The organism is Mesorhizobium sp. M7A.F.Ca.US.010.02.1.1 (assembly GCF_004023085.1).
Lineage (GTDB): Bacteria > Pseudomonadota > Alphaproteobacteria > Rhizobiales > Rhizobiaceae > Mesorhizobium.
In genome coordinates this window covers 1-57671 of record NZ_RZRV01000010.1, presented here as the reverse complement: position 1 = coordinate 57671, position 57671 = coordinate 1, and the positions used below count along the sequence as shown (strand labels likewise).

The 57671-nt window shown below is 60.7% G+C and carries 50 protein-coding genes, 1 tRNA gene and 2 pseudogenes (1 of these 53 running past the window's edge); 34 read left to right on the top strand and 19 right to left on the bottom strand.

The genetic code is table 11. The features are described from left to right. Positions 1-801 carry the 5' portion of a pyridoxal phosphate-dependent aminotransferase gene (locus tag EOA19_RS13285; RefSeq protein ID WP_128303863.1) on the bottom strand. It extends 402 nt beyond the left edge of the window, so 801 of the gene's 1203 nt are visible here — the first part of the coding sequence; the start codon lies at positions 799-801; the stop codon falls past the left edge of the window. 203 nt (positions 802-1004) lie between these two features. Here EOA19_RS13285 and EOA19_RS13280 point away from each other — a divergent pair, with 203 nt between their 5' ends. Continuing rightward, complete coding sequence (locus EOA19_RS13280; protein WP_128303862.1) at positions 1005-2183, top strand: FAD-binding oxidoreductase; 1179 nt, start codon at positions 1005-1007, stop codon at positions 2181-2183. A 106-nt stretch (positions 2184-2289) separates the two neighbouring features. Continuing rightward, positions 2290-2943 carry a GntR family transcriptional regulator gene (locus tag EOA19_RS13275; RefSeq protein ID WP_027167548.1) on the top strand — a complete coding sequence of 218 codons (654 nt, stop codon included), beginning with the start codon at positions 2290-2292 and terminating at the stop codon, positions 2941-2943. Between the two features lie 46 nt (positions 2944-2989). Here the strand turns inward: EOA19_RS13275 and EOA19_RS13270 are convergent, their stop codons facing one another. From EOA19_RS13270 to EOA19_RS13250, 5 genes are all read right to left on the bottom strand, one after another. Next, positions 2990-3439: a VOC family protein gene (locus EOA19_RS13270; protein WP_023809527.1), complete on the bottom strand. Its 450-nt coding sequence runs from the start codon at positions 3437-3439 to the stop codon at positions 2990-2992. A gap of 20 nt (positions 3440-3459) precedes the next feature. Continuing rightward, on the bottom strand, positions 3460-4239 hold the full coding sequence (locus tag EOA19_RS13265) for an SDR family oxidoreductase (protein ID WP_023809528.1): 780 nt from the start codon (positions 4237-4239) through the stop codon (positions 3460-3462). Positions 4240-4328: 89 nt separating this feature from the next. Continuing rightward, positions 4329-5807, bottom strand: a complete 1479-nt coding sequence (locus tag EOA19_RS13260) for an aldehyde dehydrogenase (RefSeq protein ID WP_128303861.1) — start codon at positions 5805-5807, stop codon at positions 4329-4331. Positions 5808-5814: 7 nt separating this feature from the next. After that, positions 5815-6402 (bottom strand): thiamine pyrophosphate-dependent enzyme, encoded by a 588-nt coding sequence (locus EOA19_RS13255; protein ID WP_128303860.1) that lies wholly within the window; start codon positions 6400-6402, stop codon positions 5815-5817. A gap of 5 nt (positions 6403-6407) precedes the next feature. Continuing rightward, positions 6408-6920, bottom strand: a complete 513-nt coding sequence (locus tag EOA19_RS13250) for a thiamine pyrophosphate-binding protein (RefSeq protein WP_245486179.1) — start codon at positions 6918-6920, stop codon at positions 6408-6410. A 161-nt stretch (positions 6921-7081) separates the two neighbouring features. Here EOA19_RS13250 and EOA19_RS13245 point away from each other — a divergent pair, with 161 nt between their 5' ends. The 11 genes from EOA19_RS13245 to EOA19_RS13195 all read left to right on the top strand — a co-directional run bounded on the left by EOA19_RS13245 (position 7082) and on the right by EOA19_RS13195 (position 20062). Further along, complete coding sequence (locus EOA19_RS13245) at positions 7082-8017, top strand: LysR substrate-binding domain-containing protein (RefSeq protein ID WP_128303858.1); 936 nt, start codon at positions 7082-7084, stop codon at positions 8015-8017. A gap of 104 nt (positions 8018-8121) precedes the next feature. Then, entirely contained in the window at positions 8122-9270 is a 1149-nt protein-coding gene (locus EOA19_RS13240) for an acyl-CoA dehydrogenase family protein (RefSeq protein WP_128303857.1), read from the top strand. Between the two features lie 9 nt (positions 9271-9279). Next, positions 9280-10020 (top strand): NAD(P)H-dependent oxidoreductase, encoded by a 741-nt coding sequence (locus EOA19_RS13235; protein ID WP_128303856.1) that lies wholly within the window; start codon positions 9280-9282, stop codon positions 10018-10020. Further along, positions 10013-11143, top strand: coding sequence for a CaiB/BaiF CoA-transferase family protein (locus EOA19_RS13230; protein WP_128303855.1), 1131 nt, complete (start codon positions 10013-10015; stop codon positions 11141-11143). Before EOA19_RS13235 ends, EOA19_RS13230 begins: the two co-directional genes overlap by 8 nt. 10 nt (positions 11144-11153) lie before the next feature. Further along, positions 11154-11996: a MaoC family dehydratase N-terminal domain-containing protein gene (locus EOA19_RS13225; protein ID WP_128303854.1), complete on the top strand. Its 843-nt coding sequence runs from the start codon at positions 11154-11156 to the stop codon at positions 11994-11996. After that, entirely contained in the window at positions 11990-12802 is an 813-nt protein-coding gene (locus EOA19_RS13220) for a CoA ester lyase (protein WP_128303853.1), read from the top strand. Before EOA19_RS13225 ends, EOA19_RS13220 begins: the two co-directional genes overlap by 7 nt. A gap of 25 nt (positions 12803-12827) precedes the next feature. Then, the gene (locus EOA19_RS13215; RefSeq protein WP_128303852.1) at positions 12828-14204 is read left to right on the top strand and encodes an MmgE/PrpD family protein; all 1377 of its coding nucleotides are present in this window, start codon (positions 12828-12830) and stop codon (positions 14202-14204) included. 825 nt (positions 14205-15029) lie between these two features. Further along, positions 15030-15383, top strand: a complete 354-nt coding sequence (locus EOA19_RS35620; protein ID WP_206638035.1) for an alcohol dehydrogenase catalytic domain-containing protein — start codon at positions 15030-15032, stop codon at positions 15381-15383. A gap of 1070 nt (positions 15384-16453) precedes the next feature. After that, the gene (locus EOA19_RS13205) at positions 16454-17668 is read left to right on the top strand and encodes a glycosyltransferase family protein (protein ID WP_128303851.1); all 1215 of its coding nucleotides are present in this window, start codon (positions 16454-16456) and stop codon (positions 17666-17668) included. Between the two features lies 1 nt (position 17669). Next, a complete protein-coding gene (locus tag EOA19_RS13200; protein WP_128303850.1) occupies positions 17670-18914 on the top strand; it encodes a glycosyltransferase in 1245 nt (414 codons plus the stop codon). Continuing rightward, complete coding sequence (locus EOA19_RS13195) at positions 18911-20062, top strand: glycosyltransferase family protein (RefSeq protein WP_128303849.1); 1152 nt, start codon at positions 18911-18913, stop codon at positions 20060-20062. Before EOA19_RS13200 ends, EOA19_RS13195 begins: the two co-directional genes overlap by 4 nt. Before the next feature lie 36 nt (positions 20063-20098). Here EOA19_RS13195 and EOA19_RS13190 read toward each other — a convergent pair whose 3' ends face one another. Continuing rightward, on the bottom strand, positions 20099-20764 hold the full coding sequence (locus EOA19_RS13190; protein WP_081734794.1) for a class I SAM-dependent methyltransferase: 666 nt from the start codon (positions 20762-20764) through the stop codon (positions 20099-20101). Between the two features lie 233 nt (positions 20765-20997). Here EOA19_RS13190 and EOA19_RS13185 point away from each other — a divergent pair, with 233 nt between their 5' ends. Genes EOA19_RS13185 through EOA19_RS13175 form a run of 3 tightly spaced genes read left to right on the top strand, consistent with a single transcriptional unit; the run spans position 20998 to position 25071 of the window. Beyond that, on the top strand, positions 20998-23712 hold the full coding sequence (locus EOA19_RS13185; RefSeq protein WP_128303848.1) for an ABC transporter ATP-binding protein: 2715 nt from the start codon (positions 20998-21000) through the stop codon (positions 23710-23712). Between the two features lie 34 nt (positions 23713-23746). Next, the gene (locus EOA19_RS13180) at positions 23747-24193 is read left to right on the top strand and encodes a cyclic nucleotide-binding domain-containing protein (protein WP_031212612.1); all 447 of its coding nucleotides are present in this window, start codon (positions 23747-23749) and stop codon (positions 24191-24193) included. A 23-nt stretch (positions 24194-24216) separates the two neighbouring features. Further along, complete coding sequence (locus EOA19_RS13175) at positions 24217-25071, top strand: MBL fold metallo-hydrolase (RefSeq protein WP_023809545.1); 855 nt, start codon at positions 24217-24219, stop codon at positions 25069-25071. 1 nt (position 25072) lies between these two features. Here the strand turns inward: EOA19_RS13175 and EOA19_RS13170 are convergent, their stop codons facing one another. Both EOA19_RS13170 and EOA19_RS13165 read right to left on the bottom strand, forming a co-directional pair. Next, positions 25073-25834: a polysaccharide deacetylase family protein gene (locus EOA19_RS13170; protein WP_023809546.1), complete on the bottom strand. Its 762-nt coding sequence runs from the start codon at positions 25832-25834 to the stop codon at positions 25073-25075. Continuing rightward, positions 25831-26919 carry a glycosyltransferase family 4 protein gene (locus EOA19_RS13165; RefSeq protein WP_023809547.1) on the bottom strand — a complete coding sequence of 363 codons (1089 nt, stop codon included), beginning with the start codon at positions 26917-26919 and terminating at the stop codon, positions 25831-25833. Before EOA19_RS13165 ends, EOA19_RS13170 begins: the two co-directional genes overlap by 4 nt. Before the next feature lie 74 nt (positions 26920-26993). Between EOA19_RS13165 and EOA19_RS13160 the strand changes: the two genes are divergently transcribed. The 8 genes from EOA19_RS13160 to EOA19_RS13125 all read left to right on the top strand — a co-directional run bounded on the left by EOA19_RS13160 (position 26994) and on the right by EOA19_RS13125 (position 37143). After that, a complete protein-coding gene (locus tag EOA19_RS13160; protein WP_081734769.1) occupies positions 26994-28175 on the top strand; it encodes a DUF3095 domain-containing protein in 1182 nt (393 codons plus the stop codon). Positions 28176-28354: 179 nt separating this feature from the next. Further along, the gene (locus EOA19_RS35880) at positions 28355-28459 is read left to right on the top strand and encodes a hypothetical protein (RefSeq protein ID WP_023809549.1); all 105 of its coding nucleotides are present in this window, start codon (positions 28355-28357) and stop codon (positions 28457-28459) included. Between the two features lie 535 nt (positions 28460-28994). Continuing rightward, positions 28995-30329, top strand: a complete 1335-nt coding sequence (locus EOA19_RS13150; protein ID WP_128303847.1) for an adenylate/guanylate cyclase domain-containing protein — start codon at positions 28995-28997, stop codon at positions 30327-30329. A 157-nt stretch (positions 30330-30486) separates the two neighbouring features. Next, entirely contained in the window at positions 30487-32382 is a 1896-nt protein-coding gene (locus EOA19_RS13145) for an ABC transporter ATP-binding protein (protein ID WP_128303948.1), read from the top strand. Further along, positions 32379-34277: an ABC transporter substrate-binding protein gene (locus EOA19_RS13140; protein WP_023809554.1), complete on the top strand. Its 1899-nt coding sequence runs from the start codon at positions 32379-32381 to the stop codon at positions 34275-34277. Before EOA19_RS13145 ends, EOA19_RS13140 begins: the two co-directional genes overlap by 4 nt. 2 nt (positions 34278-34279) lie before the next feature. Next, complete coding sequence (locus tag EOA19_RS13135; protein WP_023809555.1) at positions 34280-35278, top strand: ABC transporter permease; 999 nt, start codon at positions 34280-34282, stop codon at positions 35276-35278. Next, positions 35275-36456: an ABC transporter permease gene (locus EOA19_RS13130; protein ID WP_031212616.1), complete on the top strand. Its 1182-nt coding sequence runs from the start codon at positions 35275-35277 to the stop codon at positions 36454-36456. Before EOA19_RS13135 ends, EOA19_RS13130 begins: the two co-directional genes overlap by 4 nt. A 207-nt stretch (positions 36457-36663) precedes the next feature. Next, positions 36664-37143: a class I SAM-dependent methyltransferase gene (locus tag EOA19_RS13125; RefSeq protein ID WP_023809557.1), complete on the top strand. Its 480-nt coding sequence runs from the start codon at positions 36664-36666 to the stop codon at positions 37141-37143. Between the two features lie 124 nt (positions 37144-37267). Here the strand turns inward: EOA19_RS13125 and EOA19_RS13120 are convergent, their stop codons facing one another. Next, entirely contained in the window at positions 37268-38683 is a 1416-nt protein-coding gene (locus tag EOA19_RS13120; protein ID WP_023809558.1) for an adenylate/guanylate cyclase domain-containing protein, read from the bottom strand. 190 nt (positions 38684-38873) lie between these two features. Between EOA19_RS13120 and EOA19_RS13115 the strand changes: the two genes are divergently transcribed. The 3 genes from EOA19_RS13115 to EOA19_RS13105 all read left to right on the top strand — a co-directional run bounded on the left by EOA19_RS13115 (position 38874) and on the right by EOA19_RS13105 (position 41691). After that, entirely contained in the window at positions 38874-39713 is an 840-nt protein-coding gene (locus EOA19_RS13115) for a hypothetical protein (protein ID WP_245486163.1), read from the top strand. 74 nt (positions 39714-39787) lie between these two features. Then, positions 39788-40312, top strand: a complete 525-nt coding sequence (locus tag EOA19_RS13110; protein WP_023809560.1) for a GNAT family N-acetyltransferase — start codon at positions 39788-39790, stop codon at positions 40310-40312. Then, on the top strand, positions 40312-41691 hold the full coding sequence (locus EOA19_RS13105) for a hypothetical protein (protein WP_128303845.1): 1380 nt from the start codon (positions 40312-40314) through the stop codon (positions 41689-41691). The genes EOA19_RS13110 and EOA19_RS13105 overlap by 1 nt, the downstream gene beginning before the upstream one ends. A 305-nt stretch (positions 41692-41996) precedes the next feature. On the opposite strand, the gene EOA19_RS13100 is transcribed toward EOA19_RS13105, so the two are convergent. From EOA19_RS13100 to EOA19_RS13085, 4 genes are read right to left on the bottom strand one after another with little or no spacing between them, the layout of a single operon-like run. Further along, on the bottom strand, positions 41997-43067 hold the full coding sequence (locus tag EOA19_RS13100) for an adenylate/guanylate cyclase domain-containing protein (RefSeq protein WP_128303844.1): 1071 nt from the start codon (positions 43065-43067) through the stop codon (positions 41997-41999). Between the two features lie 3 nt (positions 43068-43070). After that, positions 43071-43565: a Rab family GTPase gene (locus EOA19_RS13095; RefSeq protein ID WP_023809564.1), complete on the bottom strand. Its 495-nt coding sequence runs from the start codon at positions 43563-43565 to the stop codon at positions 43071-43073. Positions 43566-43578: 13 nt separating this feature from the next. Next, positions 43579-46257 carry an OmpA family protein gene (locus EOA19_RS13090; protein ID WP_128303843.1) on the bottom strand — a complete coding sequence of 893 codons (2679 nt, stop codon included), beginning with the start codon at positions 46255-46257 and terminating at the stop codon, positions 43579-43581. 7 nt (positions 46258-46264) lie between these two features. Then, positions 46265-46939: a hypothetical protein gene (locus EOA19_RS13085; protein WP_031212622.1), complete on the bottom strand. Its 675-nt coding sequence runs from the start codon at positions 46937-46939 to the stop codon at positions 46265-46267. 902 nt (positions 46940-47841) lie between these two features. On the opposite strand from EOA19_RS13085, the gene EOA19_RS13080 reads away from it, so the two are divergent. Continuing rightward, positions 47842-50748, top strand: coding sequence for a glycosyltransferase (locus EOA19_RS13080; protein ID WP_128303842.1), 2907 nt, complete (start codon positions 47842-47844; stop codon positions 50746-50748). 158 nt (positions 50749-50906) lie between these two features. Next, a pseudogene (locus tag EOA19_RS35875) lies at positions 50907-51074 on the top strand (IS1595 family transposase); the annotation flags it as partial. A 93-nt stretch (positions 51075-51167) separates the two neighbouring features. Here the strand turns inward: EOA19_RS35875 and EOA19_RS13070 are convergent. Together EOA19_RS13070 and EOA19_RS13065 are read right to left on the bottom strand one after the other, a co-directional pair. Continuing rightward, positions 51168-52322, bottom strand: a complete 1155-nt coding sequence (locus EOA19_RS13070; RefSeq protein WP_245486161.1) for a RelA/SpoT domain-containing protein — start codon at positions 52320-52322, stop codon at positions 51168-51170. Between the two features lie 336 nt (positions 52323-52658). Continuing rightward, positions 52659-53039, bottom strand: coding sequence for a hypothetical protein (locus EOA19_RS13065; RefSeq protein ID WP_206638033.1), 381 nt, complete (start codon positions 53037-53039; stop codon positions 52659-52661). Positions 53040-53050: 11 nt separating this feature from the next. On the opposite strand from EOA19_RS13065, the gene EOA19_RS36530 reads away from it, so the two are divergent. From EOA19_RS36530 to EOA19_RS35865, 3 genes are read left to right on the top strand one after another with little or no spacing between them, the layout of a single operon-like run. Continuing rightward, positions 53051-53527 (top strand): UvrD-helicase domain-containing protein, encoded by a 477-nt coding sequence (locus tag EOA19_RS36530; RefSeq protein ID WP_348629834.1) that lies wholly within the window; start codon positions 53051-53053, stop codon positions 53525-53527. Positions 53528-53570: 43 nt separating this feature from the next. Next, positions 53571-54215 carry a hypothetical protein gene (locus EOA19_RS35870; protein WP_245486159.1) on the top strand — a complete coding sequence of 215 codons (645 nt, stop codon included), beginning with the start codon at positions 53571-53573 and terminating at the stop codon, positions 54213-54215. Then, positions 54161-54670, top strand: a complete 510-nt coding sequence (locus EOA19_RS35865; protein ID WP_245486157.1) for a site-specific integrase — start codon at positions 54161-54163, stop codon at positions 54668-54670. Before EOA19_RS35870 ends, EOA19_RS35865 begins: the two co-directional genes overlap by 55 nt. 116 nt (positions 54671-54786) lie before the next feature. On the opposite strand, the gene EOA19_RS13050 is transcribed toward EOA19_RS35865, so the two are convergent. Next, positions 54787-54862, bottom strand: a tRNA-Ile gene (locus EOA19_RS13050). A gap of 134 nt (positions 54863-54996) precedes the next feature. On the opposite strand from EOA19_RS13050, the gene EOA19_RS13045 reads away from it, so the two are divergent. Continuing rightward, complete coding sequence (locus tag EOA19_RS13045; RefSeq protein WP_128303841.1) at positions 54997-55710, top strand: SIMPL domain-containing protein; 714 nt, start codon at positions 54997-54999, stop codon at positions 55708-55710. A gap of 246 nt (positions 55711-55956) precedes the next feature. Here EOA19_RS13045 and EOA19_RS13040 read toward each other — a convergent pair whose 3' ends face one another. Together EOA19_RS13040 and EOA19_RS13035 are read right to left on the bottom strand one after the other, a co-directional pair. Further along, positions 55957-56313, bottom strand: a complete 357-nt coding sequence (locus tag EOA19_RS13040; RefSeq protein WP_023809642.1) for a hypothetical protein — start codon at positions 56311-56313, stop codon at positions 55957-55959. 254 nt (positions 56314-56567) lie between these two features. Then, entirely contained in the window at positions 56568-57014 is a 447-nt protein-coding gene (locus EOA19_RS13035; protein WP_013530173.1) for a YcgN family cysteine cluster protein, read from the bottom strand. 196 nt (positions 57015-57210) lie between these two features. Between EOA19_RS13035 and EOA19_RS13030 the strand changes: the two are divergent. After that, positions 57211-57671: pseudogene (locus tag EOA19_RS13030) on the top strand (flagellar motor protein MotB); the annotation flags it as partial.

Genomic DNA, 57671 nt, shown 5'->3' with positions numbered 1-57671 from the left:
TTGGCTCTGCACGGTCGCCATGGCGCGGATCAGCGGTTCCGGCCCGCCGGCATAGCCGATCCGCCAGCCGGTCATGGCATAGGCCTTCGACACCCCGTTCACTGTCAGCGTACGGTCCTTCAGCCTCGGCTCGACGCCGGCGATGGTATGGAAGGTTCGTCCATCGAACAGGATATGCTCGTAGATGTCGTCGGTCAGAACGTGCACATGCGGGTGATCGAGCAACACCCCCGCCAGCCCCGCAAGTTCGTCGCGGCTATAGACGGCGCCTGTCGGGTTGGAAGGCGTGTTGAGCAGCAGCCATTTGGTGCGCCCGGTGATCGCGGCTCGCAGGGCTTGCGGTGTCAGTTTGAAGCCCTGCGGCTCCGTGCAGGGAACGACCACGGGCTTGCCTTCGCCGAGCAGGACGATGTCGGTGTAGGAAACCCAATAGGGCGCTGGGACAACCACCTCGTCGCCGGGGGCCAGCGTTGCCAGCAGGGCGTTGTAGATGATCTGCTTGGCGCCGCCCGCGACACTGATTTGCGAAGGCTTGTAATCGAGGCCGTTCTCGCGCCTGAATTTTCCGGCCACCGCCTTCTTCAGCGCGGCGGTGCCGTCGACCGCCGTATAGCGCGTCTCCCCCCTGCGCATCGCCTCGTAGGCTGCCTCGACGATGTGCGGAGGCGTCGGAAAATCCGGTTCGCCGGCGCTCAGGCTGATGACGTCGATGCCGGCCGAGCGCATTTCGATTGCCCGCGCGGTGACCGCCATGCTGGGGCTTGGCTTGATGACGTCGAGACGGGGAGCGATCAGGCCCACGGGAAATCCTCGGCATGGCTGCCGCGACGTTGCCGGGCAGGTGATATCTGTTACAAATTGGATAATGTATTCTGTTTTTCACGTCAAACCTCTTTTTCTGCATCGAAGACCGGGTTATGTCTCATTCTGGTGGTGGGCCGATAGGGGAAAGTATCCAATCCTTGTCGCCACGGATGATATTCGAGATAGGGAACGCGATTGGTATGGGCACAAACTATGATGTGGTGATCGTCGGCGGTGGCGTTGTCGGCAGCTCGATCGCCTACTTTCTGTCAGCCAATCCGGATTTCGATGGCAGGATCGCGGTGATCGAGCGGGACCCGTACTACACGGCGTCCTCGTCTTCCTTGTCGACCAGCGCCATCCGCCAGCAGTTCGGCACGGCGCCCAACATTGCCATGTCGAAGTTCAGCATCGACTTCCTGCGCCAGGTAAAGACGCGGCTTGCCATCGGCGACGAGTTGGCCGACATCGGCCTGCATGAGCCCGGCTACCTCGTGCTGGCGACACCCGAGCGGGCAGACGCGCAGCGTGCCAAGAATCGCGTTCAGCGCGGCATGGGCGTCGACGCCGAACTGATCGAGCAGGTCGATCTGGCACGACGCTTCCCGTGGCTCAACACGGACGATCTCGCCCTTGGCTCGCTCGGCCTTGGCAGCGAAGGCTGGTTCGACGGCCCCGGCCTGATGCAGGCCTTCCGTCGGAAGGCGCGCACGCAGGGCGTGAACTATCTTGCCGCGACGGTGACCGGACTGACCATGGCGTCTCCCCAAAAGGTCGGCGAAGTGGTGCTCGACAATGGCGACCGGCTTGCCGCCGGCACGGTGATCAACGCGGCCGGACCATGGAGCGCGGGCATTGCCAGGATGGCCGGCGCCGAGCTGCCGGTTGTCCCGAGCAAGCGCTGCGTCTTCGTCTTCGAAACGCCGGCAAGGATCGAAAACTGCCCCTTCGTCTTCGACACGAGCGGCTTCTGGCTGCGGCCGGAAGGTCAGCTCTTCCTGTGCGGTATTCCGCCGGTGCGCGAGAACGAGCCGGACGATTTTGGCCTAGATGTGGATTACGACTTGTTCGACGAGTTGATCTGGCCGGCGCTCGCCCATCGCGTGCCCGGCTTCGAACAATTGCGCATGCTGCGCGCCTGGGCGGGGCTCTACGAATACAACACCTTCGACCACAGCGGCATCATCGGCCGGCATCCCGAGGTGTCGAACTTTGTCCTGGCCACCGGCTTCAGCGGCCACGGCATGATGCATGCAGCGGCGACCGGGTCGGGCGTCAGTGATCTCATTGCCTATGGCGAGTACCGCTCTGTCGACCTGTCGGCCTTCCGCTACGAACGGATCGCTGGCAATCAGCCTATCGAGGAACATGTCTACTGAAGCGAAACGGGCGACATGGCATCGCAGTGACAACGGTGCTATGCGTCCACTTCTTCAATCAAAACGGCGCCAGTCAACAAACACGGCGGCCGCCTCAGGCTGATTCATGCTCGTACAGAAGAAAACCATCTCGACCCAGGTCGCCGATGCCATCAGGCAGAAGATCCTGATCGGCGAATACGAGGCCAACTTCCAGCTGCGGCAGGAGCATCTGGCCACCGAGTTCGGCGTCAGCCGAATTCCGGTGCGAGAGGCGCTGCATCAGCTTCATTCGGAAGGCTTCGTCACGCTGGTTTCCCACAAGGGCGCCGTCGTCACCTCCATTTCCCTGGACGAGATCCTCGAGCTCTACGAATTGCGAGCCCGGATCGAAACATGGCTGCTGGCCCTGGCCATTCCAAGGATGACGGAGGCAGACCTCGCGCTGGCTCGCGAGCGCGCAAAGCAGCACCAGGAGCAGGGCAAGACCGGCGAGTACTCGAACCAGCTCAACTGGAACTTCCACGCCGCGCTCTACGCGCCGTCCGGCCGCAAGGCGACGATCGAACTGGTCGGGCGCATCTACCAGCAGCTGGAACGCTACACGCGCATGATGGTGACGCTCACCGAGATCCAGGCCCAGTCCGACCGCGACCACTGGCAGCTCATCGACCTGTGCGAAGCCAAGGATACGCTGCGCGCCGTCGGCCTTTTGGAAATGCATATCATCACCAGCGGCAAATTCCTGGTCGACCGGCTTCAGGAATTGCGGGGCAGCTGATCAGTCGCCCCGTCTCCTTGTCCAGCCCCAATCCTTCGCGCGAAGATCATTTGCCGGGCAGATTGGTCGCCCGGGTCAGCAGGATCACGCCTGCCTTGTCGGCTGTGTCGTAGTAGGTGAAGCCGGTGCGGTTTTCCCGGCGCCCGCGCATCAGCACGGCAAGTCCGTCGGTTTTCGCCTTGGTTTCGGCTGCGTCCGCATCACGAACCTCGAAGCCGATATGGAAGACACCTTCACCCTTGCTGTCGAGATGAATTCGCTGCGGTGAAGGATCGCCGTTCGGCTGGCACAGCTGCAGCTGAACGTTCGGCAAGTTGCAAATCCGATATTGCATCGCCTTGAAACCCTCGGGGCTTGGGACCTGCAGTTCTTCGTATTCAGCCAGCGGCGGATAGGGCTCCCATGGCCCGATGCCGATGGAGTCGTAGTAGGCCTGCGCCTTGTCGATATCGTGCACGACGATGCAGATGTGATGCAGCTTTTCGAAATTACCCATGTCGTCACTCCCCATTCTTCTCACTCCTTGATCGGGACCGTATAGTTCAGCACGCGGCGCCCCCCGTCGGGGTAGATCGTCTCGCCGGTGATGTAGGAAGCGTCGTCGCTGGCCAGGAACGCCACGACCGAGGCGATCTCGGCTGCCGTGCCGAGGCGCCCGAGCGGTGTACGCGAAAGGACCGCCCGTCTCATTTCTTCCGAATCGATGAATGTCCCGTCCATGACCATGTCCGTGGCGATGGTGCCCGGGCCGACACCGACCACACGGATGCCATGGGGAGCGAAGGCGACGGCCGCGGTGCTGGTGACCTGGTTCATGCCGCCCTTGGAGATCGCGTAGGTGGCGACACGCGGGTTGGCGAGGCCCGAATTGATCGACGACATGTTGATGATGACGCCGCCTCCACCCTGCGCGATCATCTGGCGGGCGGCCGCCTGGGTGCCCATGAACGCGCCCTTCAGATTGACGGCGAGAACCCTGTCGTAGTCCGCCTCTGTGATGTCGAGAAAGTCCTGGACCGGAGCGATGCCGGCATTGTTGACCATGATGTCGACACGGCCGAACTTCGCCACCGCCGCTGCAATCAGCCCATCGATCTGTTCCTTCTTGCTGACATCCGTAACGACCGCCAGGACGCTGTCGGTGGTGCCGATTTCAGCGGCACATTTTTCTAGCTCCACGGCATTGATGTCGCCGAGCACGAGCTTCGCGCCTTCGGCCAAAAAGCGTTCCGCGCAAGCGCGTCCGATGCCGCGCGCTGCGCCTGTGACAACAGCCACCTTGCCTGCCTGTCTCATGTCCAATCCTTCGATCATTTGTAAGTCGGCCACCGTCTCAAGGAGTATGGGCCGAGCTTGGCTAGGGGATTCTCCCACCGAAGCCTAGCCTAGCGGATAACGAAGGGATTGGCGGTCTTGCCTGCGGTGTCTATCCACACCGTCTTGGTCTGCAGATAGGAATTGATGGCGTCCTGCCCGCTTTCGCGCCCGATACCGCTCCTCTTGTAGCCGCCGAAGGGCGCCATGTAGGAGACGGCACGGTATGAATTGATCCAGACCATCCCCGCTTCCATCGCGGCCGCGCCGCGCAGCGCCCTGCCCATGTCGCTGGTCCATATTCCCGCCGCCAGCCCATAGGGGCTGTCATTGGCAATGGCGAAGGCCTCGTCCTCGTCGTCAAAGGGGATGACGGACAGGATCGGCCCGAACACCTCCTCACGCGCGATCCGCATGGTGTTGTTCACGCCGGTGAAGATGGTGGGCTCGACGAACCAGCCCTCGGCCAATTCACCCGAGGCCGGCTTGCCGCCGCCCAGCACGCAAAGCGCACCCTCGCGGCGCGCGATGCCGAGATAGGACAGCACCTTCTCGCGCTGGGCTTGCGTGGTGATCGGCCCGACCTGCGTCTCTTGCAGCGCCGGATTGCCCAATCGAGCGCTCGCCGCCAGCGTTATGACGCCTTCCACGAACCGGTCGTGGATTTTGCGATGCACCAGCAGCCGCGAACCCGCGATGCAGGTCTGGCCACTGGCCGCGAAGATGCCTGAGATCGCGCCGTTGACCGCGCTCTCGATATCGGCGTCGTCGAAGACGATGTTGGCCGATTTGCCGCCGAGCTCCAGCGTGACGACCTTTAGCTGCTCGGCAGCCGCCCGATAGACCGCGATCCCGCCAGGCTCACCACCGGTGAAGGCGATCTTGGCGACGTCGGGATGAGAGACGAGTGGCGCGCCGACATCAAGCGGCATGCCGGTAACGGTGTTGACCACGCCGGGCGGGAAGCCTGCCCGCGCAAACAGTTTCACGAACTCCAGCGTCGAGGCCGAGGCGTGTTCCGACGGTTTGATGACGACAGTGTTGCCTGCCGCCAGCAGCGGCGCGAGCTTCCATGTCAGAAGCAAAAGCGGCGAGTTCCAGGGCACGATTGCCGCGATGACGCCCAGCGGCTCGTGGCGGGTGAAGGCGAACATGCCCGGCTTGTCGATCGGCAGCACCGACCCTTCGATCTTGTCGGCAAGACCGCCGAAATAGCGGAACCATTCCGGGATGTAATGCAGCTGCGCCGTCATTTCGGTGAGCAGCTTGCCATTGTCGCGCGTCTCGATGGCGGCAATGCGATCCGCGTTCTCCGCGATCAGCTCAGCCAGCCGCACGAGCAGCTTGCCGCGCGCGGTGGGCGTGATCCCGGCCCACTCCTTCGACCGGAAAGCAGCCTTGGCGGAGGCTACGGCGGCATCCACCTCGGCCTGTCCATCGCGCGGAATCAGCGCCCAGGGCCTGCCGGTGAACGGATCATGGCTCTCGAATGTATCGGCTGTCGATTGCAACCGACCGCCGACCGTGTTCTGGAAACTGACCAGCGCCATATCGACCTCAACAGGTGGCAAAGCCCAGATGGGCGCGAAAGCGGTTCTTGACCTCGACCGCGTCGCGCGGCGGCAGCGAGCGCGGCAGGTTCTCGGCGGTGATTTTGAGCACGAAAAGGCGCGGACCGTCGGCCGGGCGCCGAAGTTCTCCACAGAGCGTGTCGACCTCCTCCAGCGTACGCAGCTCGGCGGTCTTCGAAAAACCGCAAGCGGCCGCGACCTTGTCGAAACCAATGCCCTTGCCGGTATGGCTGGACTGCATGCCGGTCTCGCCGAAATGCTGATTGTCGAGCACGATCAGGTCGAGATTTTTCGCCCGCGCCACCGAGATCGTCGCCAGCGAACCGAACGCCATGAGCTGTTCGCCATCTCCGGTGATCACCATGACCCGCTTGTCGGGCTGGGCCTGGGCAAGCCCCAGGCCGATCAGCGCAGCACCGCCCATGGCGCCCCACAGATAATAGTTGTCGTTGCGGTCACCGGCAGCATGCACGTCGTAGCTCGGCGAGCCGAGACCGGTCACGACCAGGGCGCCATCGCGGGCGTCGAGCAGCTTCTTCACCGCAACCCGGCGGTCCATCGTCGGTAAATTCATCTCGCTCACCACTTCTTCTTGCCGAGCAGCCGCTGCCCGATCAGCACGGCAATCTGCTGGTCGGCGTCGAAAGCCATCAAGGCTGCCTGCGCCACCGTCTCCACCAGGTCGGGACCGGTTTCGGCGCGCAGCACCCTGAGCCCGATCGCCTTCAGCGACGCCTCCGTCGCCTGTCCCATCGGCACCTGCCACGGGTTGAACTCGGCCCATTCGCCCCGCATCGTCACCAGGACGAGCAAGGGGAAGCGCGCCTGCACGGGAAGCGACAGCATGTTGATGCAATTACCGACACCGGAGGATTGCATGAGCACGACGCTCCGCCTGCCACCGAGCCAGGAGCCTGCTGCGATGGCGATGCCCTCCTCCTCCGTCGTCAGCACATTGGTGACGACTTCGGGATCCTCACTGAAAAGGCGGATCAATGTGGTATGACCGGCATCCGGCACATAGGACATCTGGCTGATGCCGGCAGCCTTGAGCACCTCATAGACCTGATCCGGCCACTGCCTTTCAGACACGGTCGGAGCGGCGGCAAGCGCTGCTGCTTGCGGAGGTTTTGCTTGTATGCTCGCCGTCACCTTGCATCTCCGAGATATTGGACTGGCATCAGACTAGCGCGCTTGACCGATGCAATCTTCGGCTCTTTCTGGTGATCAGATATAATGATATTCGATAGCTAATGGAGTTATCGCAACTGCGCACCCTGATCCACGTCGCCGAACTCGGCAGCCTCAGCAAGGCCGCCGACCGGCTGCACATTGCGCAGCCGGCGCTCAGCCGGCAGGTGCGCATGCTTGAGGAGGAATTGGGCTTTGCCCTTTTCCTGCGCCATGGTCGCGGCATGGTGCTGTCCGAGCAGGGCAAGGAGGTGCTGGCGCACGCCATGCGCGTGATGGCCGAGATCGACGAGATCCGCGCCACGGCCACGCCCGCCGATGCGCCGCTGACCGGCGAAGTGGCCATCGGCCTGCCGCCCACCGTTGCCGACATTATTTCGCTGCCGCTGGCGGCCGCCTTCGGCAAGGCCCATCCCAAGGCCAAGCTCAGACTTGTCAGCGCCTACACCGGCAATCTGCTGGACTGGATGCACCGCGGCGAGGTGGACGTTGCGGTGCTCTACGACCCGCGCATGGCGCGTTCGCTGCGCTCGCGACCGCTGCTCCTGGAAAACCTGTTCCTGATCGGACCGCCGGACGCGGGTTTTTCAACCGTGCGCGCCGTATCGTTCGCCTCGCTCGCGGGCAAGCGCCTGCTGCTGCCCAGCATCAAGCACGGGTTGCGCATCATCGTCGAGCGCTGCGCCACGGATGCCGGCATCACGCTCGATGTCGGCATCGAAGCGGACTCATACTCCGCGCTGAAGGACCTGGTGCGCAACGGCCATGGCTGGACGATCCTGCCGCTCGCTCCTATCCATGCCGACGTGACCGCCGGGCTGCTCACTGCCGCGCCGTTGATCGATCCGGTGCCCGTGCGCCGCCTGATCCTTGCCTACCCGGCGGACCGGCCTGCCTCGCGGCTGGCGCGGTTTGCCGGACAAGCGATCGAGGACATCGCCAAGGATCTTGTCGGGAGGGCCGTCTGGGTCGGCCAGCTTCTCGGCCCTTCGACATAAGCATTCGAATTCCGTTATATCTGCTCACGTCCGCCCTGCATTGCTGACAGGACATGGAGGCGCGATAGTGAGGCCCGCAGCAAGACGAAAGCCGGATAAATCTCATGGAACACTACCAGGACATTCGGGATGCCGTCGCCAGGTTGTGCGCGCGCTTTCCCGGAGAATACTGGCGCGCACTCGATAGGGACATGACCTACCCCGGTGAATTCGTCGCGGCGTTGACGGAGGCCGGCTGGCTCTCGATCCTGATACCGGAGGCGTATGATGGCTCGGGGCTGCCGCTTTCGGCCGCCGCTGCCGTGCTGGAGGAAATCCAGCGCGCCGGCTGCAATGGCGGCGCCTGCCATGCCCAGATGTACACGATGGGCACGCTTGTTCGCCACGGCTCGGAAGCGCAGAAGCAGCGATACCTGCCGAAGATCGCCGCGGGAGAATTGCGCCTGCAGGCATTCGGCGTCACGGAACCGAGCAGCGGTACCGACACCGGCGCGCTCAAGACCACTGCTCGCCTCGACGGCGATCATTTCGTGGTCAAGGGCCAGAAGATCTGGACCAGCCGTGCCGAGCATTCCGATCTGATGCTGCTGCTGGCGCGGACCACGCCGCTGAAGGACGGCATGAAAAAGACCGACGGCCTCTCCGTCCTCATCGTCGACATGCGCGAAGCCGTCGGCAACGGCCTCACCATCCGGCCGATCCGCACCATGATGAACCATGCCACCACGGAAGTCTTCTTCGACGATCTGCGCGTGCCGGCCGAAAACCTAATCGGCGAAGAGGGAAAGGGATTCCGCTACATCCTCTCGGGCATGAACGCCGAGCGTATCCTGATTGCCGCCGAGTGCATCGGCGATGCGAAATGGTTCATCGAAAAGGCCAGCACCTACGCAAAGGAGCGGCATGTGTTTGGCCGGGCGATCGGCCAGAACCAGGGCATCCAGTTTCCGATCGCCCGGGCCTACGCCAACATGCGGGCTGCCGAACTGATGGTGCGGGAGGCGCTGAACCTCTACGAGGCCGGCAAGAACCCCGGCGCCGAAGCCAACATGGCCAAGATGCTGGCGGCCGACGCTTCGAACGAGGCCGCCAATGTCTGCATCCAGACGCATGGCGGGTTCGGTTTCGCGGAAGAGTACGATGTGGAGCGCAAGTTCCGCGAGACACGGCTCTATCAGGTCGCGCCGATCTCGACCAACCTCATCCTGTCATACCTTTCCGAGCACGTGCTTGGACTGCCGCGTTCCTACTAGGAGTCGTCCGTGAACGTCCTCATCGTCTATGCCCACCCGGAAGCAAAATCCTTCAACGGCGCCATGAAGGATCTCGCCGTGGAAACCCTGACCCGCGCAGGCCACGACGTCGTCGTCAGCGACCTCTATGCGATGGGCTTCAATCCTGTCGCCGGGCCTGGCGACATATCAGGCGAGCGCAACGATCCGGACTTCTTCAGCCTGTCGCGCGAGCAGACCGCCGCCTACGAGACCGGCGCACTCTCGGCCGACATCAATACCGAGATCGAAAAACTGAAGCGGGCGGACTTCGTGCTGTTCCAGTTCCCGGTCTGGTGGTTCGGAATGCCCGCAATCCTCAAGGGTTGGGCCGACCGTGTCTTCGCGCGCGGTTTCGCCTATCTGCCGGGCCGCAAATACGACACCGGCATGTTCAGGGGGAAGCTCGCCATGGTGGCCGCCACCACGGGCACGTCGGCCGACACCTACGCGCCCGATGGCATCGACGGCGACATCCTCACGGTGCTGTGGCCGATCCACAATGGTCTGCTGCGCTATTCCGGCTTCGACGTGCTGCCGCCCTTCGTCGCCTATATGCCGGGCCGTGTCGGTGATGACGGCCGCAAGGGCTACCTGGAAGCCTACCGCAAGAGGTTCGAAGACATCGACGGCACGCCGCGACTGTTCTTCCACGCCGCCGAGGATTACGGCAAGGACGAGCGGCTGAAGCCCGGCGTGCTCGCTCGTTCCGGGGTGCAGCGCAATGTCTGACAGCGCCCGCCCGCTGGAGGGCCTGTTTGTCGTTTCGATCGAGCAGGCTGTCGCCGCTCCGCTTTGCACGGTCCGCCTTGCCGACGCCGGCGCGCGCGTCGTGAAGATCGAGCGCCCGGAAGGCGAAACCGCGCGTCACTACGATTCCGCAGTGGAGGGCATGTCGGCTTACTTCGTCTGGCTCAACCGCGGCAAGGAGAGCGCGGTGCTCGACCTGAAGACCGAGCACGACCTGGCTCTCCTGCGCCGGATGGTCGCGCGCGCCGACGTCCTCGTGCAGAATCTCGTGCCGGGCGCCATCGACAGGCTCGGCCTCTCGGCCGATACAATTGCGAAAGAGTTTCCTCGGCTGATAGCCATCAACATCGTCGGCTACGGGCAGGACACGCCCTACGCGGCCATGCGCGCCTACGACATGCTGGTGCAGGCCGAAAGCGGCATCTGCGCCGTTACCGGCACACCGGACACGCCGAGCAAGGTCGGGGTTTCCGCCGCCGACATCGCCACCGGCATGAATGCCCATGCAGCGATACTCGAAGCCTTGTTGGCGCGCCAGAAGACTGGGCGCGGTCGCATTGTCGAGATTGCCATGTTCGACGCCATGGCCGATTGGATGACCGTGCCGCTGCTGCACTACGAATATGCGGGCCGTGAGACCCAGAGATATGGCCTGGCGCACGCTTCGATCTACCCCTATCGACCCTATGCCTGTCGGGATGGCAGCGTGGTCGTGTCCATCCAGCAGAACAATGAATGGAAGCGCTTCTGCACGCTCGTGCTGCAAAGGCAGGATCTGTTCGCCGACGAACGCTTCGCCACCAATACCTGGCGGGTTGCCAACCGCACGGCGCTCGACGCCGTGATCGAACCGATCTTCGCGGCAATCGACTGCGACGAGGCCATAGACCGTCTCGACGAGGCGCAGATCGCCTGGGGCCGGGTGAGTGCAATGCGCGACCTGCCGCACCACAAGGCCCTCCGCCGGACGGAGGTGGCACTGCCGGACGGCAAGCGCATCGCAGTACCGATGCCGGCAGGGCGGCCGGAGGGATTTGCAACGGTTCCCAGCGTCCCCGCGCTTGGAGCCGATACGGACCGGATCCGGTCCGAATTCGCCCCCTGACGAGGACCTCATGAGCCTGGACACAAGCACGCTGCAGGAATGGGTTGGACGCACGCACGAGGTCGAGGATGTTGTGACCCCGCGCCTGCTGGCCAGCTTTGGCGCCACGCTTGGGGACCACGCGGCGCAGACTGCCGAGGGCGCGGCCGCGCCCGGACTGCACTGGTGCCTGACACCCGACATTGCCGAAATGCGAGAACTCGGACCTGACGGGCACCCGGCCAAAGGCGGCTTCCTGCCGCCGGTGTCGCTTCCACGCCGCATGTGGGCTGCCAGCGATGTGCGTTTCATGGCGCCGATCCGCTCTGGCGACCGCATCCGCCGCAACTCGACATTGACCGCCATAGAGGAGAAACAGGGCCGCACCGGCCCGCTCACCTTCGTCGCGGTCCGGCACGACATCGCCAACGATTCCGGTCCGGTCATCGAGGAGGACCAGACCATCGTCTATCGCGGCGCCGAAGCCGCTGCTGCGCCCCCTGCCCCGCCGGCCAATTCGCCCCTGGCCGCATCGCACGAGCGCACGATCGACATCGATCCCGTGCTGCTCTTTCGATATTCCGCGCTGACGTTCAACGGGCACCGCATCCACTACGACGCGCCCTACGCCACGGGGGTCGAGCACTATCCCGGTCTCGTCATCCATGGCCCGCTGCAGGCGACGCTGCTGATGAATTTCGCCACCGCCATTGCCGGCACGTCGCCGCGCCGCTTCTCATTCCGCGGCGTCCATCCGGCGAGCGGCCCACAGCGCCTGCTTCTGAGCGCAACATCCCCAGGCCAGGACGGCATGGCTCTCGAGGCACGGTCGGCCGACGGCCATGTGACGGTGAAGGCCATGGCGCAATGGTGAACTTCGTCATGCCCGTCGTGCCGCTCTTCGTGCCGGGCTCGCGGCCGGAACGGTTTGCCAAGGCCGACAGCAGCGGCGCGGATGCGGTCATTCTCGACCTCGAGGATGCCGTAGCCCCTTGCGACAAGGACCGCGCTCGCGATGCGATTCTCGCCAATGCGGCCACGCTGAAATCCGCCGTTGTGGTCCGCATCAACGCCGCGGGAACCCCCTGGCACGAAGCGGACATCGACGCCGTGCGGCGCCTCGACGGCGTCTCCATCATGCTGCCCAAGGCCGAACGTCCGGAGGACGTTGCCGATATGGCCAAGCACATGGCACGCAGCGTTTCCGTCATCGCGCTGGTCGAGAGCGCCGTCGGTCTCGCCAACTTGCCGGACATATTGGCCACCTCTGGCGTCGTTGCCGTCGCCTTCGGCTCGGTCGACTTCTCGCTCGATCTTGGTTGCGCGCATGATCAGCTGATCCTGCTTACGGCTCGCAACGAAATCGTCTGGCGTTCGCGCGCGTCTGGCCGTGCCGCGCCGATCGACGGCGTAACGACCGACCTGAGCAATCCCGAAGTTACCGAAGATGACGCCCGCCACGCCATGATGATGGGCTTCGGCGGCAAGATGGCTGTTCACCCAAGGCAGATCGAGCCGATTCGCAACGGCTTTCGCCCGAGCGAGAACCAAATCACCTGGGCACGCGACATCGTCGGCGCAGCCTCGTCCGGCGAAGCTGTCCAGGTGAAAGGCGAGATGGTGGATCTGCCGGTCATCGAGCGAGCCAGGCGGATCTTGCACCGAGCCGCTTTGGTCTAAAGGGCATGCGGAGGAGGAACAGTAGATGAACCTGGACACCGCCGATTGGCCGACCGCCAGACTTTGCGCCTTCATCGCCGGACTCGACTTCGAGCAAATTCCGCCGCGCGTCGTTCATTTCGCGCAAGGACTGATGATCGACTGGCTCGGCTCGGCGCTGGCCGGCAAGGGTGCACACCAGGTCGAGATGATCGACGGCTTTGCGCGTGCCATGGGGCCGGCGGACGGCCCAAGTACCATCATCCCGACGCGGCGGCGCACAAGCCCCTATTTCGCAGCGATGGTCAATGCGGCGGCCTCCCATGTCGTGGAACAAGACGACGTTCACAACGGCTCGGTCTTTCACCCGGCGGCGGTGATCTTTCCGGCCGTTTTGGCGGTTGCGGAGGCTGAGGGGAAGACCGGCCGCGAAGTCCTGACTGCCTGCATCGCCGGCTATGAAGTGGGCATCCGCGTAGGAGAATTCCTCGGACGCTCGCACTACGAGATATTCCACACCACCGGCACCGCCGGCGCTGTCGCCGCGGCCGCGGCTGTCGGCAGGTTGATCGGGTTGGACGCAGCCGGGCTCAACCATGCTGTCGGCTCGGCCGGTACGCAGGCGGCAGGTCTCTGGGAATTTCTGCGTGACGCCGCCGATTCCAAGCAGCTTCATACGGCGCGAGCGGCCGCCAACGGCCTGTTTTCTGCCTATCTGGCGCGCGATGGCTTCAAGGGGGCCGAGCAGATCCTCGAAGGGAAAAGAGGCATGGCGGCCGGCATGTCCAGCGACGCCGATCCGGCCCGCCTGACGGACGGGCTCGGCAGCCGTTGGGCAACCGAGGAGACCTCCTTCAAATGGCACGCAGCCTGCCGGCACACTCACCCGGCCGCCGACGCGCTGCAGTCTCTCATGCGCTGCGAAGGGCTCGGTCCGGACGACATCACCGACGTGGTGACCCATGTCCATCAGGGAGCCATCGATGTCCTGGGCGCGGTGGTCACTCCGCAAACCGTCCACCAGGCGAAGTTCTCCATGGGCACGGTCTTGGGGCTGATCGCCGTTCACGGCGTCGCCGACCTCGATGCTTTCGAACACCATGCACTTGCCGACACCCGCGTCGCCCGTTTCCGCGCGAAGGTGCGGATGGAACTCGACGCCGAGGTCGACACCCTTTATCCCAAGCAGTGGGTCGGCAAGGTGAGCGTCACGACCGTTGATGGCCGCAAATTCAATGCCCGCGTCGACGAGCCCAAGGGAGATCCCGGCAACACCCTTTCGAAACAGGAACTGGAAGCCAAGGCTGTACGCCTCGCCGAATTCCGAGGCGGCGCCACCGCCGACGAGATGCGCGCGTGTATAGCCCGCATCTGGAGACTCGATCAGCCCGGAAGCACGGCGCATATATTTGCTGAGAGTTAGCCCGCTATCGCGCCGAAGGACTGCATCCGCCCGAACGGATGGAGAATTGCCCGCGGCCGGTCGTGCTATGGGGCGTGCGCAGGAGCGACCGCAGTTGACTTCAGAGGCGATGTCAGCTTTCGGGAGATCACCCAGTGTCGAACGGCCGACTTGAAGCGCATTGCTGCCATTTGCGAAGATTGAACAAACGCTACTGAATTTGGGTCGTCAATTGCGAACGAGCGCATAACGGGCAGTTCGATTCCTTTCGCGCCGCCCTATGTTGTAAAGCAGTTTGACGATAATGGTGGGCCCGGAGGGCATATTAAAATCCTTGGTTTTGTTGAGTTTTTCGTGGGCCAGAATCTGAAAGCTTCCCGTATCGTTTCGTATGCTCCCGCGACCCCAAACTGCCGACCATAGCTGACCTCGTTTTACGAACGTTGGGAGCAGGGTCCAGAACGGCGGAAATGGGGCCGGAACCTGACTGACAGCTTCGCGACTTCCGGATGGCCCTAGCGGACGTTTTACAAGTCTGGCATGTCCCATCGGAGACTCGACGACGTCGCTAGGCGAGAAGCGCCGAAACGCTTGTCCAATTATCCCCGGCCCGTTCCGCTTCGATCGCCTCATCAGGAGGCCTCTGGTCGCGCACCAACTTGACGATCTGTTAGCCATGGCAATTGTCGACTAGTATACTTAGCTGGAGTGTTCATGCTGAGGTTCTTGTCAGCGCGCCGCAGTCGCTAGAAATCCGGCCGGGCGCCATGCCACAGCCCGGCGCCAGCGAAGTGGTCGTTCACGTCAGCCGTGCCGGCATCTGTGGCTCCGACATTCACATCCTGCATGGCTCCAATCCGTTCGCCGTTCTATCCGCGCGTCATCGGCCATGAGTTCGCGGGCACCGTCACCGCGCTCGGACGCCATGTGACCGCCGTTGCCGTGGGAGGAGGCCGCGCGGTGGTCGACCCCGTGGTGTCGTGCGGCCACTGCTATCCCTGCCGGATCGGCCGTTCCAATGTCTGCGCCAACCTCGAAGTGATCGGCGTCCATCGCGACGGCGGTTTCCGTAACTTCGTCGCCGTCCCGGCGCATAATGCCATTCCAATTCCGGCCGACATGCCGTTCAGTCTGGCGGCGCTGGCCGAACCGATTTCGATTGCCGCCAACGTCTCGACCGCACCGGCTGTGGCTCTGTGATACTGCTGATCAGGGTGCCGGAACCGTCGGCGTCACGGTGCTGCAGGTTGGCAAAATGCATGGTGCCCGCTGCATCGTGGCCGACATCGATGAAGCTCGCCTCGAGCGGGCGCTACGCTTCGGTGCCGACAAGGTGATCCACTCCGTGCGCGATCCCGTGCCGGCTCGCGCCTGAATCGCCGGCTGTTGCCACGCGTCGTCGAATGGCTGGCCGACAAGCGGCTCGATCCGCAAGGCATGATCAAGTAGCCTATAACTAATTGAAATTGCATTAAAATATCCCTATAATCCCAAAAGAGACCGACACCAGAGCCGTCAAAAAATTACGCTTTTGGTTTTAAAGGGAATTCGCCGCAAAGAATTTTCGAGGGTTCACCAACTATCGGGACCAATCGGGCGATTTTTGTACCTCACGACGTTCGACGGCCTGCCCAAGCCGTTTAAAGAAGTACCGTCACCGCTCCAATAAGGCATTGGCATGGGCCATAACGATCGACAAGCAACCGGTGTCGCACACACCCTGCAGCGGGTGGTGTGTTGCGACCGCGCTGGCATCCACTCGATTTTTGCTGAAATTCCGGCTAGCTTGGCGACAGATGGCTCAATTTCTGGTCGGTGAATCACAATGAGACCGCCCGTCAAGAGAATAATGGGCGGCACCTTTGGTCCCGAGGCGAGTGCAATGGCGCACGAATGAATTCTACAACAATGCGCCGTGCGACGCCAGCGACCTTGCCCTTTCGTATGCGATCAAGCAATTGGCTATATGGGCAAGATAGGGGAATTTCACCTTTACCAGTCCGGATCGGAATCAAAAGGGATGATTTCTGCCGATTTTTTTGACATCGCTTTCCTCCTCGATCCATCCCACAATACAACAGGAAGTCTCTGCTCACACCCGCGCGGCGATATCCGCCACCCATCTAGTTCCGGACTCGCGATCAGAAAGCATATCTGAACGGCATTCCATAGAAGCAATATAAATTGAAAATTGCGGCCAAACCCAGGATGGTTTCGAAGCCGGCGGGCCACTCACGGTCTCAAGGCGAGAATTTAAGAGACGTTCAAGAATGACCCAGCACGCAGAAAACGCTCGAATTCTCATGTACAGCCACGACACGTTCGGGCTCGGCCACTTGCAGCGCTGCCGGACTATCGCGCATTCGCTGGTCGAGGATTTCCGTGGGCTTCAGGTGCTTATCATTTCGGGTGCGACTATCGCCGGCGCCTTCGACTACCGCGCCCGTGTCGACTTCGTGAAGATCCCCAGCGTCATCAAGTTGCGCAACGGCGAATACACCTCGTTGGAAAAGGACATCGATCTGCATGAGACGCTAAGGATGCGTCAGTCGATCATTCGCCACACAGCCGAGACCTTCCGGCCGGATATCTTCATCGTCGACAAGGAACCGCTCGGCCTGCGCGGTGAGATTGAGGACACGCTGTCCTACCTCAAGACGCGGGGCACCACGCTGGTGCTTGGCCTGCGCGAGGTGATGGATGCACCGCATCTGCTCGAAGCAGAGTGGGCGCGCAGGGATGTGATGCGCAAGATAGGCCTGTTCTACGACAAGGTCTGGGCCTATGGCCCGCCGGATTTCTACGATCCATTGACCGGCTTGGATGTGCCGCCGGCTGTCAGGGCAAAAATGAGATTCGTCGGTTTCCTGCAACGGAGCCTGCAGCGGAACCAGTTGCCCGGCCACCGGCCAGAGGGCGACTATATCCTGGTTACCACCGGTGGCGGCGGCGACGGCGCCGAATTGATTCACGACGTCATCGATGCTTATCAGCACGATCCGAAATTGCAGCACAAGGCGCTGATCGTGCTTGGGCCTTACATGCCGGCTCGCAAGCGCAACAAGTTGCTGAAGAAGGGGGCCACGATCCCCTACATCAAGATTATCGAGTTCGACAACCGCATGGAAGACCTGATTGCCGGCGCCAAGGCGGTAGTGGCGATGGGCGGTTACAATACTTATTGCGAGATACTATCTTTCGACAAGCCGGCGCTCATCGTGCCGCGCATCGAACCCCGCCAGGAACAACTGATCCGCGCGCGGCGCGCAGCCGAACTGGGCCTCGTCGAAATGCTTTTGCCGGAGGAAGCCAAGGACTCGCAGCGATTTGCCGATGCACTGGTGGCGCTGCCGAATCGGCCTCGTCCATCCCAGAGTAATCCACATCTGACCCTGGAAGGGCTCCCTCATATTTCCGAAATCGTCGCGGAATTGCTCGACCGGCAGGCTGGCCCTCACCTTTCGGTTATTGAAGGCATGAACTGAGTTGCAACATCGCAAGATCGTCGTGGTTCTGAAGGGTTATCCGCGCCTGTCGGAAACCTTCATCGCGCAGGAACTGCTCGGACTGGAGCGTGCGGGGTTCGATCTGATACTCGTTGCGCTCAGGCGGCCGACCGACGCAAAACGCCACCCCGTGCATGACGAGATCAAAGCGCCCGTCCATTATCTGCCGGAATATCTGCATGAAGAGCCGCTGCGCGTGGTTCGCTCGCTTTCTGCTTGTTTGCTGCGGCCGGGCTTCTGGCGTGCACTGGGATCGCTGGCCGTCGATATGCCGCGCGACTTTACGCGCAATCGCGCGCGCCGTTTCGGGCAAGCGCTCGTGCTAGCGGCCGAATGGCCCGAAGACGCGGTATGGCTGCATGCGCATTTCGCGCACACGCCGGCATCGGTGACGCGCTATGCCAGCCAGCTTCTTGGTCTGCCCTGGAGCTGCTCGGCCCATGCCAAGGACATCTGGACTTCGGCGGATTGGGATCTGGCCAGCAAGCTTTCCTCGGCGCGCTGGACGGTAACTTGCACGAAAACCGGCTTCGACCGTCTGAAAAAACTCGCCGACGGCAACTCGTCAGTGCATTTGAGCTATCATGGGCTCGACCTTGATCGCTTCGGCATTTTCGGCGAGGCACGAAAACAGCATGACGGCTCGGTGCCGGACGAACCGGTTATCGTTCTGAGTGTCGGGCGCGCCGTTGCAAAGAAAGGTTACGACACCTTGCTGGAGGCCCTTGCCCTCTTGCCCGGTGATTTAGCGTGGCGTTTCGAGCATATTGGCGGCGGCGAGGAACTGGAACGGCTCAAGGCGTTGGCGCAAAAGCTCGGACTGGATGGTCGCATCTCTTGGAAAGGCGCGCTCGCGCAGGAAGAGGTGCTTGAGCACTACCGCCGCGCCGATATCTTCGCCCTGGCCTGCAGGATCACCGCAAATGGTGACCGCGATGGTCTGCCGAATGTTCTGGTGGAGGCGGCCAGCCAGCGGCTTGCCTGCGTGTCGACCGATATCTCCGGCGTGCCGGAGCTTTTATCGCCGGATGAAACCGGGCTGCTGGTTCCGACGGAAAACCCAATTGCCCTGGCACAGGCGCTGGAGCGGCTGATCCGTGATCCCGTGCTGCGTGCCCGCCTCGGCGACACCGCAGAGGCGCGCGTGCGCGGCAATTTCGATCACATGGCAAGCATTGGACAGCTCAAGGAGCTGTTCGAACGGGAGTGGCGGGCCGCCGAATGAAGCGGCTGCGCGCGTTCTTCTATGTCCAGCACCTGCTCGGCATCGGCCATCTCGCGCGCTCCAGCCGCGTCGCGGCGGCTCTGGTCGATGACGGGTTTGACGTAACCATCGTCACTGGCGGAGCGCCGGTCGCGGGGTTTCCGGGATCGGGGGCAATATCTGTAACCCTGCCATCTGTCACCTCCGGTGATGAAGGATTTTCCGGTCTTGTCGACCTGCAGGGCAAGCCCATCGACGATGATTTCAAGAAACGGCGTTCCGAGATGCTGCTGCAGGCATTCCGGGATTGCAGGCCTGATATCGTCATTGTCGAGGCGTTTCCATTTGGGCGCCGGCAGATGCGTTTCGAACTCTTGCCGCTGATCGAGGCCATCGACGCGGCGTCGCCCAGACCGCTGCTGGTGACGTCAGTCCGTGATATCCTTCAGGAGCGCGTCAAGCCGGGCCGAAACGAGGAAACGGTCGCTCTCGTTAACAGGCATTTTGACCTTGTCATGGTCCATGGCGATCCGGCTTTCGCAACCATCGACAAGACATTTCCACTGGCGGGAGCGATCAGGGCCGAGGTTGCGTACACGGGGCTCGTTGCCGCGCCACCAGCGCCCGCGGCCTCCGAGCGTTTCGACGTTGTGGTGTCGGTTGGCGGCGGGGCCGCCGGAAAGAGCCTTGTCCGGTCCACCATCGCATTAGCGCGGAATGCCGACAACGCCTGGAAATGGTGTCTGATCACCGGCCCAAACCTGCCGAAGGACGAATTTGACGCGATTACACGCGATGCGACGCCGCGCCTGTCCATCTTCCGGTTTCGCGAGGATTTCGCCAGCTTGCTGACCGGCGCCCGCCTGTCGGTCTCGCAGGCGGGTTACAACACTGTCTGCGATGTCCTGCGCGCGCGCTGTCGCTCGCTGCTCGTTCCCTTTGCAGCCGGCGGGGAAACGGAACAGACGGTTCGAGCCCTTATGCTCGAAGAGCTCGGCCTTGCAACGGTGCGGATGGAAAAGGACCTGACGCCTGAGTGTCTGGCGCAAGCGATCGAACAGGCGCTTGCGGGACCGGCGCCAGCGGCGCATCGTCTCGATCTGGAAGGCGCCCGTCACTCTGCGCAAATCCTGCGCGAGCGGCAACGAACCTGGTCCTCGAAATCCTAACGCAGGTCGCATCTCGTTGGATTCGCGAAACGCGCTTCAAACAGTTCCAATCAGCATGAAGCGCGTATATTTTTTTGTCGGCAGTTCGCCGGAGAACCTGATCTCCCGTAGCGCCGCCATTGCTTCGAAGGCTGCAAGCGAAGCCACGCAGTTGATGTGCGTCGGCTCGCTGAAGTAATCGTTCGATTGCAGCAGCACATTCGTGCCCCGCGGAAGCAGGGCAAGCCAGGCACCCAGCTCGGCTATGTGTTCGCAGCTCGTATTGACCACTAGGTCGGGCCGCCCGGCGGCATAGTCGAGTGCGTACATATCTTCCGTCAGCGCCCGGAAGCGGTCGCCGGCTTCCCGGTTGAGGGTCCGGGCGACCGGCCCGACTTCCGGATCGATGTCGATGCTGTCGATCGCCGCAATGTCGAAACGGGCGTCGTTGAAAAGCATTGCCGGCAATACGCCGTACCATCCACCCAGCACCCATATACGCCCGAACCGGCCGCCGCAGCTTCCAAACAGCTCGTCGAGCGCCCACATCTTGCAAGCGACCTGCTTGTGGTTGAAGGCGTTGGCGATGTCGGCCGTCGGATGCTTGGCGATGACGCGCGCCAGCCCGGCGACGAGAGGGTGGTCGACATAGGCGGCAATTCCCCGGGCGAGATCCAAGGCTTGTTCGTGCCCGCCGGCATTGCGTGCTTGTGTGACATCCATCATATTCGTCCTCTATGTTGGGATTTCGGGCGACACAACGCAATATTGCCTCACGCGAGCCTGTTCGACTTGCGGATAAGACGATGCCGCCAGCCGTTTCGCCGTTGCACGGTGGCGAAGGGGGCCGATTGCGTCTGTCCCGACCAGCGGCGTCCATCCGCGAAGACATTGCCGATACATCGTTTGCCAGCAGGTGCTTTCACCGCCTGCATCCTCCAAACTGACAGTCGCATATGGAACCCAGCCTAGCCCGCTATATCTGGACGCACACCCGGAAGCAGCAGATCTGGATATTGATGATCGTCCTGCTTTCGATGATCCCATATTTCATGTCCTTCGACCTGCCGAAGCTGATCGTCAACGGCCCGATCCAGGGAAAGGGGTTCGAGCAACCCGGCACGACCCTGCCCTTCATGAGATTGCACTATAACCTGCCGTTCATTGGCGAGGTCCAGTTCTTCTCCGGTTTTCAGCTTGACCGCAAGGAGACGCTGCTTGCCCTGAGCCTTGTGTTCCTCTTGCTGGTCGTCATCAACGGCCTGTTCAAACTCTACATCAACACCTACAAGGGCCGCCTCGGCGAACGCATGCTGCGGCGTATTCGCTTCGATCTGATCGATCGTGTGCTGCGGTTTCCGCCGATTTACTTCAAGCGGGTGAAATCCGCCGAAGTGGCGACCATGGTGAAGGATGAGGTGGAGCCGCTGGGCGGCTTTATCGGCGATGCCTTCCTGCAGCCGGTGCTGCTCGGCGGCCAGGCGCTGACGGCCATGCTGTTCATCATGGTCCAGAACGTCTGGCTCGGAATGATAGCGGTGGTGATCGTGATCATCCAGATCGTACTCATCCCGCGGATGCGGCGGCGGCTGCTCGTGCTTGGGCGCCAACGGCAGTTGACGGCGCGCGCGCTTTCTGGCCGGGTTGGCGAAATCGTCGACGGCATCGGCGCGGTTCACGTCCACGACACGTCGAACTACGAGCGCGCCGACATAGCTGTCAGGCTAGGGCTCATCTTCAAGATCCGCTTCGATCTTTACCAATGGAAATTCATGGTAAAGTTCCTCAACAATTTTCTCGCACAGCTCACGCCCTTTCTGTTCTACATGATCGGCGGGTATCTGGTCATCGGGGGCCGGCTGGACGTCGGCCAGCTCGTGGCGGTGATCGGAGCCTACAAGGACCTGCCCGGACCGATGAAGGAACTGATCGACTGGGATCAGGATCGGCAGGATGTCCAGGTCAAATATCAGCAGGTCGTTGAACAGTTCACCGTCGAGGACATCATTGCGCCGGGAATCGCGGCACTGACGATCGACGATCCCGGTCCGATGACAAACCCGCTGTCGGCGGTCGGTCTCTCCATGGCAGACGATGGCGGTGCAATGCTCCTCAACCGTGTCTCCATGCAGGTCAAGCCGGCTGAGACGGTGGCGCTGGTCAGCACCCCGACAGGCGGAGCGGAGGCGCTAGCAGAAGCCTTCGCGCGTCTGAACTGGCCAGAGAGTGGAAAGGTCGCTTCGGGCGCCGATGACCTGCTTGAACTCCCCGAAGCTGTGACCGGCCGGCGCATGTCCTACGCCTCGTCGGATGTTTTCCTGTTCCAAGCAAGCCTGCGCGATAACCTGCTCTACGGGTTGAAGCATGCACCGCTGACATCGGTGACTTATGACGGCGCCGCGGCAGACCAGCAGCGCTGGAATATGGACGAGGCGCGCCGGTCGGGCAATCCGGATTTCGACGTCCATAGCGACTGGATCGACTATGCTTCCGCCGGTGCTACCGGCCCGCACGACCTCTTTGAAGCGGTGCGCCGGGTGCTCGACGCGGTTCTTCTGTCGCGCGACATTCTGGATCTTGGCTTGCGCTCTTCGGCCGACCTCACGCGTCACACGAAGCTCGCCGGGCGGATCGTCGAACTGCGTGCAGCGCTGCGAACCCGGCTGGAACAGGAAGGGCTGCGCGAACTGGTGGTTCCTTTCGAGCCGGGCGCTTACAACACGGAAGCGACGATCGGCCAGAACTTGCTTTTCGGCGCCGCCGCCGGCCCCGAACTGGCCGACAAGGCTCTGGCGGCCAATCCCTACTTTGCTTCCGTGCTGAAGCAGGCCGGCCTCGACAGCACGCTCTACGAGATGGGCATGGAGATCGCCGAACAGGCGATCGAGCTGTTTGCCGACCTGCCGCCAGATCACCAGTTCTTCCAGCAGCTCGCCTTCATGAGCGCCGAGGAGATCCCCGCCTACGAGACCTTGCTGCAGCGGCTCAAGAACCGCCCCTACGAGGCGGTTTCGGAGGCCGACCGCGCCATGATCATCACCTTGAGCTTTGCCTATATCGAGCCCCGGCACCGCTTCGGCCTGCTGACCGACGAGTTGATGAGCAAGATCGTCGCCGCACGCAACCAGTTCTATGAAAACCTGCCGCCCGAACTGCACAACGCGATCGAACGGTATGATCCTGCCAAATACATTGCCGCGGCCACCGTCATGGACAATGTCCTATTCGGCCGTGTGGGAAACAACCATCCCGACGCCCCGGACCGCATACGCTCCATCGTCTATGACATTCTTGACGAGCTGGGGCTCTATGCCGAGCTTCTGGATGTCGGCCTGGACTTCAACGTCGGCGCCGGTGGAAGGCGGCTGACCGGCGGACAGCGACAGAAGCTCGATGTTGCCCGGGCTCTGCTCAAGCGTCCCGATTTTCTCATTCTCAACCGGCCGCTGTCGGCGCTCGACCAGCGCATTCAGGACAAGGTGCTGCGAAACGTGCTCGAGGAAGCCAGACGCGACGGCCATTCGCCGGCAATTGTGTGGGTCGTGACGAGTCCGGCAATGGCGATGATGTTCGATCGCGTTATCGTCTTTGACTCGGGTCAATTGGTGGAAGACGGTACACACGAGACACTTTTGGCAGAGAACGGTATCTTCAAGGAACTTCTGTCATAGTCTGGCAGACGCGAATTTAGGAAGGTTTGCGACAATGCTGCTCAAGGATGAAGTTGGAATGCTGCAACGCGTTCCCTTGTTCTCTGGCATTGAGCCGGCAAAGCTCAAGCTGCTCGCGTTCACATCCGATCGCGTGAATTACAGCGCCGGCCAGATTCTTTTCCGGCAGGGCGACGAGGCAGACGCTGCCTATGTCATCCTTTCAGGCAGGGCGGATATTCTGGTCGATTCCGACAGCGGGCCGATGAAAGTTGCCGAACTGCTGCCAAATTCGATTGTCGGCGAGATCGCCATATTGTGCAACAGCTCCCGCACTGCCACCGTCAGCGCGGCAAGTGATCTGGAGGCCTTGAGAATCCGCAAGGATCATTTCCTGAGGCTTATGAAGGAGTTCCCGGAAATGACCATCGAGATATTGCGGGTTCTTGCCGATCGGCTAAGCCATACGACCGCGGATCTGATCGACGCACGAAGCGCCTAGAGCTATGATGGGCGAAAGGTAGCATGGACGACGATTTTTTCCTGGTCAGATTTTGGGGCGTGCGCGGCAGCATTGCTGTATCCGGGCCAGAATTCGCTCGCTATGGCGGCAACACAATCTGCATTGAGATGCGATGCGGCAAGCATACGCTTCTGTTCGACGCAGGCTCTGGCCTGCGGCCTGCCGGCAAGGCGCTTCAGGCGTCGGATGTGACCGATTTCGACCTGCTTTTCACCCATTGCCATTACGATCACATCATCGGGCTGCCGGCTTTTGCGCCTATCTTCGACCCGAGCGTCAAGCTTACGCTTTGGTCCGGGCATCTTGCAGGACGCATGACGACCCGGCAGATTATCGATGAGTTCATACGGCCGCCGTGGTTTCCGGTGAAAATGAACGTCTGCAAGGCAAATCTCGACTGCCGCGATTTCGTATCCGGAGACGTGCTTCGGCCGCGCGAAGGGGTGGTGGTTCGGACCGGCAGTCTCACCCATCCGGGAGGCTGCATAGGCTACCGGATCGAATGGGGCGGCCGCGTCGTGGCGGTGATCACCGACACCGAGCACGAGCCGGACAAACTCGATCAGTCGGTGCTCGACCTGATCGAAGATGCCGACCTCGTCATTTACGATTGCACCTACACCGAGAAGGAAATGGAACGCCGCCGCGGTAACGGTCACTCGACATGGCAACAGGGCGTCAAGCTCTGTGAGGCGGCCGGTGCACGGGCGCTTGCGCTGTTTCACCACGATCCGACACGCACCGACGAGCAACTGGACGAGATGGAGAAGCTGGCCAAGGACAGGTTTGCCGGCGCTTTTGCCGCGCGGGATGGCCAGATGCTCAAATTCCCGGTCTCATCGCACAGAAAGCGCTGAGCTATTTTCCTTTACCCGCGTGGCGCCCGATCAATGTCCTGATCGGAAGCCATGCACAGGGTTCAGCCTGTGCGGTGACTGTCAACAATCGTTCGAGGAAAAGCCAGGCCGATTCATCATGTACAAGATGGTGGGTGAGCAGGCCGATCGGCTCGCCGTCGGATGCATGCTGCAAGTGTGCGATGATAGCCTGGACCAATACACCATGATCGCGGCAGCCGCGCGTGCCATGCCAATCCATGATGTCGACATTGCTGTTGATGACCGCCAATGAAGCCGGCTTCGGCGGCCCATAGACTGACAAGGCCGCAAAACCTATCGATCCAAGGTCGGATACCACGCCGGCGTCGATCCTGTTCCAGGGCGGCACCAGCATCGGAACGGCACGTGCGCCGTGCAGGCCGGTTACTCGCGACAGTCCGCGAGCCAGATCATCGAGCACCGCCTCGCGTGGCCGATGCGCGCCGAGCTCCTGCTTTTTCTGGTCCTCGGGCGCATGAGTCCGGTGCGCCCAGCCATGGATGGCGACCGTGGCATGCGGGGCCTCGTCGAGCCGGGCGACAAGCTTCGCGTCGGTCAGGGCCGGAATGACGGCCAGAGTGACCGGAACCGCGAATTCACCGGTGAGGTCGAGCAGCCGATCAAGCGCAGGCGTCGGATACACGGCGTCGTCGTCGCGCAGCCAGAACTCCGCCTTGCGGCCCGCCCGTTGCAGGCGCGCCAGCTCTTCCACCAAGGGCTGCCAGATCGGATCGGACGTCATGAGACCGGGACCTTCGCAATAAGTTCGGCCAGACGCGCAGCTGCGCCACCGAGGGAACGTTCTTCGAGAACGAAACGCCGGGCTTCCGCGGCCATGATGGTTCTTTCGTCGTCCCGGGCCAGAAGCCTTTCAATGGCGGAAGCGAACGCCGCGACATCGCCCGGCGGGGTGAGAAACCCGGTCTGGCCATCCCGCACGACCTCCGGCACGCCGGCGATGTCCTGAGCCACCACCGGAAGGCCGGCGGCCTGTGCTTCAAGATAGGCAACGCCGTAGGCCTCGCCATAACCCGGCCAGACATAGATTCCCCCGGTATAAAGGACATCCGGCACGGCGGCAGGCTCGATCGAGCCGATCCATTCGATACGATCGGCGGGCAAGCCGGCGAATTGCGCTTCGACCTCGTCGCGAGCTGGCCCGTCTCCGACGACCGACATGGTCCAGGGCATATGGCCGATCAAGCCGAGCGCTTGCGCCAGCATGCGATAGCTGCCCAGTTTGTCGCCCGGGCGCATCATGGCGACGGTAACGAGGCGCGTCGGACAACCCCGTGCCGGGATTTCCCGGAATGCCGATATGTCGATGAAGGGCGAAAGCATACCGAAAGCGGCCTTGGGAATAGCATCCGCCAGTCCCTGACGATCCCTTTGGGTGAAGCAGATGTTCAGAGCCGCTTGTTCGATGGCTCGCGCCACCAATGCTTGGCTATCGGCCCACAAGCCGGCATTGCGTCGCCTGGAATAGGAGGCTTCCGCTGTCACATAGGGGACAGCAAAGGCCGACGCCAGCTCCGGCCCGATCAAGTCGGGCGCCTTGTAATAGGGATGGTAGGTGAACCAGAGATCGGGCTTGCCGTCACGATCCCAAAGCTTGGTCAGCCGCGCGGCTTCCTCTGCGGCCTCGATCTTGAGTGCCTCGAAACTTTTCGACTCCGGCTGGCGTAGATAGAAGCGCAACTCAGATGCCAATTCGACGCTATGCCCTCCGTACTCCAGCGCTTTGACAAGCATCCGTGCCATCTGGCGGTCGCCGGAGACAACGGGATGATTGGGTGACTTCAGCGGCGCGTAGAAGGCAATTCGCATCGCGCGACCCTATCATCGGAAAGCCTGCGCAAGTCAATTTCCAAGCGTGATCGACTTCACCTTCAAGTCGTGGAATGTGCTATCTGATGGCCATGGAAACAGCTGTCGCGTCCGACCCGTTTGTCGCTTCTTTGCCTGTCTTCGCAAAGTTCGAAAGCGTTGCCGATATCGATAACTATCGGCCCCTCCCCGATGGCTGGGCGCTGGCCACTGCCGACATTGTCGGCTCGACCAAGGCGATCGAGGCGGGGCGCTATAAAACCGTCAATATGGCCGGCGCAAGCGTCATTTCGGCGCTGCTCAATGCGCTGGGTCGGCAAGATCTCCCCTTTGTCTTCGGCGGCGACGGCGCACTCGTGGCGTTTCCCGGCTCGGCGCTGGAAATCGCCCGCAACGCGCTGGCGGCCGTCCAAAGATGGGTGGCGGACGAACTGGGCCTGACCTTGCGCGCCGCGATCGTGCCGATAGGGGACATAAGGGCGCAGGGCCTCGACGTTCGCGTGGCGAGGTTCCAGGCCTCCGAAGCGGCCTTCTATGCCATGTTCGCCGGCGGTGGCGGCAGTTGGGCGGAAGCTGAGATGAAAGCGGGGCGCTACCGCATCGATCCTGCGCCGGTCGGCGCGCGGCCGGATCTGACCGGCCTTTCCTGCCGTTGGAACCCGATCGAAGCACGGCATGGCGAAATCGTCTCGATCATAGCCACACCGGGGGCGTCGCGCGACTTGCGCGGGTTTCAGTTTCTGGCTTCCGACATCATCGCCCTCGCCGGCAGGCAGGAGCGCGATGGCCACCCGGTGCCGGTGGACGGCCCGGGCTACAGTCTGCTGCCCGCCGGCCTGGATGTCGAGGCGCGGGCGATGGCCACGGCAGGATGGCGGTGGCGGTCGAAGCTGTGGATCGTGTTCCTGATGACGCTTACGGCTGTAACCGATCGATTTGGCTGGACGATTGGCCGTTTCGATCCGAAGGTCTACAAACGCGAGGTGGCCAGCAATTCGGATTTCCGAAAGTTCGACGACGGCTTGAAGATGACCATCGACGTTGACGCGGATGTGCTGCATCGGATCCAAGACCGGCTGAAGCAGGCGGAAGAGGCGGGCATCTGCAATTATGGCCTGCACCGCCAGAAGTCGGCCTTGATGACCTGCCTCGTCATCTCGCCGCTGCAGCGCGATCATGTTCATTTCATCGATGGCGCCGCCGGCGGCTACGCGATGGCTGCCGCAAGCCTGAAGGCGAAGGCGCCGGTCTGCTGACTGCTTGCGGAAATCGATTTCCGCAATATGCCCTCACTCATGGTTCTTGGCACCGGTGAGCCGCGCCATGGGAGCGGGTAGCCTGTCCGAATTGACGGGAAAGCAGATTTTTGGACGCCTAACGATCAACATATGACCGTCTTCTGAACCGGATTTCGAGGTGCGTCGCGCAAGTCGGCGTGATCGGACCGAGCTATGTCGGGTTGCCGCTGTCGGTTGCGATCGCACGCGCCGGGTTCCCGGTTTCCGGCTTCGACATCGAAGCCCGGAAGGTCGATGCCTGAGCAACGGCCAATCCTACTTGAGGCAGTGACGTCGACAGCCGTGCCGGCCGGGCGGTTCCGCACCACTGCGGATTTGCCGAACTAGCCGTCTGCGATGCCATCATAATCTGCGTTCCGACACTGCTGACGAAACACCGGGAGCCGGAGAGGATCCCCGAAGGATCCGATGCTGTCGTCGTGGCAACCTACCACGACGCGATCGACTATCAGGCGATCGCTGATCACGCTCCTCTGGTCGTCGACACACGCAATGATTTTGGCCGCCTCGGGCTGGTCCAAGCGACAGTGGTGGTGAAGGCCCGACGATGTCTGAGACGGCGAATTCTTTGCCCGATGTCAGGATCGAGATTGCACTCCGCCGGAAGCCTCGCCACATAGGGTTCCAGGTGATAGATGCTGTTTACGCCTGCTTCCTTCCTGCAAGGAGTTATTTAGGAAATTCTTCGCCGGCTTTCGTCGCCGAAGCCGGCTTCACTGCCTTCACTTGTGTGGCGGATCAAAGGAGATGGCTCGTCTTCGACGGGTTTGAGATAGCATGAGCACAGCGCAAGCAGAAGTTTCCACCATTCTCATGGATAAAGTTGCCGACTGGCTGAGCCAATCGGCGCTGGCGGGCAACGACCTGGAAACATTGGTAAAGGGCTTTTGTGAACGGTTGGCTGCTGCCGGCCTGCCGCTGAAGCGGGTGCATTTGAGCTTTTCGATGCTTCATCCGCTCTATGACGCGCTTGGTTTTACCTGGCTTCGCGGCCAGGGCCTGGAAGTGGAAGGCTTCCGCAGTGAGAACGGCGTTCATTCCGACAGATTCCTGACCAGCCCATACTACCATCTGCTCAGCAACAAGCTCGACCACCTGCGGCGCCGGCTTGACCCCTCGGTGCGGTCGGAGTTTCCTGTTTTCGACGACCTCAGGCGTATGGGCGTCACCGATTACATGGCATTCGTGCATCCCTTCAACGGCGATACCAGCCAGGGCATGATGGGGTCGTGGTCGACCGACAGTGCGTCTGGCTTCAGCGACGGCATGATTTCGGCGCTATTGCGGATCCAGAACTATCTCGCTATCGCCACCAAGATGGCGGTGCTCACCAAGCTCGCCGACAACATGATGACCACTTATCTTGGCGGCGACGCCGGCAGACGTGTGCTGGACGGCCAGATCAAGCGCGGCGAGGGTGACACAATCCGGGCCGCACTGGTCATGGGCGATATGCGGGGGTCGACAAGACTTGCCGAAACCTCCGGTCGCGAAATCTACATCGATACGCTGAACCAGTTTTTCGATGCCATCGCTGCACCTTTCAATCGCAAAGGCGGGCAGATCATGAGTTTCCTGGGGGATGGCTTCATCGCCGTCTACCCCTGCGAAAGGCATCGCTCGCAGTCCGAGATCGCCTGCCAGGCTGCTCTTGCGGCAGCGCACAAGGCCAGCGGGCGCATGATGGAGCTCAATCTGCGCAGAAAGGAGCAGGGGTTGGGCGACATAAAGTTTGGTATCGGCCTGCATGTCGGCAATGTGATGTTCGGCAACGTCGGACTTACCGACCGGCTGACATTCTCTGTCTTCGGCTCGGCTGTAAACGAGGTCCAGCGTCTCCAGACCCTGACCAAGAAATATCCGCACAGCGTTCTCGCCAGCAAGGACTTCGCCAGCTATTGCGGCGACAACAGTTGGCTGACGCTCGGCACGGAGGAACTGGCGGGTATCAAGCAGAAGCTGACGGTGCTTTCACCCGATTTGTCGGGTGCTCTCGCGCTCGATGAAGACGCTGCGCCGATTCAGGACCGGATATCGGACGCCGAGCAGGTCATGCTGCTTCATCGCGATGCCGCGCGGTTGTCGGCAAGCGACCGGAGGAAGCTCCAGTAACCGACACGATCCGGTCCGAAAGCCTTGGTGTGCAGCCCGGTCGCCGGTTCCGTCGCGGAATTCGATTCGAATCCAAGTTGCTCTAGGCTGGCAATACGCTAGTCTCGCTTTTTGGGTCTGCCGCCCGGCAGACTGCCAGAGTGGGGCTGGTGTGAGGATGAATTCGGGCATTGATCTGCTGCGGATCGAGGATCTTGGCATCTCTTTTGCCATGATCGGGGGACCGTTGCATGCCGTCAGACGCGCAAATCTCCGCGTCCTGCCCGGCAAGGTTACCGCGCTTGTGGGCGAGTCCGGTTCCGGAAAATCGGTTCTCAGCCAGGCAGTGATGGGCATTTTGCCGAATACGGCCCACGTTCGCGGCCGTATCCTGTTTTCTGATCCTGAAAAGCCTGGCACGACGCAAGACATCCTGCAGATGCAGCGTGACGGAACCGAAATCCGGGCGTTGAGAGGCAGCCGCATCGGCAAAATCTTTCAGGAGCCAATGACATCGCTCTCGCCGCTGCACACGATCGGCAACCAGGTCAGCGAATCCTTGCAGATTCATACGCCTATGGCTCGGGCGGAGCGCAAGGCGCGGACCGAGGAAATGCTCGGCCTTGTCGGCTTCCCCAATCCCAAGCGCGCCTACGACATGTATCCATTTGAACTTTCGGGAGGATTGCGGCAACGCGCCATGATCGCCATGGCGCTTATCTGCCGGCCTGCTTTGTTGATCGCCGACGAGCCGACGACGGCGTTGGACGTCACCATCCAGGCGCAAATCCTGCAATTGCTGCGCGGGCTTCAGACCAAGCTGAACATGGCGATGCTGCTGATCACGCACGACCTCGGCGTGGTCGCCAATGTCGCCGACGAGGTGGTGGTCATGTACCATGGCGAGATCATGGAAATGGGGCCTGTCGAGGCGATATTCCGCCGGCCGGGCCACCCTTACCTGAAGGGCCTAATGGCAGCCGTTCCGCATTTCGACCTGAAGCCCGGTGAAAGGCTAAAGGCGCTCCGCGAGGTGCCGGTGAATGTCGGGAACCTGCTCGGCAAGCAGACTGCCCCGGCATCGAATGGGCCAGACGACATCCTGCTGTCGGTAAGGGATCTGACTAAGACCTTCACCATCCGCAAGTCAGGATGGTTCAGCGGGGGTCATCAATCCTCTGTTCGCGCCGTGGACGGCGTGAGCTTCGACATCAGGCGGGGTGAGTGTCTGGGTCTGGTCGGCGAAAGCGGCTGTGGCAAAACAACCGTCAGCAAGATCCTCATGCGGGCCATTACCCCCAGCGGCGGTTCTGTGATCTTCAACGGCCGCGATGGACCGACCGACGTCCTGGGCGCAGAGGGAGATGCCCTGCGCATATTGCGCGCGAAAATCCAGATGGTCTTCCAGGACCCGGTTTCGTCGCTTTCACCTCGCATGACGGTGGAGAACATCTTGAGCGAGCCGCTGGAGATCCATGAGCGTGGCAATGCGGCGTCCCGACTCGCCACGGTCAAGAGCCTGATGCAGGCAATCGGGCTCGATCCGCGCTTCATCAAGCGTTATCCGCACAGTTTCTCCGGCGGGCAGCGTCAGCGCATCGGCATCGCGCGCGCATTGGCGCTGGGGCCTGAACTCCTGATCTGCGACGAGCCGGTTTCGGCGCTCGATGTCTCTGTCCAGGCGCAGATCCTGAATCTTCTGAAGGACCTGCAAAAAGAACTGGGCCTGACCTACCTGTTCATATCCCACAATCTGGCGGTGGTGGACTACATGGCAGACCGCATCGCGGTGATGTGCGGCGGGCGTATCGTCGAGCTTGCGCCGCGCGAAATTCTGCTCAGGAAACCAATCCACCCCTACACGCGCTCCCTGGTCGCCGCGGTACCTTTCCCCGATCTCGACCGGCCGATGGATTTCAAGACGCTGAAGCTCGGCGGCGCTTCTGACACCAGCGCATGGGGACCACAATTCCGCGAAGAAGGCGACGAGGATGTCCTGGCGCCGCTCGATCTTGGCGGCGGCCACCTCGTGCTGGCCCGACGTTCGGCCGATGTCAGCGAGTTACGCCATTGATCAGCCGTCGCACCGTCCTTGGCGTGATGGCTTCGGCACTCCTGCCGGGCACGTCGCGCGCTGGCGACCTGGAGCCGGAATTTCTTCGGCCGCAGCTGACGGCCAGGGCGCTGCCAGCACTCACCGAGCGCCTGCCCAAGAGCCCGCGCGCCTTGAATCTCGCCACGATGGGCCGGCAGCCGGGCCAATATGGCGGCACGCTGCGTACGATCATCGGCAGCCAGAAAGATATCCGGATGATGACGATTTACGGATATTCTCGCCTGGTCGGCTACGACGAAAAGCTTAGCTTGCAGGCCGACATTCTCGAAAATTTCGACGTCGCGGATGATCGCATCTTCACGTTCAAGATACGGGAAGGACACAAATGGTCCGACGGCAGCCTGCTGACGCCGGAGGATTTTCGCTATTGTTGGGAAGATGTCTGGCTGAACGATGAGCTTTCGCAAGGCGGGCTCGCCCCGACCCTGATGGCGGACGGCAAGCCGCCACGCTTCGAGATCGTCGATCCGTTGACGGTGCGCTATAGTTGGGATGCGCCCAATCCCGACTTCCTGCCCAAGCTCGCTGCCGCTTCGCCGATATCGCTTGTTCTGCCATCCGCCTATCTCAAGCAGTTCCACAAGAAATATCAGGATCCATTCCGGCTCGCCGGCCTGATGAAGGAGAACCGGACCCAGAAATGGACGCTCCTGCATATCCGTATGTCGCGGCAATATCGCCCGGAGAACCCGGAACTGCCGACGCTCGACCCCTGGCAGAACCGAACCAAGCCGCCGGCCGAGCAATTCATCTTCGAGCGCAACCCCTTCTTTCATCGGACAGACGAGAACGGCCGGCAACTGCCCTATGTTGACCGAATCATCATGAATGTCAGCTCATCGGCGATCATCTCCGCGAAGACCGGGGCGGGCGAGAGCGACCTGCAATGCATGGGAATTGACTTCAGCGATTACTCCTTCCTGAAGGACGCGGAGAAGCGCTATCCGGTGAAGATGCACCTGTGGAAACGCACACAGGGTTCTCGGCTGGCGCTGCTGCCGAATCTGAATTGTGCCGACCAGGTGTGGCGTGGCCTTCTGCGTGACGTGCGCGTGCGCCGCGCACTTTCGCTCGCCGTGGACAGGCGCGAGATCAATATGGCCGTGTTCTACGGATTGGCGCAGGAAAGCGCCGATACGGTTTTGTCCGAGAGCCCGCTCTACCGGCCGGAATTCGCTAAAGCTTGGGTTGCCCATGATCCCGACCAGGCCAACGCGCTGCTCGACGAGGTCGGGCTTCTGGCACGTGACGATGACGGCCTGCGGATACTTCCCGATGGACGCTCTGCCCAGATCATCGTGGAAACCGCCGGCGAAAGCACGCTGGAAACCGACGCGCTCGAACTCATCACCGATCACTGGCGAAAGATCGGCATCGCCCTGTTCATCCGGACTTCGCAGCGCGACATCTTCCGCAGCCGCGCGCTTGGCGGCCAGATCATGATGTCGATGTGGTCGGGCATCGACAATGGCGTGCCGACCGCCGACATGAACCCGAGTCAGTTGGCCCCCACAATCGACGATCAGCTGCAATGGCCGCTCTGGGGTGCTCACTACTTGTCTCATGGCAAGATGGGCGAGGCGCCCGATCTTCCTGCAGTGATCGAGTTAATGGTTTTGCTCAAGCGCTGGAACGCATCGACCGAAGCGACAGAGCGCGCCGAAATCTGGAATTCGATGCTGTCGATCTACACCGATCAGGTGTTTTCGATCGGGACCGTGAACGGAACGCATCAGCCGATTCTGGTGTCCTCACGGCTGCGCAATCTGCCTGACAAGGCGCTCTTCGGCTACGATCCGACCGCCTATTTCGGTGTCTACATGCCGGATACATTCTGGCTTGGAGAGTCCTGAGCGTGCTTCGATATATTGTCTGGCGCATTACTGTGATGGTTCCAACGCTGCTGGTGATATCAGCGCTGGTGTTCACGATCATCGAACTTCCCCCCGGCGACTATTTCGACAGCTATGTCGCCGAGCTTCGGGCACAGGGCGAAGGGGTGGATTCCGATCGCATCGAGATGATGCGCAAGGAATATGGTTTCGACAAGCCGCCGATCATTCGTTACTTCTATTGGGTCGGCGGGATGCTGCACGGCGATTTCGGCTATTCCTTCGAGTATGAGTTGCCGGTTCGCGACGTCGTCGGGGACCGAATGTGGCTGACTGTGCTGGTTTCCTTCGTCACGATCATCTTCACTTGGCTCATCGCCTTTCCGATCGGCATGTACTCCGCGACGCATCAATACAGTTGGGGCGATTACGGCCTGACCTTTTTTGGCCTCCTAGGCCTTGCCATTCCGAACTTCATGCTGGCGCTGATCCTGATGTATTTCGCCAACATCTGGTTCGGCACGTCCATCGGCCATCTCATGGACCCGCAATATCTCAGCGAGCCGATGAGCTGGGCCAAGGCGAAGTCGATACTCTCCCATCTCTGGATCCCGGTCTTGATCATCGGCACCGGCGGCACGGCAAGCATGATCCGGCGGCTGCGCGCCAATCTGCTCGATGAGCTACACAAGCAATATGTGGTGACCGCGCGCGCCAAAGGTCTTCATCCGTTCAGGGCGCTGGTCAAATATCCGCTGCGCATGGCGCTCAATTTCTTTATTTCCGACATCGGCTCCATCCTGCCGGCCATCATCTCCGGCGCCGAAATCACCGCGATCGTGCTGTCTTTGGAAACGACCGGGCCAATGCTGATCAAGGCGCTGCAAAGCCAGGACATGTATCTGGCGGGGTCGTTCCTGATGTTCCTCGCCTTCCTGACGGTTATCGGCGTCCTGATTTCCGACCTGGCGCTGGCGCTGCTGGATCCACGAATTCGTTTGCAGGGCGGCAGCACCAAATGAAAACGGATTCGCCGCTCCCCGCTCCGAGTGCTCCACTAGAACACTATGTTTCCAGCGCGCCCTTTGACCTGCAGTCGGTCGAGGCGATGACGGTGGAGCAGTCGAAGGTCTTTCAGGCGTCGCAGTTGCGGCTGATGTGGTGGAAATTCCGCTTGCACCGGCTCGCCCTTGTATCCGGCATATTCCTGGTAGTGCTTTATTTCGGGATATTAATCTGCGAGTTCCTGGCGCCCTACAACCTGCACACGCGCAACATGGACTACATCTATTCGCCGCCGCAGCAGGTGCACCTGTTCCACAACGGCCAGTTCGTCGGGCCGTTCGTCTATGGCCGCCAGATGACGCTGGACATGGACACGCTCAAGCGGAACTACATCGACAACCAGGACGATGTTCAGCGGCTCCGTTTCTTCTGCAAGGCCGATCGTTACCGGTTCTGGGGCCTGATCGAAGGTGACAGGCATTTTGTCTGCGCTGCCGAAAACGGTCAGCTTTTCCTGGCGGGCACCGACCGGCTGGGGCGCGACGTGCTCTCGCGCATGATCTATGGCGCACGCATTTCACTGACAATCGGCCTCGTCGGCATCAGTTTCAGCTTCCTGCTGGGCATCGTCATCGGCGGACTGGCCGGTTATCACGGCGGTATCTTCGACCTGATCGTTCAACGAATAATCGAAGTTCTGCAATCGATTCCCAGCATTCCGCTATGGTTGGCCCTGGCGGCGATCATGCCGATAACCTGGAGCCCAATCCTGATCTATTTCGGCATCACCGTCATCCTCGGAGTGCTCGACTGGACCGGACTGGCGCGGGCCGTGCGTTCAAAGCTTCTGGCCTTGCGCGAGGAAGATTACGTTCTCGCCGCGCAGTTGATGGGCGCCGGAAGCAGCCGCATCATTAGGCGGCATCTCATTCCCGGCTTCATGTCGCATCTGATCGCGACGGCGACGCTCTCGATTCCTGGCATGATCCTGGGCGAGACGGCGCTGAGCTTCCTCGGACTCGGCCTGAGGGCGCCGATAACCAGCTGGGGAATCCTGCTCACCGAGGCGCGCAGCGTCAGCGTGATCGCGTTCTATCCATGGCTTCTCCTGCCGATGCTCCCCGTCATTCTCGTCATCATGGCGTTTAACTTCCTCGGTGACGGCTTGCGGGACGCCGCAGATCCCTACAAGTGAGGTCGTTATTTTGCCGCGCGCCGTGCCGCCTATTCCACCCGGTATGATCCTTGCCGGCTGCCTGTACGGTTGTTGCAGTGTTCATCGTCCGCCTCTATATGTTCCGACACGTGATCGAGTTTGGCACTACGCCTTCGGGATACACCCGTGAACAGTTCTTGTCGGAGGCATTGCCGATCTTGAGCTGGTTCAGGACACACAAAGCATATGAGTCGCCTTGAGAATTTCATCAGCAGGATGACCGCACAGCGCGACATTCTCGACCAAGTCTGCGTCGAGGTGGCGAAGATGGAGGGGCTTGTGCTCGAGCTCGGCCTCGGCAACGGACGGACGTTCCACCATCTGCGCGAGCGCCTGCCCGGGCGCCGGATCGTGGTGTTCGACCGCGAAGTCGGTGCACATGCCAGCTCAATTCCCGAAGCCGAAAACCTCGTGCTCGGCGAAATACGCGAGACGGCCCGCAAGTTCATTGGCATCGAAGCCGCCCTTGTTCATGCCGACATCGGCACCGGCTATGACGATCGCGATGCAGTGACTGCTACCTGGCTTCCCGATCTGATTGCGAGCCTGCTTCGCGTCGGCGGCTTCGCGGTCAGTGGCACGCCGCTCGATCACCCGCTGCTGCAACGCCTCCCGGCGCCGACTTCAGAGCCCGCCGATCGTTATTTCCTCTGCAAGCGCGTGTGAGCGGCCGAGAGCCCTCATCTTTTCACGCAAACGATGCTCTACCGCAATTCCAAGGGAAAGTGCTAGGCGCTTTTTCCGAAAACCGTTTACACTTCCTTGGAATTGCTCTGGACGGCCCAATTGCTCAGGGGATTGTATACACCGCTATCTCCCGCTCGATGCCGCGCAGCGAGACTTCGTGAAGCACGGGCGTCAGAGCGTTCCTGCGCAACAGATCGGCGGTGAGATTGTCGTCGACCACTGCACGGGTGGCGAAGATAGCCTGTGCGTTGGCCAGGTTCTGGACCCGTGAAGCAATGTTGACCGTCTGGCCGAAATAGTCCTGTCGCTCGTTCATGGACACGGCGATGCAGGGGCCGGCATGGACACCGATCTTGAGCAGCAGATCCTCGCGCCCGCTTCTGTCATTGAGCGCACGCATGGCATCACGCATCCTGAGGGCCGCAGCCATCGCGCGATCAGGCGTCGCGAATGTCGCCATCACCGCATCACCGATGGTCTTCACCACCGCGCCTGCCTCCGCCGCGACGATCTCGTGCAGAACCTGGAAATGCACGTGCACGAGATCGAAGGCTGAAAGGTCGCCCACCCGCTCGTAAAGCGCGGTCGATCCGCGCAGGTCGGTGAACAGGAAGGTGAGGCTGGTGATCTTCAGGCGCTGGTTGATGTCGAGCGTATCCGTACGATAGAGGTCGCGGAACGTCTGGTTGGTGAGCAGGCGCTTGGCGGTCAGAAAAGGCCGGCGTTTGCCCAGGAGATTATGCAATGCCTCGCCGGCGATGAAGACTGCCGGCAGCACGCGGGTGTCGGTCCTGTTTTCCAGCGAAATACGCAGCGGACCGGGTAGCATTTCCAGTGTCTGGTTCTGGACATGGTCGCGGTCGAAAGCCAAAGACAGGCTTCGCCGCTCTTTTGTTGGTTTGCCCTTCGCGTCGATGAACTGCGCTGAATGGGTGACCGGCTCGAAGACGATGATGAATTCGGGCGGAAGCTGTATAAGCAGGACGGCCTTTTCACCCGGCGCCAGCTCGATATCCTCCAGCGAGAACGCTCCTATGTTTTTCGCCAGATCCTCTTCCGGCAGATCGACGCCGGATCCCCAGTAAATCTGGCGAAAATATTCCACCAACGGCAGTTCGTGTGGATTGTGGGCGGCAATCCTGCGCACGCGAGGGCTGACGGTGAATGTCACCTCGACCATCTCATCAAGGGTCGGCGAATAGCCTTCGGAGCATAGCGCGCAGGTGTATTCGTCCTTCTGCAGGGTTTTCAGCGTAGCGTTGGTGTCGAGCACGCCGCCACAGCCGGGGCACAGAACATTCCATGAAATGTCGAAGATGCCCACCCGCGCCGCATGGAGGAAGGCGCTTATGGCGCGTTCCTCGTCGAGGCCATGCTTGCTGGCGAAAGCCGGCACATTGATGCGGCAAAGTTCATAATCCTTGCCTTCCGCGATGGTCCGCCGGATCGCGTCGATTGCCTGGAGATCGACATCGGTTGATTGCCGCAAAAGCGAGAACAGATCCTGAATTTCGGTCATCGTGCAGGCTCCGGAAAATGCGCCCCCTAGGTGGGTTCACCGGAACCGGTCTTTGTTCCGAGCGCTCCATCTTACTTCGAAACGGATCGTACGGCCATTCGAATGGCAGAGCCCGCGCGACGGTTCAATTTCCGTCGGGATTTTCACCGATCGCAAGCGGCACTATGGTGAGTCCATGGGGTATTCATCTTTGGGACTTTCTCCCGCGCCGACACCCGGCAACCCGCCATTTCCCGCGGCCCTGCGGCTTTTCTCGGCGGGGGTCATCATCGTCCTGATCGTCGGCGCCGGCCTGTTTTTCGCGCCTGCGCTGGTCAAGCCGCGCTGGCCCTGGGCCGTCACGCCGTTCAATGCCCGCTTCCTCGGCGGCTTCTACACCGCCGAAATGGTCGTGATGGCGGCGCTGCTGGTCTGGAACTGCTGGTCGCCAGGCAGGCTCGTGCTTGTCATGGCCTTCATCTTCACCGTCATCGTGTCGGCGGCTTCGTTCTTCAGTCTCGGCTATTTCAACTTCGAGCGCAAAGCGCCCTGGCTCTGGTTCTTGGTCTATCTTGCTTCGGTCGCGGTATCCGGATCGTTCCTTTGGCGGGCCAGGGGCCGTCCTTCCGCAAAGGGCGTGACCTTAAACTCTGCATGGCGCGGCTACATGTCGATGGAAATGGTGATCCTCGGGCTCTATGGCGTCGGTCTGTTGCTGTTTCCCCTGACATTCGGCGGCTTCTGGCCGTGGCCGATCGACGCCTTCCACGCTCAGGTCTACAGCGCCATCTTCCTCGCCGGAGCGGGCGGCACATATCTCGTCAGGAAAAGCGCGCCGCGCGAAGAGCTGCTGGTGCTCGGTCTGGCGCAGTTTCTGGTCGGCTTGTTTGCCATCCTTGGCCTTGTCATCACCGAGGCCGCAGTGCACCGGATCGACTGGACGGCGACGGGAACATTGTGCTGGCTCGCCATTTTCGGCTGGATCGGAATCAGCGGCATCTTCAAACTCTACGCCGTCTCCTGGTACTTCAGCGCGCAATCGGCATCATAGGATGATGAGATGGCTGGATTTTCAGATGATGTCCGGTGCATCGTGCCGGGCCCATTGCCTTTGCCGGGAAAGCCATGACCAGCACGACCTCGCCATTCCCAAAGAAAATCCAGCCGCAACTCCGGGCCATTCGGCCAAGCGATGCGGAGGCGCTTTGCGCCATCTTCAACATGCCGGGCTTCCGCTGGGGCACGCTCAGGATGCCATTCGAGATGGTGGAGCAGGTAGAACGGCGTATCGCCAAGTCCGGCCAGGAAACCACCTGGATCGTTGCCGAGCTGGACGGCAAGGTCGTCGGCCATGGCAGCCTGGTCGTGCAGGGTTCGCCGCGCCGTTCGCACATCGGCGAGATCAATATCGGCCTTGACGATGGCTTTGTCGGCAAGGGTATCGGCTCTGCCATACTTGGCGCGCTGCTTGACGTGGCCGACAACTGGCGCGCCCTGAAGCGAGTCGAATTGACCGTCTATGCCGACAATGAACCGGCCATCCGCCTCTACACAAGCCACGGCTTCGAGGTCGAAGGCCGGCATGTGAAGGCCGGCTTTACCGAAGGGCGGTATCACGACCTTCTGAGCATGGCCCGGCTGCGGTTCTGATGACCACGGACTTTGATCCGACCCTTAAGGCTCCGGTGGATGTTCTGGCAGTGCTATCACTGCTCTGCCCGGAAGTCGTGCGTGACATCGAGCAGAACTGGAATGCACCGGTTTCCGAATACGCCCGCCATCTGTGGCGGCCGGTGGCAAGGCCTGCATCGAGTCCGGCGATCGCTGCCCGTTCGATCCTGCTTGATATACTGCATCAGCGCCTTGATTTGATCATGCAGCCTGAAGAGGTCGGCAAGGCCCTTGAAGAATTCGACCACAGACCGGTGATTCAGTCCGGCCTCCACTGCCTGCTTCTGATGGACCGGATCACCTTCGATGCCCTCCTGTTTGCCTGGCTCGGCGCGGTCGAAAACGGGCTGTCGGCCTTCGTCGGCTTCATGGGAACGACGATGACCATGGAGACAATTGGCCGGGAGGGGCCGGGATGGCTCGATGTCGGCGACGACAAGGTCAACTTGTTTGGCATGGGGCGCCACAAACTATGCCGCAAAAGCGCCTGCGCGGCCGGCCCGGTCACCCTCAACAAGCGGACGCTCGAAGCGGTGGGCGACGAAACGGATGCCAGCCGCTGGCTGGGCACACTGCTCGCCAGCCAGGACAAGGTGTTTGGAACCGCCGCCGATGCACTGACAGAACTCAACGAGGATCTGGTCGCCGATTGGGATCGTTCCGGCATGGCTCGGCCGGTGTTCATCGATGACCGGTTCGCGGCTTCCGTCGTGGCGCGGCATCTGGACCATGACAGCAGCCTTCTTTCCAAGCTGCTCCTTGAGCCCGCAAGGCGTCAGCGTCTCGAACGTACCCTGCAAGAGACCGAATCGGGCCCATTTGGCAGATTCCTGCCCAATGCCACGGCCTATTTCTGGGGCATTCGCGAGGAGCGCGTGCGCAAGCTCGTCCTCGAGAACGGGCACCTGATCGAGCCTGAAAGGCCGAATGGTCTTTCCATCCCGTTCGAGCGGGCGCATCTCAAGCAGGCGCTGCTGGACGGCGTGCTGCTGCCGAACTTGTTCCTGACGTTCCTCGTTCTTGCCATATTGCCGCGCGTGCGGGTCGTGGGCGGCCTGAGGCAGATCGGTTATGTAGCGCTTTTCCATTCGATCCTGCTGGCCGCGCTGGATGAAACCGCGCCGGAAGAGCGCGGTCTGGCTGCCGAGTTGCAGGTTCGGGAAAATGCCTGGGGCACCCGGGTCATCGATGAAAAAATGTCGGTCCGCGAACAGGTTGCCGGCCTGCCGGCAGGGAGGCTGTTTCCTGACCTGCTCGGGCACTACCGTTCGCACACCTTTGCCGAGACGACCGACGACCTGAAACTGGTTCGTGAAAACGCCCGATGGCGCAAGATAGGCCGAGCCTTTGGCGTCTGATCCGGCCGCATGCCCTCATTTGTCATTGCACTATTCCGGCCTTGCGGAGCCCGTCGACCGTGAGTTCGATATCGGCAGGGTTCTTGTAAGGCAAGACTTTGCGACGGTATTCCAGCGAATAGTCAGGATTGACGCGAGCAGTTCCTGCCATGCCGCCCACGCGTGGGGAAAACGGCCCAGATGGCCGTAACTGTCGTTGCGAGCCAGCCCCAAGTCGCCCAATGAGGGTCACTAGTTGGGTCAAATCTTTGCGTTGATCATTTGCGGCTTGAGATGCAGTGCGCTCCAGGATCGGCAACCGGAAATCAGGCTGGGAGCCGCCACATTCGTACACGACCTGCACCACGCAATTCCGTTTCCTCAAGTGGGTCGCAAGCAAATTTTGGCCCAAGCAGTTGGCGCGTTGCATCGGAGATACGGATTTCACCGGGCTCCGCGGACGTTTGAATACGTGAGGCGAGATTAACGGTCTCGCCCCACAGGTCATAGGCGAACCGCCTTTTGCCTATGACGCCAGCGACGATCGGTCCCGAGTGAATTCCAATTCTCAGCCTTATCGGTTCTCCTGCGAAGAGTTCGCGCTTGACCGCCTTGCGCAGTTCAACTGCATAGTGCGTGAGGGCTCGTGCATGATCGGATCGCGCGGTGGGCAGGCCAGCGACCACCATGACACAATCGCCGATAGTCTTGATCTTTTCGCAGCCGTGTCGTTCCGAGAGCCTATCCGCCGCCTTGAAAAAGTAATTCAAGATAGCGAGCGTAGTCACCGCTCCGACGCTGCGCGCTCTTTCGGTAAAACCGACGATGTCGGCAAAAAGCACACTCACCTCCGCGTGGTTGTCGGCAATTTTCTTTTGCGCTTTCAACCGCTTCGCGATCGACGCCGGAAGAATGTTGAGGAGCAGGGATTCCGCGCGCTGGTATTCACGCGACAATCCCTCCTGACTCTTCCTCAACGCCTCATTGGCCGAATGTAACTTCTCGTTGAGTTGGCGCTCCCTCTCTTGCAGAAGAGTCATTTCATAAGCCTTCTGTTGAAGCCGCTGCTTGTTGTCGCGTTCGGCAGTGGCATCAAGAAAGAGCAGCCACACGCAGTCATCATCAGCAAAAAGATGAAGGTCCGCGACACGCCCGCTGGGCAGTTCGACCATAGGCATATGAAATGGAAGCTCCGGGCAAGGCAGCAAACCTTCCATGAATTCAAGCTGGTCGGCTACAGGCTTACCGATGCGAAGGCATGAGAGCCCGTAATGTTCAACGTTACCGCCCTTCGCCGCTGTCCGCAGCTGGGCGTCAATTTTCACATACGCAATAGCACGCTCGTTGTAGAAGAAATCGTAAATCCAGCTTCCGACCTCTCTTGGCAATCTTTGCATGGTCTATTTGGTGACCATCGAAGCGAGTTTAAGAAACGCATCATCGACATGCTCACCCGAGAGCGCACTTGTCAGATAGACTTGCCATCCGCGTTGCCTCAGTTCGTCAATTTCTCTATCTGGTATTACCCACCGATCGGCCAGATCTGATTTGTTGAAAAGCAGTACGAACGGCATAGCACCGAATTCAGCCTCGACCCGCTCGCGCAGCGTGAGTGCAGCGGTAAGGGTAGCGGCGCGGGTTCCATCGACGACAAGCACGAGGCCTGTCGCACCTCGCACATGGCTGACGCGGAATGAGCCGATATCATCTTCGCCGGCCAAATCCCATAAAATCAGATCCACTGTTTTGTCCGGGAGTGCGACACTCTTTTTGTCGATTTTCACTCCCACCGTGGTCAAGTAGGTCTCTGAAAAGATGCTTTTCACAAACCTGCGAACCAGGCTCGTCTTTCCAACAGAGAACCCGCCCAACATACAGATCTTTTTTTGCAACATCTTGGGCTCCGACCTAGTCCAAGTTTACCGTAACGGAAACCCGGCGATTGGTGGAGCTACCAGCCTGACTATTTTCAGGCACCGCCGGTTCAAAGGTGCCCGCGCCCCGAACCAGCAGCAGTTCCGGGGCGACGCCGCGCTTGTTGAGAAGCGCACGAACTGTCTCGGCACGGGCGGCGCTGATCGACGCGTTGGCCGTCTCACGGCCCGTGGTGTCCGAATGGCCGGTCAACATGAACCGCGCAGTTACGCCTGACTTGCGGGCATTTTGGGCGAATTCCTTTATTTGATCCGCCAATCTGTCGAGAACCGGCGTCTGCTCTGGTCCCGGCACAACTTTGCCGGAAGAGAAGAAAATGTCGGTCGTCTGGATAGACTCTCTCAAATGATTGAGCTCTGCAAGGTCCAGCTCACGCAGTTGCGAGACATCCAGAACCACTCCGTCCGCCGAAAGTTGTTCAGCGGCGGCCTGCGCCCGGTTGATCCAGGCGGCAGGAGCCTCGCCCACGACAACGATGCGACCCTGGATGATCGAAAGTCGGACCGATTTCGGCGGCGTCAGCGACGCCGTCAGCCGCTTCACCACAAACTTCGGATCAAGGCTCTGGTAGAATTGCCACTGTGAATGAACGCGGGCAGGATCGACCTCCGTTCCGGACAGCAGAGCTTGCGGGTCGGCGGCAAGCGGGTCTCGCAGGCCGGAAATATAGAAATGTCCACCCCTGGTCGATTGTTGGGCGACGACAATTCCCGGTTGGGCCTCAAGTCGCGACACATAATACTGCCAGTGCTCCGCCGCGCGTGCTTCGGGGCTCACATCACGAACCTTGGAAATGTCGAATTCCGGTCCACCTGCCGAAAGCTGTCGGGCCGCTGCGCGCGCCCGATCTATCCAGGTGTCGGGAGCCTCGCCCTCGGCAATGATGCGATTATTGACGATCGAAAGTCGTACTGTATCCGGTGGATACAGCGACGCCGTCAGCCGTTTCAACACGAACTCCGGCTCAAGGCTCTGATAGAATTGCCATTGTGAATGAACCCGGGCGGGATCGACCTGCGTTCCAGACAACAGCGACTGCGGGTCGTCGGCAAGCGGGTCTCTCAGGCCGGCAATATAGAATCGGCCATCGCGTATTTTTTGTTGTGCAACGATGATGCCCGGCTGGGCCTCCAGTCGCGACACGTAGGCCTGCCAGCGCTTCGCCTCGAGTACTTCGGGGCTTACGTCACGAACCTTGGAGATGTCGAATTCCGGTCCGCCTGCCGAAAGCTGTCGGGCCGCTGCACGCGCCCGATCTATCCAGGTGTCGGGAGCCTCACCCTCGGCAACGATGCGCTCATTGTCGATTGATAGTCGTACTGAATCCGGCGGAGCCAGCGACGCCTTCAGCCGCTTCAGCACGAACTCCGGTTGAAGGCTCTGATAGAATTGCCACTGCGAATGAACCCGGGCGGGATCGACCTGCGTTCCAGACAACAGCGACTGTGGGTCGGCGGCAAGCGGGTCTCTTAGGCCGGCAATATAGAATTGGCCGTCGCGCGCCTGTTGTTCGGCAACGATGATGCCCGGCTGGGCCTCCAGTCGCGACACGTAGGCCTGCCAGCGCGACACATAAGCCTGCCAGCGCTGCCCGGATTGCCAGGAAAGAAAGAACCAACCGCCTGCCAGAATCAAAAACAGCAGGGCCACGGCGGCCACCAGCCACGGAAATCCCTCGTTTGATTCCTCCTGCTTCTGCTCCACGCAGGTCCGCAATTGCGCCTCTACCCCGGCCAACTGCGAACTGTCGCCGTCAAACTCTACTAAAGCCTGTGAGCATTCCTCATGGATGCGAAGCAATACATCGCGAACTATTTCATGCAATTCCTCTGGCGGATTTCCCCGGATCACCGAAACCAGGGTCGCAAACGGTCCAACTTCCGACCAGAGACGAAGGTCGCCAAAACGGATAGTGTCCAGGCCGCTCTGCTCTCTCTCGTTGAATGAATCTTTCACAAAATCTTGAATTGCACTAAGCATCGACGAAATCAGCTGGGGATCTTCGCTCGTCGCATTGTCGGCAGCTACATGCGCTATCAAAAGCCCGGAATTACGATTAATGAGAAAGGCATGCTCTACACGATAGATAAGAGAATGCTTTAGGACAACTTCCGAGAAGCTCGCACCTGTCCTCCAAGCTTCAAATCTCCACTTGAGCCCATGCCAGGTAAATATATGTCTTAAAGTTTCATTCAGTGACTGAAATGTCTGGTCGATCTTTTCCCCGATCGACTTGCGGATTGCCGGCAGAAACACCGGGTATAATATATCCGTCAGCGTGCGCGGGCTCTTCTGGATTGACCGTTGCACAGCCCGTTCGACAGCTGGCGCAAGCGCCTCGCCGAGCTGCGCATGAGTCGCTCGCGCGACCGCAATGGGAAGAACATCGCCCACCGCTGCCGCAAGCTGCTCGGGTTCGTCCAGCAGATGCGTAACTCGTGAAAGCTCCGAAATTTCGCGGCTGACCAGCAACTGGCGCAGCGTTTCCATGCGAGGATCGGCGGTTGGAACTCCGTCGAAACGCGCACGATAGTCCGGATCAACGTTCCGGGCAATTTCGACCAAAAGACGAGCCAGAGCCTCGCGATCAATTTCTGTATCGTTCGAGGCTGCTCTTTGTGGAAGACTGATTGGGTCGACGGTTGACGTCAAGGTCCCATCAACTCACTTTCCAGCTACGATCCGAGTTGCCCTTGCTGCCGACGGGATCCTGATTCAGACATTTCGCAACCTCTACAAACAGGCCAGCCAAAAGATTTCGGTCGGTCTTAACGTTGCTGAGATCGGCAAACATTTTCTCGATCAGCATCTGAACGCCTTCATTCTTCTGCTTAATTTCCTCACGCAACAAATGATCGTTTCGATTTATCCGGTCCGAAACGTCCCGCTCAAGCGCGCTCAATTGATCCGACAACGCACGCACCTGCTTTTCAAGTGCCTGGTTTTGCTCGCGAAGATTCCGGTCAATCTCCTTGTCGGCATCGGCTCGTGAGTCTTTTTCGTTCCGCAATTGCGCCGCGAGCGAATCGATCTGCTTCTTTGCATTTGACTCGTACATCTCAAGATTGCGCTTGGCTTCGGATTCGACATCCTTGAAGCGCTGCAACACCCGTTCTTCAAGCTTGGAAAAACGGCGGTCATAGTCCTGCATCTGGTTGCCGAACAGCAGATCGCGTATCTTGTCGACACCTACGGCGTCGCCGGCGCCCCCGTTTTCGCGAACCTGGGCCGCCATGAAGTTCAGCCCGCTTCCGTCTGCATTACCGATCAAATTTGCGTCCGCCTTGTTTGCGGAGGAAACGGCACTCGAAGTACTCGAAGATTCCTTGGCCATCCTTATACCCCTCTATTTGAACCACCTGCCACAGTGCAGAGACCCATAAACAGGTGAAGATGCCAGCAAAATCCGCGACCTGCAAGCCGGAATCTTCTTGGCGCAAGCCAATTTGCGTGCTCTTTTTACACGTCTTGGACCGGCCGAAAAAGCACCAGTACCGCTAGGTGTTGCTCTCGCCCCTCTCTGTGATAGCAACCATAGCCGTTTAATCTAATTGGTTATCGAGCGAAATCTACTATGAAGCCGAGTGATACAATGGCATTATGTATATCTATTTAGACAGATGTAAGTAATGAGTTTTCATTAGAAATTGCTAAAATAGCTGTTCCAGCGGGCAGCATATTGGCTCTCGCTCCGCTATATACTGCCACCATCAGCTTCCGGCGCGAGCTCAACAGTAGAAGGAGAATCTTCTTTTCACACGCGGAATCGCCGATCAAGAATGCAGCCCGGAATCGAGGTGTTTCGGTCGATAGGAGAGAGCAATAGGTCCCAATAGCTGGCAGTCATTCAACCAAAGCTTCAGTGGGCTTGCATTGTTGCGTCGTCGATTGCAAAGGACGGCAGTTTGCCATAGCCAGGCCAGGGACCGCAGCTTGTGGTCATGGCGCCGAGTTCAGGGATCGACATGAGTATGCGGCATGCTTGGCTTTGACGTGCATCTGCGACAGCCGGCGTCCGATCTCGGCGGCACGGATGAAATGCTGCGCCAGGCTTCTAACGTCGCTAGCAGGACAGGAGCAAGCTCGCACTGCAGCCAAATGGCGGCGCGACGGCTCGGAAGAGTTCACGGGAGACTGTTTGGATGCAGCATCCTCGGTGACCGTTTCCTTTGGCGGGAAATCGCCGGCTATGTCTCGGGGCTCTTGTACCTTCGAACCAGGCTTGGGTAAGACGGCATGGCGCATAATCCATTGGTTTCAATCGTGGTTCCTGCGCACAACGCAGAGGTGACGCTGGCGCGCGCACTCGATTGCCTTCTCGATCAGGAAATCGTGGATTGGGAGGCGATCATCGTCGACGACGCCTCCACGGACCGCACCCCCGCGATCATTGCCAGTTATGTGGAACAAGATTCCCGATTTCGGACGTTGAATTCTTGCGCCCGTGGCCCCGCCGGCGCGCGCAATAGCGGGATTTCGACGGCGCGCGGCCACTGGCTCATGTTTCTGGATGCGCACGATTGGGTAGACGCCAGCTTCCTCGCGAAAATGCTAGCCGCACTGGAGGCTGCGCCCGATTCAGTGGCCGCCTATTGCGGCTCCCAATGCGTGATGCCCGATGGCGAACTTATCTGGTTGAGCATCTCGTCAGAGGTTGCGATCCAGCCCTTTGAAACATTTGCCCGCCGGTGTGCCATCGCCACCCACGCGCTGCTGCTCGACCGGGAGACAATCGTCGAGTTGGGCGGTTTCGATGTGTCGCTGCGTACATGCGAGGACTGGGATCTGTGGCAGCGCCTCGCCCGTCTCGGCAGAAATTGGGTAATGGTCAACGAGCCGCTCGCCTTCTACCGGGCTAGCCCCAACTCGCTCACCCGCAATTCATCTCAAATGCTGGCCGACGCGGAAATCGTCATCGCCCGTGGCTTCTCTGCCGACTCCAGAGTCAAACACCCGGTGACTATCCACGCCAACGGAGCGAACTCGGCGGATGGCCGCACCGCTTCCGAAGCACTCGCGTGGTTCGCATTTTGGAACGCCGCGTCGGATTGCGGCGGCGGCTCGGGCTCGATCAACCCGCAGTCCCTGCGCGCGCTTCCGGCCGGACGCAAGTGGGCGAGTGAGATCGCCAAGGTAGCCATCAACGGCCTTGCGGTGGGAAGCCTGTCTGTGCCGGCGCAACTGGCTGCCAGGTGGGGAAGGTTCGGCCGCGCCATCACCGAGTTGATTACCGAACTCAGCAAGGTCTGGGACAATCCCGCAGCGGCTCGCCGCATCCAGTATCAGCTTGAGCAAATGCTTCTCGACGCCGACGATCTTGGCGCGCCGCGCAGGCTGGCGCGAACACTTGGAATCCGCGTCGACGCTCGAAATCCGACCTCGACCGAACTGCCGGAAGGAATCGACCAAATCTATGCCTACCTGATGATGGATGGCCACATCGAGGCCGTCGTACAATTCGGCGTGCTCGGGACAGTGACAAGGGATCATTGGATTGAACTGATCCGGAATTTCGCACCGCAAAAGGAGGCTGGCGCCAACACTCCGAACACGCTTCCAGCCCGGGCATTGTCAGGCACAGCCGAACGCGAGCCTGATCCGGACAGCCATTTCGGCAAACTCGCGAGATTGGCTGCGCAAGCGCGGGAGTTGGTCCGGTCGAGCGCCGAACCTGCGGAGCCTTCTGCCGCGCCGCGCCGTGCACGGCCCAGGCACGACGAGAATCGCACGTTGTTCTGGAATGGCTATTTCACGACCGAGGATCCCTGGAACTACGGTTCGTCCTATGAGCAGGAAAAATATGAGCGGCAACTCGAGATTCTGCCTGCGGGTCCCATCGGACGGGCACTTGAGCTCGCCTGCGCGGAGGGCCACTTCACGCGGCAGCTGGCGCCGCGAGTGGGCCATCTGACCGCAACCGACATCTCCGCCATAGCCGTGGGACGGGCCCGCGCGCGATGCAGCGATCAGCCGAACGTCGAATTCGGCGTACTGGATTTCTCCGCAGACACGCTGCCGGGTGAAATGGATCTGATCTTCTGTTCGGAAGTGCTCTACTATCTGGATGATCTCGCCGAGTTGCGGCGCATTGCCAAAAAATTCGCAGAGGCGTTGGCGCCTGGCGGCAGTTTCATCAGCGCCCACGCATTCGTGCTGCGTGACAATGTTGAAAGGACGGGCTTCGACTGGAACACATTCGGGGCACAAGCGATCTCAGAGGCGCTCGCAGCGACCGAAGGTCTCGTCCTCGAGCAGTCGATCCAGACCGAGCTCTATCGCATAGACCGCTTCCGCCGCCTGTCACCGCACGATGTAGTGACGGAACCGAGGATTGATCATGCGCCGATCCGCGCGCCCATCGGACTCGGGGTCGCCCGAAATATCGTCTGGGGCGGGGCGCGGGCCTTGCGCCGCGACGTCGCGCGCAGCGAGCGGCGGCCACGTATCCCTGTCCTCATGTACCACAGCGTCGCCGAAGAAGGTCCGGCTGCCCTCGCCCGTTTTCGGCTAACGCCCGCCGCATTCGCCAGCCAGATGGCATGGCTGCGCGCCAATGGCTTTCACGCGACCACGTCCGAGCAACTGGAACGGTCCATCGCCAACCGTCAGCCTTTCGCTGGCCGCCCAGTGCTCATCACCTTCGATGACGGCTTCCAGAATTTTGCCGACCAAGCCTGGCCAACCTTGCGCGCGAACGACCTGACCGCGGAAGTGTTCCTGGTGACTGACCTGGTGGGTGAAAGCGCGCAGTGGGATGCCGAAAACGGTCCGCCGACGCAGCTTATGGATGCCGGGACGGTGCGGCGGCTCGCCGCCGAAGGTGCGTTCTTCGGAAGCCATCTCGCGACGCATCGCGCGATCGATGGTCTGTCGAGCTCTGACTTGGCCGCCGAACTGCTGCGCTCTCGTATGTTCATCGAACGTTGGACCGGTCGGCCAACCTCGGCGTTCGCGGCACCCTTCTCTGTCACCGACCGACGGCTCGGCAGACTGGCCAAGGAGTCCGGCTATCGGATCGGCTTCGGCAGCAGACACGGGCCGGCGGACCTTAATTGCGATCCCATCGATCTTCCACGCATCGAGATTCGCGGGGATCGCTCGCTCGACGACTTTGTCGCCACCGTCGAGGCCATGCTCGATTAAACGGTGAACTTTGTCACGGTCATCGGTCCCGCTCACGTGCGCAAGATCGACGAAACGCTCCGCACTCGCCAGACTGCTGCGATCGCCCGATGTCACCCCGAGATCGGAATGACCTGCCCCGGCGGCTGAGTAAACACTGCCAAAATACCCGGCGCATCAGCATCTTCAAGCGCGGCATGCGTGGCACCTATCAGCCTTGCGCAAAAAAGCATCTGCACCGCGACCTCTCCGAATATGACTTCCGCCATAATTCACGCGTAGCCCCTGGCATGAACGACGATGCACGGGCCGGTCGCAGCCTCGATGGTATCGTCGGCAAGCGCCTCGCCTCGGGTTACTTCACACGGAAGCGAGCGACGGCGCTTAAGCCGAACCATAATAGGGCCTTTCGTAGGGTTCGGAGCTACCACCTGTGCAGGCTAACTGTATTCGATAGCCGCTTTTCCCGTGCAGATGGATTTCAGATTACGAGCAAATAAGTAAACGTCTCCGAAGTAATTCGGATACATTTCCACAAGCTTTTCTTTCTTATCTACCTCGACCAAGACAGCCTTCACCTCACTGCCCCTTAGCTCGATTTTTTGCTCGATCTCTTTCAGTTTTCGCGCACCTAATATAAGCGCCCAGAACGGCTCGATGGACAATTTATGATCTTTTCCATATTGAAGCAAATAGTATCGAGTTTTGGCTGCTTTATGTACGAAGTTTTCTGGGCAGTGAGTAGTATTATTGATTTTTTCTAGTATGCCGATCGCATCTATACGCTTGTTGAGATCCCGCAATTCTCGAACCCGGTCATTGTGATCCGGAACACTTACATGAACGGGGCACTGCTCAACGTGCGCGAATTCCGCCGACATAAGCTGGAAAAGGCGAAGCCAATCCTGGTCGCCCTCTCCGTGCTTCAAATCCTGGCCCCGGAATAGCCCGACAGCCTCAACCGCAGTTGCCCATGAGTGCTGAAGCTTGGTACGAACTTGCAACTCGATGCGTCGTCCGTCGAAAGCCTCGGTGTCGGCATCTCTGGGTCGGTATTTGAAAACAATATGGTGACTTCGATACCCGTCCGGCTTCGGCTCATCGATATAGTTAAACTCCCTAGAGTGGATCTCATGGGGGAACTTGTCTCGCATCGATGCGAGAAGCGAGCGAACACCTTTGATATCGGCCATGATCGCTCGGCAACCGCCGATGTCGTTCATGGTGTCCAAATTGGTGGTGGACTCTCGAAGCTTCCGACGAATGGATGCCATGCGCTTCGGCCGGGATGCCATGTCGCCCTCCAGTCGCAGGGCTCTTATGTGATGACCGACAGAGAACCGAACGCTGCGCATCGGCAGAAAGTGCGAGTCGCGCCAGCTATTGGCGATTGAGAAGATTTCGAGTGCGTCCACATACTGGCCGACAGTGATGTCTCGTCCGAACTGAATAGGTTTTGCCAGCCGGTCGCCTGCCTTGCGAACGGCTTTCATGCTGTAGGCAAGGCGCGGGTACTCAGTCATTGGAGCCAAGAAATCAAGATAGCCCGCCTCATTCTGGACTGGCCGGACTATCGCAGGGGAATCAGATCCCAAGAGTCATATCCGTTTGGGTAAGCGAAGTACCATAGCGCGCGACATCGGATCTCCGCGAGCGATCGTCTCGGCCGTATCTGCCTAGATCGCGCCCCTGGACATGACGCGGACGTAGATGCCGTCACGGTCAGCCAGCTTATAGTTCTTTTCAGTGCTTTAAGGGCGACGCCGACAACATAGCAATTGCCTCCTGAAAGATACCTCAGGACAATTGAAGGCTTCATGGCAGGAAATTGCCTTTTCTCCATCGCATTGGGCATTAAAAAGCACCACCGTGAGCCTTATTGCTCTGATGGTGGTACCTAGAAATCCGGGTGGGCGATATGCGAAGGTTCATCAAAGCCAATCGACGTTTGAGTGGGCCTGAATCATTCCCACTCGATTGTTCATGTCGGCGACGATCAGCGTCGGTGGCGGCAGTTCATCGAGGATTGGTCTTCGAACGATCTCCTCGCCATCGGCGGTGGCGCGACCGATCGGCCGCATGTTGAGGACGGCCATGCCGAAGCCGGATGCGACGGCCGAGCGCACCGTTTCATAAGAGCGCGTGCGAAAGCGCACCTCCGGCCGTTTCGCCAGCTCCTCGATCGGCTCTCGAACGCGTGAGGACGATGCTGGGAAATCTTCCTGAATGATCCGTGCGGAACATTGGAAACCTTCGGACGGGTTCGTTCTGGAGCCCAATGCCCTAGAGGCAGCAACAGAGACCGAAGCCAACCTAGCGCTCACTGCCGGACCGGGAGCCGGCAAGACGGAGATGCTCGCAACGCGCCGACTTTCTCCTGCGGACGCGAAGCTGCAGATACCCAAAGCGTATCCTTGCGATCTCCTTCAAGGTCGATGCCAGCACGAACCTCAAGGCGCGCGTAAGGCGCCGGTGCGGCCACCAGCTTGGGGAACGCTTCGACAGCTTCACATTCCATCGCTTCGTGCTCCGCATAATCCAGCAGTTCCGCCTCGCGCTCACCGGGCAGGACGTACTGGCTGCGGACTTCTCCGTCGGGCCGGCTCGCATCCAGGGCCAGTCGATTACATTCAGGGACATGATCCCTCTTGCGAAGACGATCGTCGAGGGCAGCGTGATCGCGCGGAACGCGCTGAGGAAACATACAGCCAGGTATTCTTGGACGAGTTCCAGGACTGCACCGATCTCCAGTACGGCCTCATTAAGGCCTGTTTCCTTGGAACCGGCGCGCAACTCGTAGGGGATGTCATGGAAAGACAGTCTATCGCTATCGTGCAAAGGGAATGCCTGAAATCCGCCTCCCAGGTCAGCCCGGCGATCCGGAATTCGAGGCTGCCTACGAAAAGGCGACGCAAGGCCAGGGCCTCAAGGCAGCTATTATCGACCTACCCGGTCGGGCGTTGCCAAAGACATTCGGTCATGCTGCGCGGCGGCTTGAAGCGACGATGGAATGGCTGGACTTTGACGAAGCGACGCAGCGGAAGAATGCCCGTCTTATTGAACGCTTCCTTCGGATGCAGGTCGATCCTGCCTGTCCGCTAACTTGGCGCGATACGCCCGTCGAACATCTCGACGCCGACCATCTGCGTTCGATTATAGAAAGCGTCTTTGCCGCCAACAGGACGGTTGCCAAGCACCTGCTGGTCGCAATCAAGAAGCTCTTGTGGGTGGGGATCGAAATTGAGAAATGGATCAAACCGCAGAACGAATCCTCACTGTCGATCCACGTCCGGATTCCTAATCGACCGCCAATCCCGCGTGGCGGGTCCCCATTCGGGAAAAGTTCGAGGCGCGCCATCCGATCGGCTCCCCGCCGCGCACCTGTTACGCGCTCGCCTTCTGGCTCGGCAACCGACGCGGCGATATCGCCTCGTTGGAATGGGACGATTTGGTATTCGAAGAGATCGAACTGTTCGATGGCTCTCTAGAGGTGATCGAGGCCTTCGATTTCCGGCAGAAGAAGAACCGCAACCGTCACGGCGGGCGCGAGATGTTTATCCCCATCGTCGACAAGCTCGCGCAAGCGTTGGCGCCGCTCGATCGTTCGAAAGGCGGGACGGTCCTGAAGACTGCCTATGGGCGTCCATTCGCGGAAAAGAGCCTCACCGGCATGATGGCACATTGGAACAAGCAGGCCGGCATTCCTGAGGGCTACACTCTGCACGGGCTACGCCGCACATTCGGCACTTATCTCGCCGAATGCAACATCCAAGCACGCGCCATCATGGAGGCGATGGGGCATTCTTCCATGACGGTGACGGACGAATATGTCCGAGAGGCCAACAAGAAGCGAATCGCTGTCGACATAGCCCGCGCCATCAACGAGCGTGAGGCCAAACGCGATGCGATGAAGCAGCGAGCGGCCCTGCGCGTCGTCAAGTAGGTGAGATCAACCGGCCATGCGCAGGGTGCTACATCGGCCGCCCATTCTCTGTGGGCCCATAACGGGCCCAAAACGTTTTGGGCCGAGCATATTTTTATCAATGAAATCAATGGTTATGGTGGGCCCGGAGGGACTCGAACCCCCAACCAAGCGGTTATGAGCCGCCGGCTCTAACCATTGAGCTACAGGCCCCACGCGGGCTGGATTAATGTTTTTCGCATCGCGGCACAAGGCTTTCCCGATGGGCTTCCGCAGATCGCCCAAATCAACCCATAATCGCGCTCTACGCGACCCCTTGCGACTTGATGCAGACCAAGGAGATTTTCATGACCAGACATCTTTTGCCTCTCGCGCTCGCCACTGCAATCGCTTTTCCGGCGATGGCTGGAGCCGCCGATCTGCCGACGCCGCCCCGCATCATCGTGTCGGGCGAAGGCGAAGCAACCGTAGCGCCTGATCTGGCGGTCCTGACGCTGAGCGTCATGCGCGAGGCCAAGACCGCGCGCGCGGCGCTCGATGCCAACAATGACGCCATGGCCGCCGTGATCGCGGCGATGAAGTCGGCCGGCATCCAGGACCGCGACCTGCAGACCGCCGGCATCCAGATCAACCCGCGCTACAACTACACCAACAAGCCGGACGGCAGCCAGGAAGCCGAACTCGTCGCCTATCAGGTGACCAACACGCTTTCGGTGCGGGTGCGCGATGTCGACAAGACCGGCGAGATCCTCGACAAGGCAGTGTCGCTCGGCGTCAACCAGGGCGGCGGCATCGCCTTCACCAATGACAACCCGGCGGCCACGGTCACCGAGGCGCGCAAGAAGGCGGTCGCCAACGCCATGGCCAAGGCCAAGACGCTGGCCCAGGCCGCCGGCGTCAGCCTCGGTCGCGTGCTCGAGATCACCGATCAGAACATGGCGCCGACGCCAATGCCGATCAACGCCAAGGCCTTCGACGCCGCGGCCGGTGCTGCGGCTCCGGTGCAAGCCGGTGAGAACGCCTACAATGTGCAGGTCACCGTCACCTTCGAACTGAAGTAGGCGGCTCTGACGATCCGTGGCTGAGCCTGACCACGGCAATCATCAGCCAATAGCGTGCATGAAAAACCCCGCGGGATTGCTCCCGCGGGGTTTTTTCGAGCCACACCCTTCAAACGGAAAGGGGCTCGGCTAGTCCCGGCTGATCTTCGTAGGAGATCATGCTGCCAGACCGACCTTCACTGAAGGTCGTGTCTCCCGGCTGATCCTCGCAGACGATCATGCCTCTATGATCCGCCAAAGCCGGCCTTAGCGATAGATGACGGGGCAGCCGCGCTCATTGGCGAACACGACGACGACGCGGTCGCCGTCCTGGCGGCCCATCACCTTCACCGTACGACGGCTGACGTCGACGATGCGGGCACGGCGCAGACCCATGCGTTCGGCCTTGTCGAGGGCGCGGTCCGGCGAGCAGCCACGGCGCCAGTCGCCACGGCGCTCGTCACGGCGATGGCGATAACCGTCGTCACCGGTATAGACGCCGAAACGCGGGTCGTTGTTGTTGCCGAAGCCGAGATAAAGGCTGTCGGCGTGAGCGGGAACAGCCGCCAGCGTGCCGAGACCGACCAGGGCCGAAAGGGCTGCCGTCTTGATCGTGTTGAACATCGTCTTCTCTCCTTTTGCGGGCCTTCGCCCCCTTGTGAACCGATGAGGGGGAGAATGCGCTTGCCTGTCTGAACTCTTTACGAACCTGCCGTTCATCTCCGGTTCATATGGCGGGAAGAAGGAAAGTTCCGGCCATTTGCCGTCGTCCCCAGCCCTTGGTGAAGGCCAGAACGCTGACTCGACGCCCCCGGTTCCGACCCCGCTGATTGGCCGAATGCATTCGAACGGGAGGCTCCTGCTCACCGTCGCTGGTCCTACGGCTCCTCGTCCAGCACATAGTCAAAATAGTCTTCCGGCTCGGCAAGATCGGTTTCGCTCGCCTTGACCCGGCCGCGCATCGAGATGCCGGCTTCATGCACGGTCTCGGCGCTGCCCGACACCAGCCGGTGCCACCAGTAGAGGTCGCGGCCTTCGGCCACCAGCCGATAGGCACAGGTGCTGGGCAGCCAGCTGATGGTTCGCACATTCTGCGGCGTCAGCCCGACGCAGTCGGGAACGCGCGCCAGCCGATTGGCATAGTCCGAACAGCGGCAGGTCTCGGCGTCGAACAGCCGACAGCCGACGCTGGTCCAGTAGATCTCGCCAGTGTCCTCGTCCTCAAGCTTTGACAGGCAGCATTTGCCGCAGCCGTCGCACAGTGATTCCCACTCGGCCGGGCTCATCGCCTCCAGCGCCTTGGTTTTCCAGAATGGCGTTTCCATTTCCGGGATGTGGCCCCAGCCGCGGGCAAGGTCAAGCGCGGCAATGGTCGCAATGCGGCTATCGCCAGGTGAATGACATGAAGTTGCCTTCAAAAGGTCGGTCAATCGCCCCGTACGGCCTCTATCCGTGCCAGACTGGAACCAATCGGCACAAGATCGGTTTCGGCAAGGATGGGACCCCACAAGGAGAATTTCGATGAAACGCCAACCACGGATTCTGGCAGGCACGGCACTTGGCCTGTTGATGGCATCCGCGCCGTTGGGCGCGTTCCCGCTTCAGGGAAGTGTCGCGTCCGGCCTTGCCCAGCGCACGGCAGCCCCATTCATCCTGGCGCAAGCAGCATGCGCCGAAGGCGAAGCGGCCGAAGCCTGCGCACAAAAGCAGCAGGCGGAACCCGAACAGAAGCGCGAACGCAAGAAGGCCGAGCCTGAACAGCAGGCCGCGCCTGCCCAGAGCGAGCAGCCCGCCGAGGAGCAGCAGCCACGCCGGAAGAAGCGCGACCAGCAGCAGCAGACCGAGCAGGCGCCGGCCGAACAGGCAGCACCCGCCGAGGAACAGCAGCCGCGCAGGAAGAAGCGCGACCAGCAGCAGCAGACCGAGCAGGCGCCGGCCGAACAGGACGCTCCAGCCGAGGAACAGCAGCCGCGCAGGAAGAA

Excerpts from the sequence above, each read along its gene's own strand:
- EOA19_RS13165 (WP_023809547.1), bottom strand. The coding sequence starts at position 26,919 with ATGCGAATTGCCTTCTACGCGCCGCTGAAGTCACCCAATCATCCCGTT.
- EOA19_RS13230 (WP_128303855.1), top strand. The coding sequence starts at position 10,013 with ATGTCTGACAGCGCCCGCCCGCTGGAGGGCCTGTTTGTCGTTTCGATC.
- EOA19_RS13120 (WP_023809558.1), bottom strand. The coding sequence starts at position 38,683 with ATGACCGAAATTCAGGATCTGTTCTCGCTTTTGCGGCAATCAACCGAT.
- EOA19_RS13245 (WP_128303858.1), top strand. The coding sequence starts at position 7,082 with ATGGAGTTATCGCAACTGCGCACCCTGATCCACGTCGCCGAACTCGGC.
- EOA19_RS13080 (WP_128303842.1), top strand. The coding sequence starts at position 47,842 with ATGGCGCATAATCCATTGGTTTCAATCGTGGTTCCTGCGCACAACGCA.
- EOA19_RS13035 (WP_013530173.1), bottom strand. The coding sequence starts at position 57,014 with ATGGAAACGCCATTCTGGAAAACCAAGGCGCTGGAGGCGATGAGCCCG.
- EOA19_RS13110 (WP_023809560.1), top strand. The coding sequence starts at position 39,788 with ATGACCAGCACGACCTCGCCATTCCCAAAGAAAATCCAGCCGCAACTC.
- EOA19_RS13215 (WP_128303852.1), top strand. The coding sequence starts at position 12,828 with ATGAACCTGGACACCGCCGATTGGCCGACCGCCAGACTTTGCGCCTTC.
- EOA19_RS13045 (WP_128303841.1), top strand. The coding sequence starts at position 54,997 with ATGACCAGACATCTTTTGCCTCTCGCGCTCGCCACTGCAATCGCTTTT.
- EOA19_RS13195 (WP_128303849.1), top strand. The coding sequence starts at position 18,911 with ATGAAGCGGCTGCGCGCGTTCTTCTATGTCCAGCACCTGCTCGGCATC.
- EOA19_RS13150 (WP_128303847.1), top strand. The coding sequence starts at position 28,995 with ATGAGCACAGCGCAAGCAGAAGTTTCCACCATTCTCATGGATAAAGTT.
- EOA19_RS13190 (WP_081734794.1), bottom strand. The coding sequence starts at position 20,764 with ATGGATGTCACACAAGCACGCAATGCCGGCGGGCACGAACAAGCCTTG.
- EOA19_RS35620 (WP_206638035.1), top strand. The coding sequence starts at position 15,030 with ATGGCTCCAATCCGTTCGCCGTTCTATCCGCGCGTCATCGGCCATGAG.
- EOA19_RS13170 (WP_023809546.1), bottom strand. The coding sequence starts at position 25,834 with ATGACGTCCGATCCGATCTGGCAGCCCTTGGTGGAAGAGCTGGCGCGC.
- EOA19_RS13255 (WP_128303860.1), bottom strand. The coding sequence starts at position 6,402 with ATGAATTTACCGACGATGGACCGCCGGGTTGCGGTGAAGAAGCTGCTC.
- EOA19_RS13205 (WP_128303851.1), top strand. The coding sequence starts at position 16,454 with ATGACCCAGCACGCAGAAAACGCTCGAATTCTCATGTACAGCCACGAC.
- EOA19_RS13265 (WP_023809528.1), bottom strand. The coding sequence starts at position 4,239 with ATGAGACAGGCAGGCAAGGTGGCTGTTGTCACAGGCGCAGCGCGCGGC.
- EOA19_RS13105 (WP_128303845.1), top strand. The coding sequence starts at position 40,312 with ATGACCACGGACTTTGATCCGACCCTTAAGGCTCCGGTGGATGTTCTG.
- EOA19_RS13270 (WP_023809527.1), bottom strand. The coding sequence starts at position 3,439 with ATGGGTAATTTCGAAAAGCTGCATCACATCTGCATCGTCGTGCACGAT.
- EOA19_RS13125 (WP_023809557.1), top strand. The coding sequence starts at position 36,664 with ATGAGTCGCCTTGAGAATTTCATCAGCAGGATGACCGCACAGCGCGAC.
- EOA19_RS35870 (WP_245486159.1), top strand. The coding sequence starts at position 53,571 with ATGCCTGAAATCCGCCTCCCAGGTCAGCCCGGCGATCCGGAATTCGAG.
- EOA19_RS13180 (WP_031212612.1), top strand. The coding sequence starts at position 23,747 with ATGCTGCTCAAGGATGAAGTTGGAATGCTGCAACGCGTTCCCTTGTTC.
- EOA19_RS13260 (WP_128303861.1), bottom strand. The coding sequence starts at position 5,807 with ATGGCGCTGGTCAGTTTCCAGAACACGGTCGGCGGTCGGTTGCAATCG.
- EOA19_RS13040 (WP_023809642.1), bottom strand. The coding sequence starts at position 56,313 with ATGTTCAACACGATCAAGACGGCAGCCCTTTCGGCCCTGGTCGGTCTC.
- EOA19_RS13225 (WP_128303854.1), top strand. The coding sequence starts at position 11,154 with ATGAGCCTGGACACAAGCACGCTGCAGGAATGGGTTGGACGCACGCAC.
- EOA19_RS13130 (WP_031212616.1), top strand. The coding sequence starts at position 35,275 with ATGAAAACGGATTCGCCGCTCCCCGCTCCGAGTGCTCCACTAGAACAC.
- EOA19_RS13280 (WP_128303862.1), top strand. The coding sequence starts at position 1,005 with ATGGGCACAAACTATGATGTGGTGATCGTCGGCGGTGGCGTTGTCGGC.
- EOA19_RS13145 (WP_128303948.1), top strand. The coding sequence starts at position 30,487 with ATGAATTCGGGCATTGATCTGCTGCGGATCGAGGATCTTGGCATCTCT.
- EOA19_RS13085 (WP_031212622.1), bottom strand. The coding sequence starts at position 46,939 with ATGGCCAAGGAATCTTCGAGTACTTCGAGTGCCGTTTCCTCCGCAAAC.
- EOA19_RS13160 (WP_081734769.1), top strand. The coding sequence starts at position 26,994 with ATGTGCTATCTGATGGCCATGGAAACAGCTGTCGCGTCCGACCCGTTT.
- EOA19_RS13095 (WP_023809564.1), bottom strand. The coding sequence starts at position 43,565 with ATGTTGCAAAAAAAGATCTGTATGTTGGGCGGGTTCTCTGTTGGAAAG.
- EOA19_RS13275 (WP_027167548.1), top strand. The coding sequence starts at position 2,290 with ATGCTCGTACAGAAGAAAACCATCTCGACCCAGGTCGCCGATGCCATC.
- EOA19_RS13240 (WP_128303857.1), top strand. The coding sequence starts at position 8,122 with ATGGAACACTACCAGGACATTCGGGATGCCGTCGCCAGGTTGTGCGCG.
- EOA19_RS13220 (WP_128303853.1), top strand. The coding sequence starts at position 11,990 with ATGGTGAACTTCGTCATGCCCGTCGTGCCGCTCTTCGTGCCGGGCTCG.
- EOA19_RS13100 (WP_128303844.1), bottom strand. The coding sequence starts at position 43,067 with ATGCAAAGATTGCCAAGAGAGGTCGGAAGCTGGATTTACGATTTCTTC.
- EOA19_RS13175 (WP_023809545.1), top strand. The coding sequence starts at position 24,217 with ATGGACGACGATTTTTTCCTGGTCAGATTTTGGGGCGTGCGCGGCAGC.
- EOA19_RS13185 (WP_128303848.1), top strand. The coding sequence starts at position 20,998 with ATGGAACCCAGCCTAGCCCGCTATATCTGGACGCACACCCGGAAGCAG.